Origin of the sequence: Streptomyces sp. NPDC127106, assembly GCF_042677605.1 — a bacterium.
Taxonomy (GTDB): domain Bacteria; phylum Actinomycetota; class Actinomycetes; order Streptomycetales; family Streptomycetaceae; genus Streptomyces.
Genome location: NZ_JBHXTC010000010.1, coordinates 72,643 through 128,092, shown reverse-complemented (window position 1 = coordinate 128,092; position 55,450 = coordinate 72,643). Strand labels below are relative to the sequence as shown.

The following is a 55,450-nucleotide window of genomic DNA, read 5'->3' as shown; positions in this document are numbered from 1 at the left end:
ACAAGGAGGCCGTGCACGCCGCCTACGTCGCACACGCGGGCTGCTTCACGGTCCCCTGCTCGACCGAGGTCACCCTCAGCCGGGTCTTCCGGCTGTGGATGCGGAGGGAGCACCGCAGGGTGCACCGGCGGCCCGCTTCCGGGGAGATCAGGTCGGCGATCGGCCGTACCGGTGCGAAGGCCGTCGTCGAACGCTGCCTCGTGCGGGACGTCGACCGGCCCGCTGCCGAAGCCGTCGCGACGGCCGACTGCGACGGCGGTCCGGGCCAGCGGTGGACCTTCGTGGACGGCACCATCAGGGCCGCGGGGACGGCCGCCTGCCTCACCGCCGCTCCGAGGATCACCGTGTCCCCCTGCGACGGATCGGGCCGCCAGATCTGGTGGCGCGACGCCGACGGAAGGATCGGATCGGGCGACCGGTGCCTCCACCAGGACGACCTGGCGGTACTGCATCCCCGTCTCGGTCTACGGGCGTGCAGCCCCTACCAGCCCGAGCTGCGTTGGCAGTGGTAGCCCGCGTCCGCCGTACCACTCTCCTCGGACCTCGTCACCGCGGCTCTTCATGGTGTACCCGTCACCTATGCTGAAGCGACCGCCGTCGGCCGCCTCACCTCCTCCAGGAAAGACCAGTTGACACCACATTCCCTCGCGTTCTACATGGATGTGATTGCGTCCGGAACGGTCCTCGGCGCGAAACCGACGGACAGTCCCGACCAGGTCAGCGCGATCCTGGGAGCAGACTTCGCCGAGAACTCCCTTGACGACCAGAGCATGTGGCGCGACTACGGATTGGTCGAGTTCTTCTGGGCTCGCGCATCGCGCGACCACCCGTGGGAGGGCCACCACTTCACCCTGCAGGTGCATCGACTCGCACACCGGGGCGGCAGCATCGTCAACGGGGCGATTCGCGAGCGGTACGGCCGCTTCGACCGCCGTCTGGGCTTCGAGAAACTGGAACGACTGCTGGCCAAGCGCGGCGTGCACATGGAGGACGTCCCGGATTCCAACGCTCCGGCCTACACCCTGCACTGGCAACCCGTCTCCCAGGTGTCCGTCACGGCGCGCCCGTCTCAGGGGAGGGGGAGGCGTCGGCGTGGCAGCGAACGTGTCCGTGACGTGTACGCCGTCTCTTCAACGATGAGCGCCGAGCAGGTGGCTTGGTACAGGGCGCGCTACGGCCACCAGAAAGCCCAGTAGCGCTTCGTCGGGTGGTGTGTGTACCAGGCGCAGGGTGGACTGTCGAGGTCAGGGGCCGATGGGGTAGTCGTAGCGGATGAACCCCTTGAAGCTCGCCACCTTGTCGTACAGGGCGCGGGCGGCGGTGTTTTCCTGCCGAGTGGTCCAGTAGAAGCGGGATGCCCCCTGCTCCCGCGATACGTCGGCCACCCTCTCGATCAGCATCCGCGCCACGCCCCGGCCGCGTGCCGCCTCGTCGACGAACAGGTCCTGGAGGTAGCAGCTGTCTTCCATCCAGAACGTCGGGTGGAACAGATAGTGCGCGATGCCGACCAGCTTGCCCTGGGACCAGGCGCCGATGCCGTGGAACTCGGTGCCGCCCCGTAGCCGCTGCCACGTCTGCTCGTAGCCCTCGTCAGGCACCGTCGTGCGGTAGAACGCCTTGTAACCGCGCGCCAGCGCTTCCCAGGCGGCGCGGTCCTCCTCGCGCAACGAAGCAATGGTGATCACGACTGCCCGTCCTCCCTCACGAACCGCAACTGTCTGCCGATCTGCGGGACACCGTCAGCGCCAGCACAGCTGCCGCACCGACCACCATCCGCCGAAACCCCATATCGCGTTCTTCTCCCGTCTACTGCTGCCACGCCAGGGCACCAGGACGGGAATCCCGCACCATGTCCTCAGCCCCAACTCCTGTCAATTTAGGTGCCGTTGTCAGAGAGGGGCCCACGCGGCGACACCCAGAAGATCAAGCCACAACGGCAGAGTCCGCGCAACCGGATAGCACGGCACCCGGCCTCAGGAGGCATAGCTGGGCACGGCGTATGACAACGCGCCGGCCAGCGGTCAGCGGGCCGGCGGGGAGGCGCGTCTTCGTTGGCCGGGACCCGCCCACGGCGGCGGCCGGAACGGGATGGGATGGGGTGCGGTGGGGTGATCGATGCGGCGCCGGCCGGGACGGATAGCATCCGCCTCGCACCACCGTACTCACAGTGAAAGGGGCCATCATGCCTGGCCCGTATGCCGACCCCATACCGCCCGCAGCGCCAGAGGCCCCTCGCGGCACCGGTCGTACGGTGTGGTGGCGGACCAACCCCGGCCGCCTCGCCCTGGTTGCTGCCGTGCCGGTGGCCGGCCTGCTGGAGCCGCGCCTGGGCGCGGCCGCGCTGGTGGCCGCGCTGGTTGCGGTGTGGCGGGGCACCGCGTGGCCCACCGCCGGAAAGCTCGTCACTTCGGTGGCTGCCGCGGCTCTGCTGGGTGGTGTGCTGCCCGATCCTCCCAAGGAGGCCGCGGCCCAGGCGCCGTCGCCGCGCGCCGCGGGCAGCCGAACGACGGCGGCCCCCAGGGCCAAGGCCTCGCCGACGCCCACGGTGCCGCCGCTCGCCGACTTCCGCGGGCAGTCTCTGGAGACGGCCTCCCACCAGGCCCGGCAGGCCGGCTTCCTGGTCCACCACCACGACGCCTCCGAGAAGGACGGCTTCGTACGCGGCCTGTCGCGGTGGACCGTGTGCTTCCAGCAGACCGGCTGGGACGGGCACAAGCCGACCGCCGAGTTCGGTGCCGTGCCCAACGGTGCGCCCTGCCCGACCAGGGACGGCGAGCCCATCCCGTGGCCGAAGATGCCGGATCTGGTGTGGAAGACCTGGCAGACCGCCCGCGCGGAAGTCGTCGCGCTCGGCGTGCGCCCCGACAGGGTCCGGGCCCGGGCGGCGTACCTCAACGACACGCTGCCCGATGAGGGCGAGTACGAGGACTGGCGGGTGTGCCGCCAGGATCCCGCTGCGGGAACGGCCGTGAAGCCCGACACACCGCTGGTGGAACTGCGGCTGGCCGCCGAGGAGAACGGCTGCCCGGAGCCGGACCGCGGCACCGGCACGGACGCGCGGCTCCCCGACCGCGACGGTGACGGCGACCCCGACTACCGCGATCCCTTCCCCGGGGACCGCAACCGGTCCCACGCCTTCCCCGACGGGATTCCCGACTACGGATCCTCCGGCGGTTCGTCCGGGGGCTCGGGTGGCAGCCGCTGGAGCCCGTGCCGCCACACCCGCCTGTGCTGATGGAGACGAGGGCGTAGCAACTCGCTCCCGACAGCGCGGGCGAGGCCGAGGCGCCGCCCGTCACGGGCAGGCGCCGCCCCGCCACCGGCCGCGGCGATTCGAAAGATCTGCCGGGCCGTCAACCGAGACCCCGCAGTTGCCACGGACAGCCCGGCGTGTTATAGGGCCAAAGGTCCGATCGTCACATATGGTGCACAATCGTAACGTTTCGGTTATCGCCAAACGGGAGACCCAAGCGGAAATGAGGATGTAATGCGCAAGCTTCACAGGGCCGCTCTTGTGGCTGCCATGCTCGGAAGCCTCACCATGGCCGGGGCGGCAACCGCCTCCGCCGATACCCCCAAGGCGGACACCGAGACCGTCCCGTGCACACAGACCACCACGCAAACCAACACGGCCAGCGAAGTCGCCGGCAACGTGGCACAGACGAACGTCGCCCAGCAGATCTGCACCACCGAGGGTGACGGCACCAACGAAAACTCCGCCGCCGTCAACGTCACCCAGACCAACACCTTCCCCGAAGACACCCTCGCGGCCCCGACCACCCAGCCGTGAAACCCGGGCTGCCCGGGAATCCGCAACCACGGGTTCCCGGGCAGCCCCACGCCATGACCGGCACCCACCGGCCGAGTGGCGCCCGAGCAGGCCCCCTTGAGTAGGGGTTTCATCCCGTTATGCCGCATACGCGTTTACCTTCCACCGTGACACGGAAGTGGCAAGGCCATGGCCATCGAACGCAATCCCCACCTCGACGGCGAGGGGGACGGGCCGCCCCTCACCGGCGGCCGCACCACCACGACCGAGTCCCCGGCCGAGGCCCAGGCCCGGCTGGAGGAGATCCACCAGTACCTCCCCGACCAGTACGCCCGGCGCGAGATCGTCACGAGTACGGTGACCGGAGGCGGCACCATGCTCGACTGGGTGCCCGTCGAGTCGCAGCTGGACGACGGCGGCTCCAGCGCCCAGTCCGTGACGGCCTACGGCACGTCGGGAAACAGCGGCGGTCTGCGTTCCCAGGCGGACGTCGTCCACTGGTTCGGGGAAGTGGTGGACGACGGCAACGACCCGGCCACCTGGTCGTCCCATCCGAACTGCTACACGCTGGAGGACCACTTTCCCAGCGGGGACGCGTCATGGGGGGCGTACTGCTGGTGGGGCGGCAGCGGGAGGAACAGCTCGTGCCCGTAGCGGGACCACCACCACCGGGCGAGCCGCCCGACGAGCTGCCGGACGTGCTGCCGTGTCCGGGCGACCCCGAGTGCGAGTGCGTGCGCATCGGGTCGACGGCCCACGGCGGTACGCCCGCCGCGCAACCACCGCCCGGCGGCGTGCCGGCCCGTCCCGGCGAGAACCTCTGCCCACCCGGGTACGTCCCCCGCCGTCGGCGTCCGGGCCCGGAGACGACGTACGACGAGGGAGGAAGGCGGGTCCACCGCCCGGGGAAGCCGGAGCGGAACCCGGCGTCCGGACCGCCGGACGAGGGAGCCGACTCCCGTCGCGACCAGCGGTGAACACCCGTCGTGGTCGACGGCGCAGCCATCGACCACGAGGAGCTGCGGGGGCCTAACACGCGGGGGACGAGCCCTTCTGGCCGGTGAGGTCGCGGTTGTACAGCCACCCGGTGGCGTTCGTGCCGTCCACGCGCACGTACGTCCACTGGTTGCCGTACGAGTTGACGACGTAGCAGTGGTACCAGAGCTTCGTGCCGTCCTTGACCAGGGCGCCGGCTGCGCACTGCTGGTACGGCGCGGCCAGCAGGCGGTGGTCGCCGGAGATGTAGCCGTACGTGCCCGGTTTCGGGTCCTTGTGGGTCCAGCCGGCGCAGCCCGTGGGTACGGGGCTCGGCCGGGCCGGGGCGACCGAGGACGCGTTCGGGGAGGGCGATGCCGCACCCGGCTTCTTCGAGGCAGTGGCGGACGGCTTGGCCCGGGCCCCGGAGGGGGAAGGGCCCTGGCCGGCAGCGCCCGACAGGTCGCCGGACGTCCGCGGTTCGGGGGCGGCCCCCGGCGGCGTCGCCGATGCCTGGCGTCGGTCCCCGCCGCCCCCACTGGTCACGGCGTACGTGACGCCTCCCGCGGCGAGTACGGCGACCACCGCCACGGCGATCGCGAGCCGGGCGCGGCGCCGCGCCCGGTCCGCGGCCGCCGCCTCGGTGGCGCGTCCGGCGACGGGCGGGTGCCCCGACGGCCCGCCCTGCGGAGGGAGTACGGGGTAAGGAGCCGGGGCGCTGGGCGGCTGCTGAAACGATACGGCGGCGGGCGGCGGGCCGAAGCCGGGAGGCGGCCCGGCAACAGGCCCGGCGGGCGGCCCGGCGGCGGGCCCGGCGGGAGATACCGCGGCGGACGGTGCGACGGCCGGCGCCGCCGTCGCGACGGCAGCCGGGGCCGGCCGCGCCGGGTTCTCCACGCCGGTGCCGGACGCCACCCGCTCCAGCATCGCGCGGGCCTGGTCGGCGGTGGGCCGACTCTCCGGCTCCTTCGCCATCAGCGCCATCAGCACGGGCCCGAGCGGCCCCGCCCGCCGGGGCACGGGCAGCGGTTCGGCGACGATGGCCGACAGCGTCGACCACACGGAGGTCCGGCGGAACGGAGACACGCCCTCCACCGCCGCGTACAGGGTCATCCCCAGCGACCAGATGTCCGAGGCGGGTCCGGGTTCCCGGCCCTGGGCGCGCTCCGGCGGCAGGTAGTCGAGCGAGCCGACGATTTCGCCGCTGCGGGTCAGCTTCGCCAGCTCCTCGTCATCGGGAGCCTGCATGCTGGCGATGCCGAAGTCGGTGAGCACGACCCGGCCGCCGCGCTCCAGCAGCACGTTGCCCGGCTTCACGTCCCGGTGCAGGACGCCCGCCCGGTGCGCGGCGTCGAGCGCGTCCATCAGCCTGGCGCCGATGGCGGCGGCCTCGTACGGGTCCAGCGCGCCGCGCTCGGCCACGACCCGGTCGAGCGAGGGCCCGTCGACGAGCTCCATCACGATGACCGGCAGGCCCTGGTCCTCGGTCACGTCGTGCACGGTGACCACGCCGGCGTGCCGGATGCGCGCGGCGGCCCGCGCCTCGCGCTGCATCCGGGTCCGCAGGTCGGCCCGTTCGGCGGGGCTGGCGTCGGTGTAGGCGCGCAGCAGCTTGACGGCGACCTCACGGCCCAGCACCTCGTCGACCGCCCGCGCGACCATGCCCATGCCACCGCGGCCGACCACCTCGGTCACCCGGTAGCGCCCTCCGAGTGCCCTGCCGACCAGGCCGCCGTCGTTCGCCTGCTCCGATGGCACCGGCACCGCCCGCTCCGTTCCCTCACCGACCGTCCGTCGACGGCTTGCCGGGCCAAGCGTAAGGGCATGACCACGCCAGGCCTTCACCGCCCGCTGATGGCGCCTCAGCCGGGGTCGCTCCGGGCCGGACCGGAACGTGGCGTGCCGCGGGAAGCGGGTTCCTGCGGGCGGCCGGCAGCGCGGTGGTGTCGTGCGCGGACGAGGGCACCGCCCGGGGCGCGGTCATGGCGCGCCACGGCTGTGGACGGGGCCCCCGGTGCGGCACTCGCGCCTCCTCGTCGGTCGTTGCTGTGGGTGGAGACCGTGCAGCCGCGAAACACTCCCGCGGCTTTACCCATCCTTTACTCAAGTCGGCCGCCGGCCAGCCTCGCGCGGATTCCGTGAGGGGCCACGCCGTCCTGTTTCGGCCACGCAACGCATGGCGCCGCGGCCAAAGCGCCGGGACGGCGCCCGACTTCCCCACCGCCCCACCTGGTCTAACAGCAGCCAATCTCGTGGATGCTGCTGACGTTTGCTCATAAGCCCTACCAGCGTGCACACTTGCGCGAATTCCGGCCGGGCGCAGCGTCGCACCCCCACTGCAGACAAGCCCGGCACCCGCCGTGCCGGCCATCAGAAAGCCAACGGGAGCTAGCGTTGAGCACATCGGCAACTGCCCGTCAGCAGGACCTCCAGAGCCTCAGCGACGCGGAGCTCTGCGCACTGCTGCGCAACGAACGCCCCCCGGCGTCGAAGGGGCCCGAGACGAGCGACGTGATGGGCGAGGTGTTCGCCCGCCACCACTCCGCCGTGCTCGCGTACGCCCGCACGTGCTGCCGGGACCAGTCCACCGCCCACGATCTCGCCGCCGAGGCGTTCGCCCGCACGTACCGGGCCGTCGCCTGGGGCGCCGGGCCCGAGCACGCTTGGCGGCCCTACCTGCTGACCTGTGTGCGCCGTGTGGCGGCCGACTGGGTGCGCCGGGGCGCCCGGACCCAGTTGTCGGACGACTTCGAGAAGTGGGCCGAGGGCCTCGCCGACGGCCAGGACATCGAGGGCGCCGTCGTGTCAGCGGAGGAAGGGTCGCTGGTGTTGCGGGCGTACCGGTCCCTGCCGGAGCGTTGGCAGGCCGTACTGTGGCACGCCGTCGTCGAGCACGAGCCTGCCGCCGACACCGCCCAACGCCTCGGGATATCGGCGGGAGGCGTCGGCTCACTGGCCGCGCGCGCCCGGGAGGGGCTGCGCGAGGCGTACCTGCGCGCCCACTTGGACCAGGCGGCGAGCGACGAGTGCCGGCACTACGGGGGCCTGCTCGCGGCGTCGCTCCGCCGACCGGGCAAACGCGTCACCCGGGATCTGAGGCGGCACCTCCAGGGGTGCGCCGGCTGCACCCGGGCCGAACGCGACCTGCGGGACGTCAACGGCCGGCTGGGCGCGCTGCTGCTGGGCGGGATCCTCCTGTGGAACCCGGCCTCCTTCCTGTCGTCCATCGGCGGGCACAGCGCCCCGTTGGCAGCGGGCAAGCTGGGCGGGGTCAAGCTCGTCGCGTCGCGGTTCGGTACGGCGAAATGGGCCGCGACGGTGGCGGCCGTCGCGGGGACGACGGTGACCGCCGTCGTCCTGCTGCCGGCCGACGACAGGCAGGGGCAGTCCCGGCCCGCCCTCATGGCCGTAGGCCCCGGTTCGGTGCCCGGCCCGGTGCAGGGCCCGAACCCGGACGCGGTTGCGACGGCCTCGCAGCCACCGCTCCCGTCCGCCACCGCGCAGGCCACGGCCGCCCCCACCACAGCCGCGCCGAGCGCCCCGACCGTCACCCCGACCCCCGTCACCAGTACGTCGGCCTCGGCCTCGGCCTCGCCTTCGACCGGTCCCGCCGGACTCCCGCTGGTCAACGTCCGCTCGGGCCTGTGCGTCGGTGTGGCCGGCGGCGGCTCCGGCGGAACGCTACAGCTCGAACCGTGCACGGGCGACGCTTCACAGGGCTGGCAGCGCCTGCCGGCCGGCTGGGGCAGCTATCAGATTCGAAACACGGGTACGGGCACCTGCCTCGACGGCACCACCGCCGGCGGGAACGACGTCGCCGTCACCCTGCGTACCTGCCGGACCGACACGGGCCGCCATGCGCAGCTCTGGAGGTTCGAACACGAGGCGTCGCCCGGCACGTTCCGGCTCTGGTTCGTGCCGCGGGTCCCGCGCAGCGACTACCCGGACCACCTGTTGGGCCCGCAGGACTGGCCGAAGGCCAACCCCCCGCGCCCGGGCTCGCGCATGGTGCACCTGCCCAACTACTACGACTCCGCCCATTTCCTCTTCACGATGGGGTGAGCGCGGGTCGGCCCCCGACCGGACCCGCCCGCGTCGTCGCCGACCGGGCCGCCGGCCGTCTCGTGGTCCCGGAGCGGCCGGCCAGCAGTCCGAGGAGGCTGTTCATGACTCCTCGAAAGGGGTGGGTCGGGTCAGGGGTTCTCGGGCTGGCGGAGGCAGTACAGTCGAGGCGGAACGACGCCGGGCGGCTCCTGACGAGACGTGACGGGGCCGAGGGCGGGGGCAGGGGCGGGTGGGGCACAGTGCAGACCAGCGGACCGGACACCGGGGAGCCGGCCTCGGAGGGGCGGGGGCCGGATTGCCGCCCTGAACGCCGCACGGACCGGCGGCTCGTGCTGCTCGGTGTCCGCCAACAGGTCGCCCGGGGGCGCGAGTTCGCCCGCGAGGCCCTGGCGGAGTGGGGATGGGACGGTCACGACACCGCCGAGGACGCGCTCCTCGTGGTGTCCGAACTCCTCTCCAATGCCGCCCTGCACGCCGACGGCTGCCACGAACTCCGGCTCGCGGCCGACACGGTGTTCCGCGTCGAGGTGTGCGACGGTGTCGGCGACCTTCCCCGGCTGCTGCCCGCACCGCGCCCGGGTGTCCCGGGCGGTCACGGCCTGCACGTCGTACGCCGGCTCGCCGACCGCTGGGGCGCCGAGGCCCACGAACACGGCAAGGTGGTGTGGGCCGAGATCGACGCCGCGCGCATGCGGACCGGCCTGCCCAGGCGCGGCTGACCCCTCCGGGGCGGCGGGTCAGCCGTGCAGCAGTTCTCGGCGCAGCGCGCCCAGGGTGCGGGAGAGCAGGCGGGACACGTGCATCTGGGAGAGGCCGATCTCCGCGCCGATCGCGGCCTGGGTCATGTCCTCGCCGAAGCGTAGTTGCAGGATGCGCGTGCAGCGCTCGTCCAGGTCGGCGAGCAGGGGCGCCAGTGCGTGCCAGTCCTCGACCGCCTCCAGGGCGGGATCGACGTCGCCCAGGGTCTCGGCGAAGGTGCGCGGGGCTCGGCCGGGGGCCGGCCCCTGCGCGGCGGGGGCGGTGTGCTCCTGGGGTGCGTCGAGGGATTGGGTGGAGTAGCCGTTGGCGGCGACCAGGCCGTCGCGGACCTCGTCCTCGGTCAGGTCCAGGTGTGCTGCAAGTTCCGCGGGGGTGGGCTCGTGGTCCAGTACGGCGGTCAGCTCCTCGGCGGCCTTCGCGAGTTGCGAGCGCATCTCCTGCAGGCGGCGCGGGACCCGTACGGCCCAGGCCGTGTCTCGGAAGTGGCGCTTGATCTCGCCCGTGATGTACGGCAGGGCGAGCGTGGTGAACTGCGTGTTGCGCTCGGGGTCGTAGCGGTCGATGGCCTTGATCAGGCCGATGATGCCGACCTGGAGGATGTCCTCGTTCTCCGGGCCGCCGGGGCGGTCCCGGAACGGGCGGGCGGCGAAGCGCACCAGGGAGACGTTCATCTCGATCAGCGTGTTGCGTACGTACTGGTACTCCCGGGTGCCCTCCTCCAGGCTCCGCAGCCGTTCGAAGAACACCCGGGTCAGGTGCCGGGCCTCGGACGTGGACACTTCGCGTGGGCAGGCCACGTCCGGCAGCCCGCGGAGCGCGGATGCGCCCCCTCCCCCGTCGGCGGGGACTGCGGTCGTCGTCGGAGTCGTCGGGGTCGTCGTCGCCTGGGCGGTGGCCTCGAACGTGGCCGTGAGGGTCATCGTCGTCGCTCCTTGGGCACGGGTGCTTGCGGTGCGTTGCGCGAATGCTCGGTCGTCTCGCTCATGCGGAAGTGCGATTCCGCTCACCAGCACCCTGCCGGGGTCACGGACACACGTCAAGTGATACCGGAAAAATGGTTCGGGATTTGCTTTTCGCGAGTTGTCACTCAAGAATGCGGACGTGGAGAAAGAGCACACGGGTCCCCGCCGGAGCCGGTGGACCTTCCTGACGAACCACGCGCGCGTTCTGATCGCCATTGCGCGCGACCCCGGGATCCGGCTGCGCGACATCGCGGCGAACTGCGACCTGACCGAGCGCACCGTGCAGGCGATCGTCACGGACCTGCAGGCGGACGGGTACCTCACGCGGACCCGGGACGGCCGGCGCAACCGCTACGTCATCGCCCCCGGCGCCCGCTTCCGCCACCCCGCGGAGGCCGACCGCGAGATCGCCGGCCTGCTGACCTATCTCATCGGCCCCCTGACCGCCCCGGCGGCGGCTGCCGGTGAGGGGCCGAACGACACGCCGGGCGGTCGGGCCGAGGACGTCCCGGCGACCGAGAGCCCCGCCTGACGGCGCCCTTCGGTTCTCCCGGTGCCGAACTCGCGCACCGGCGTGACGGGGAGAAGACGTGCCGGCGGCGTGTTCCGGGAAGAGGCGTGCGTCAATCCGCCGGACGGGGGCAGGCGCGCACCATGACTGCGATCCCGACCTCCGTACTCGCCGACGCCACCGCCCCGCCCGGGCCCGTCTGGCTCCATCTGCTCCTGCTCGCCTTCGCGTTGGGCGTCCTCGTCCACAGCCTGTCCGGGGGGCGCTAGAGCAGCCAGAGGCGCTCCGGACGCCTCCGCACGCTCGGGCCGCGCGCCCGCCCCCGGGGGCCGTGCAGGGTGCCGCGGGCCACCTGAAGGCGGGGCGGGTGTCAGGTCGTTCGCCGGCCCAGGCCCGGAAGGAAGCGCCCGGTGCGGGCGCCGTAGGCGGCGTAGTCGTCTCCGTGGACGGAGGCGAGATACGGCTCTTCGACCACCCGTACCTGCAACTGCACCGCCACGACCAGGGTCACCAGGGCGGCGCCTGCGAGCAGGTTCGGCACCATGAGCGCGAACCCGAGCGCGGTGAGGGCCATCGCGGTGAAGACCGGGTTGCGGACCCGGGCGAACACCCCGGACGTGACCAGCGCGGTGCGCTCACCCGCGTCCACCCCGACCCGCCACGAAGCGCCCATGGCCATCTGGGCAACCGATGTCAGCGCCATCCCCACCAGGGCGACGGCCAGACCCGCCGCTCGCAGCGCCGCGCCGCCCTCCAGGGAGGAGAACCCGGCGAGCGCCGCGATCGGAGCGGCGGCTCCGCCCAGCAGAGCGGCGACGAACAGCACACCGGCCCACCAGGCAGCCTCACCGGGGCGGCCGGAGATGCCGCGGAAGCCCGCGTCGCCGGTACGGCGGCGCTGCACAGCGGCGCGGACGCCGAAGGCGAACCCCGCCCAACCGAGGTAGAGGACGAGTGCCGTCCATGCCCAGTTGTTCACCGGCCCGCCTCCATGGTCGGAGCACAGACGGGACGGGCGCCGGTCACGGTGACCAGCCGTCTCATCCGGCGGGTGAGCGCATCACGGCGGACCGGGGACGGCCCGCGGGGTGTCACTGTCATGAGCAGCAGCCCTTCTCTTCGGCCTCCGGGCAGGTCCGATCGGTTTCGACGGCGACCATGGCGGTGCGCAGGTCGTCGAGGGCGTGGCCGAGGCGTTCGTCGGCGAGCTCGTACCGGGTGCGGCGTCCGTCCGGGACGGTGACCACCAAACCGCAGTCGCGCAGGCAGGCCAGGTGGTTCGAAAGCCGCGTACGGGAGACGCCGAGGGCGTCGGCCAGGTCGGCCGGATAGGCCGGGGCTTCGCGTAGGGCGAGCAGGATGCGGCAGCGGATCGGGTCGGCGAGCGCACGACCGAACCGGGCCAGCACCTCGATGTCGGAGGCAACAGTCAGCACAACAAGACAGTACACATCAACCTGAATTCAGGGAAGCGTGAACTGTCTGCTGGCGTGAAACGGCGTCGACCGCCCCCGGTCGGGGTGTCAGCCCCGTGGCCGCCCCCGGACCGCGTTCCCAACGGTGTCCCGGACACCGGGCTGACCAGCTCGGACAGCGGTGGAGCCGTCCGGGACAGTCCCGGGCTGTTGTGTCCGTCGGACCCTCGCCAGCAGGCTCAGCCGTGGCCCTCCAGGGCCGCACACCGCTCTCCGGGTTCTCACCGCGTCGCCCGTCGGCGACGCGACGTCATGGAAGGGGACACAGATGACCAAGGCTCTGCAGGCGATGGCCGATCGCTTGGTGGAACGGCTGGCACCCGCGGCCACGGCTCACGCGGTCAGGTGCTGGGACGCCGGCTCGAAGTGCATCACCGGCAGTTGCGCGGGCCAGAGGAAGTACACCCAGTACCGGGTGAACTGCGACGACGGCAGCTACTACTACAGGTTCGGCCACTGCGGCTGCTGACCCCAGCGGTCCGGCTGAGTCTCCGGTCCTCATCGGAGCAGTACGGGGACTCCGGCGGTGCCCGCGCGCGCGGGCCCACCGGGTCTCCGGGCTCCGTCATCCCACCGGCACGACAGAAGGGTGTCCCTCGCCATGGAGCTCGCCGCGATGTCCTGCCGGACCCTGCTCGTGGTCGTCTTCGCGGTCGCGGTGGTGGGCAAGGCCAGCGGTGCGGAGTCCTTCGGAGCGTTCGTGCGCTCCGTCCAGGAGTTCGTCAGGTCCGCGTCCCCGAGCCGAGGACGCGGTGTGGCGCATCTCGTCGTGGGGGCGGAGGCGGTCGGGATCGTGCTGCTGTTACTGCCGGCGCCGGCGGCGATCGCGGGGTTCGCGCTGGTGGGGTGCCTGCTCGGGGCGTTCACCCTCGCGATCGCGGCGTCGCTCCGGCGCGGCGCGCGCGTGCCGTGCCGTTGCTTCGGAGCCTCCACGAGCAACGCCGGCCCCCTCCAGCTCGTCCGCAACGGTCTCCTGATGGCAGCGGCGGTGACCGGCGCCGTCGGGACGTCGAACGGCCCGCCGGAAGCACCGGGCGCCGTCGCGGTGGCCCTGGCCACCGGCCTCGTCGTCGGTGTCGTGGTGACCGTCCTCGATGACATATCCGAGTTGCTGCGCGACGCCTTTCCCGTCGCCGCACGGAAAGCCCGAAGGTGATCATGCCGTATCTCATCGCGGCCGTCGTGCTCGTCGGCGCGCTGTGCCTGCTCGACCTCCTCCTGACCGTGGGGCTGGTCCGCAGGCTGCGCGCGCAGCAGGCCGCCCGCACTCCCGCGGACCGTCCCGCCGATGAGGGGATGCTTCCCCCGGGCGCGGTCGTCGGGGCCTTCGAGACCCGGACCGTCGACGGCCGGTCCCTGAACGTCCGCGATCTCGACACCGGGACCGTCGTGGTGTTCCTGTCCCCCGGTTGCCCCCCGTGCCACGCACAGCTGCCGCGGGTGGCGGCGGCGCTGCGAGCGGTTCCTGCGAACGGGGCGGTCGCCGTCATAGCGGGCGGGACGGACGAGGACGCGGAAACCGAACAGATGGTCAAGGAACTGGGTCCGGTCGCCAGGGTCGTCCACGAGGGCACCAGCGGTCCCGTGAGCAGGGCGTTCGCGGTCCGCGCCTTCCCCGTCATGTGCCGGGTGCGCGCTGCCGGTGACGTGGTCGTGGTGGAGGCGGTGGGCGAGCACGTGCTGCCGTCCCCCGTCGCTGCGGCGCCGTGAGGACGGCAGCGGCGCCGTCACCGGGTCCGCGGCGGCTGGCCGTGGTCTTCCGCGCGGCGGCCGGGCTCGCCTTCCGGGCTGCGCCCCGGCACCTCGCGGCGCTCACGCTGCTCACCGCCCTCGGGGCGGCGCTGCCCCTCGCCGCTGCCTGGACGGTGCGGGCGGTGCTGGACAGGCTGGCCGCAGGCGGCGGACCCCATGCGCTCCTCGCACCGGCCGGGCTGCTCACCGCGGTGGGGGTCGCAGCCGCCGTGGTGCCGCACATCGCCCAGTACGTCCAGGCCCAGACGCAGCGCGCGGCCGGGGTGCGCGCCCAGGACTCCCTCTACCGGGCCGTGGAGAGCCTGACCGGCCTGAGCAGGTTCGAGGATCCGCAGTTCCTGGACCGGCTGCGACTCGCCCAGCAGGCCGGGGGCATGACGCCGACGCAGGCGGTCAACAGCGCGCTGGGGGTCCTGCACGGGACGCTCACCGTCGGCGGGTTCCTCGGCTCGCTCGTCGTGCTGAGCCCGTTCCTGGCCGTCGCCGTGCTCTTCTCCGGAGTGCCGTTGCTCCTCGGTGAGCTGGCGATGAGCCGCCGGCGGGCGGCGATGCTCTGGCGCATCGGTCCCGCGGAACGCCGGGAGCTCTTCTACTACCAGCTGCTGACCAGCACCCAGGCCGCCAAGGAGGTCCGACTGTTCGGCATCGGCGGCTTCCTGCGCGGGCGGATGCTCGCCGTACGCCGCAGGGCCGACGCGGCCAAGCAGGCGGTGGACCGTCAGGAGTTGGTGGTCCAGCTCGGCCTCGGCGCGCTCGCGGCAGTGGTCGCCGGCCTGGGCCTGCTGTGGGCGGTCCGGGCCGCGGGGCAGGGCCGCATCAGCATCGGCGGCGTCTCCCTGCTCGTGGCAGCGCTGCCCGCCGTGCAGACGGCACTCGCCGCACTGGCCGGCGAGATCGCAGGCGGACACCAGGCGCTCCTGCTCTTCGACCACTACGTCGCGATCGGGGAAGCGGAGGACGACCTGCCGGTCAGCAACCACCCGCGGCCGGTGCCCCGCCTGCGGAAGGGCATCGAACTGCGTGACGTGTGGTTCCGCTACGGCCCGGAGCACCCCTGGGTGCTGCGCGGCGTGAACCTCACGATCCCGGCAGGCAGCTCCGTCGGCCTGGTGGGACTCAACGGAGCGGGAAAGACGACACTGGTCAAGCTCCTGTGCCGGCTCTACGACCCGGACCGCGGCCGGGTCCTGTGGGACGGAACCGACCTGCGGGAGTTTCACCCCGCCGAGTTGCGCCGGCGCATCGGGGCGACCTTCCAGGACTACATGGAGTACGACCTCACCGCCGGCGAGAACATCGGGCTCGGTGACCTGGACCGGCTGACGCAGCAGGACAGCGTCGAGCGCGCCGCGCACCTGTCCGGCATGCACGACTTCATAGCCCGACTGCCCGACGGATACCGCACCATGCTGAGCCGGATCTTCTTCTCCGAGGAGGACAAGGAGGACCCGGGAACCGGCGTCGTGCTGTCCGGGGGCCAGTGGCAGCGTCTCGCCCTGGCCCGGTCGTTCCTCCGCGACCACGCCGACCTCATGATCCTCGACGAGCCCAGCTCGGGACTCGACGCCGAGGCCGAGCACGAGATCCACGTGCGTCTGCGCGACCACCGGGCAGGCCGCACCAGTCTGTTGATATCACACCGGCTCGGCGCGCTCCGGGAGGCCGATCTCCTCGTGGTGCTGGAGCGGGGCCGCATCACCGAACAGGGCACGCACGACCGGCTGATGCGGGAAGACGGGGCCTACGCGCGGCTGTTCGCGATGCAGGCCCGCGGCTACCGGCGCGAGGCACCCGTGCCCCCTCCTCCCCTCGATGCCTGAAGAGGTGCTCCATGTGGCCGACCCGCCGACGACTGTTCCCGTCCGCTTCCGACCCGGTCGGGACGACCCTGGTGAACGTACTGCTGGCGCGGCGCCGACTCGCCGTGATCACCGTTGTCGGTGCCAGCATGGCGCCGTCCTACCGCAGCGGGGACCGGGTGCTCGTGCGGCGGCTCGGCCCGCGGGGAGGCGGGGGCATCGAGAGGGGCGGGGTCGTCGTCGCGGCGTGGCGCCCGCCCTCCGGCCGCCCGCCGGGCGAACCCGTGGTGACGGGGGGCGGGCCTCGTCGGCGGGCCGGTGAACGCCCCGGCGCCCGACACTGGATGATCAAGCGCGTGGTGGCGGGCCCGGGCGACCCGGTCCCCGCAGGTCTGGGACCCGCCCTCATCGCCGACGCCGGCAAGCCCGTACCGCGGGAACGGTTCGTGGTCCTGGGCGACAACGCCGCTCACAGCCACGACTCCCGCCACATCGGCTATCTCGAACGCGGCGACATCATCGGTGTGGTGGTCCGTAGGCTCGCACCCCACCGGTGAGGCGTCCGCCGCGGCGACTCCCGCCCGAGCCGTGCCCGGCGCGCCGGCCCACACCCCTCGCGTCCGCGCGATGACCGGCCACCATGCAAGGATCCCCACCGTCTTCGGCACGACCTGTTGGTAAATAATTGCGGAATTACCGGACATAGCAGTAAATTTCTTGCCGCGGCTTCGAGATGTCACCGGCAGACGGGGCAAAGGATGAGCACGGACGACCGCGTCGCGGTGACGACCGGGATCGCACGACTGCACGCGTCGCCCGGACTCGCCGGGCCCGGCCGGCTCGGGCTGGTCACCAACCACACCGGCGTCCTGGCCGACCTGCGTCCCACCGCAACCGCGCTGCTGGAGGCCGGCGCGCGGCTGGTGGCCCTGTTCGGTCCCGAGCACGGGCTGCACGGGACCGGCCAGGCCGGCGAGAGCGAGGCCGCCCGTGCGGACCCCACCACCGGCCTACCGGTCCACGACACGTACCGGTGCGGCGGCGAGCTCCTCGACAAACTGCTGCTCGACAGCGGTGTCGACGCCCTGGTGTACGACCTGCAGGACATCGGGGCCAGGTTCTACACCTACGTGTGGACCATGTTCGACCTGATGGTGTCGGCGGCCCGTACGGGCGTCCGGTTCGTGGTCGCCGACCGGCCCAATCCCCTCGGTGGACTCGTCAGCGAGGGCCCACTGCTCGACCCGGCGTGGGCCAGCTTCGTCGGGCGCGCCGCAGTACCCGTCCGGCACGGCCTCACCTGCGGCGAGCTCGCCCGGTACCTCAACGCCTCGATCGTGCCCCAAATGGCGGGTAGCGCGGCTGACTTGACGGTGATCGAGGTCGTCGGATGGCAGCGCTCCATGGACGCGGAAGCGACCGCCCTGCCCTGGGTCGCGCCCTCGCCGAACATCCCGACGCCCGCCACGGCCGCCGTCTACCCTGGGACGTGCCTGTTCGAGGGCACGAACCTCTCGGAGGGCCGCGGCACCACGCAGCCCTTCGAGATCGTCGGGGCCCCGTACGTCGACGCGCGGTTCGCGCCCTCGCTCGCCGAGCTCGACCTTCCGGGTGTGCGCTTCCGTGACCTGTGGTTCGTACCCACGTTCCACAAACACGCGGGGCGGCTGCTGCGCGGAGTGCAGCTCCACGTCACCGACCGCGAGGCCTTCGCCCCCGTACGGACCGCCGTGGCGATGCTCGGCACGCTGCGGCGGCTGTACCCGGACCACTTCGCGTGGCGCACCGCTGACAGCGGCGTGGAGGGGAGCGACCAGCGTCCCTTCATCGACCTGCTGTGGGGATCCGACCGGTTGCGGCGTGCCGTCGACGCGGGCGACGACCCACTGCCGCTGTGCGGTCCGCCGGCGCCGCCCGGCCGATGGGTCGGCGATCACGCGCTCCTCTACCCCTGAGACCCGCTGCCGCACCGCGCGACCTGCTGCTGTTGCTGTTCCCCTCCCCGAGCGCCGTGGCGCCGTGTATGGAAGGACGACCCCGCCGATGACCGATCGCACGACGACGTCCCGGGCCGACATCCGTGGCTTTCGCGCGGGCGACGGACCGCAGGTGGTGGAGGTGTGGCGGCGCAGTGCGCCGTCCGACCCCATCACTGCGGACCGCTTCCGTTCCCTGGTGCTGCTCGACGCCAACTTCGATCCGGAGGGGCTTCGGGTCGCGGTCGAGGGCGACCGTGTCGTCGGTGCGGCCTACGCGGTGCGCCGTCTGGCGCCGATGGCCGGCACCGACCTGGAGCCGGAGCAGGGCTGGATCCCCTTCTTCTTCGTCGACCCGGCCGGCCGCGGCCGCGGCCACGGCCGCCGGCTGCTGACCGACGCCCTCGACTGGCTGCACGGCCACGGCCGCACCCGGGTGGACTTCTCCTCGTACACCCCGAACTACGTCCTCCCCGGCCTGGACGCCGAGGCGTACCCGCAAGCGGCCCGGCTCCTGGAGTCCCTGGGCTTTCGCACGCTGTACGAGGCGGCGGCGATGGACCGCGGCCTGGTGGGCTATCGCTTCCCGCAGGACGTCGCGCGCCGCGTGGAGGAACTGACGGCGCAGGGCTACCGGTTCGCCACCCCGTCCGACGACGACCTGGTGGATCTCCTCGCGCTCGCCGGGAGCCACTTCGGCCCGGACTGGGCGTGCACGATCCGGGCCTGTCTGGCCGCGGGTACGCCGCTCGACCGGATCGTCGTCGTCCGGGACCCTTCGGACCGCATGGTCGGCTGGGCGATGCACGGCGCGTTCGACGCGGTGGACGAGCGGTTCGGCCCGATCGGCGTGCTGGACGAGATGCGCGGCACCGGACTCGGCGAGGTCCTCCTGCACCTGGTCCTGGAGAGGATGCGGGCGCGCCGCGCGCACTGCGCGTGGTTCCTGTGGACCGGCGCGCAGTCCCCTGCCGGCCACATGTACCGCAAGACCGGCTTCACCACGACCCGCGTGTTCCGCGTGATGCGCCGGGAGGCCGCTCGATGACACCGGCACGCCGCACCAGCGGCCTGAGCCGCCGTCATTTCGCGCTCGCCCTCCCCTCGGCGTTGCTCGCCTCCGGGTGCTCCGCGCCGCACCGGGGCACCGGACGCCCCGGGGATCCGATCGTCCTCACCCTGCTCTCCCACTACGCGAGCGGGGTGCTGAAGGAGGCCCTCCAACGCCCGGTCAACGAGTGGAACGCCACCCACGACCGGGTCAAGGTGCGGACCGAGGCCGTCGAGTTCACGGACCTGCTGACCACGTTCATGGTCCGGCAGGCCGCGGGCCAGGGCGCCGACATCCTCCACCCGTACTGCTTGTGGAACGGCCAGCTGGTCCAGGCCGGCCTCCTGCAGCCCGCTCCGTCCGAGCACACCGAGGAGATCACCCGCGGCTACGGCGAGGCTGCGGTCGCCGCGGCGTCGGTGGGCGGCCGCGTCTACGGCTACCCCACGGAGGTGCAGACGTACGCCCTCTACTACAACAAGCGGCTGCTGCGCGAGGCCGGCATCGCCGGTCCACCGCGCACCTGGCGGGAGCTGGAGGAAACCGCCCACCGCACCGCCAGACGCGACCGGTACGGCAACACGCTCGTCCAGGGCTTCGGCCTGTCGACCGCTGACGACTCCACCACCGTCGGTCAGACACTCGCCCTGCTCAACGCCGCCGGCGGAACGTTCGTCTCCGAGGACGGCAGGAGCACCGCCATCGACTCGCCGGCCGGACGGGCCGTGCTCGATCTGGAACACCGCCTCGTCGTCAGCGGTGCCAGCGCCCCCGGTGTCAACGTCTACAAGGCGTTCCGGTCCGGGCAGGTGGCCATGGTGGTCAGCGCCGGTTGGTGGACCGGGAGTTTGAAGACCCTGATGGGCGAGGACTACCGCGACGTCGGCGTCTCACCGCTGCCCCTTCCCGCCGCGGACGGCAAGCGCGCCACCCTCTCCACCGCCTTCATGCTGGGGGTCAACACGGCCAGCAGGCATCCGCGCGCGGCCTGGGAGTTCCTGCGCTGGCTGAACACCGAGAAGGTGAAGGTGAAGAGCGCCGCCTCGGGCGGGGCAGCGACCCGGATGAGCTCCCTCCAGGTGTCGGTCGGTTCGCTCACCGCCCGCTCCGACGACATGCGGACGCTCCTCGACGCACACGGCGATGCCAACCTGCGCCCCTTCCTGGACGCGCTGGCGTACTCGGTGCCGGAGCCGAACGTGCCCGGCGCCCAGCAGGCCAAGTCCCTGTTGCGCAAGAACATCGAAGCGCTGTGGACCGGGCAGCAGACGGTCGACCAGGCGCTGCGCACCACCCGCCGTCAGGTCGATCGAGAGGTGTCGCGCTCATGGTGAACACCCTGACGCCGGCGACGACCGAGCGGGTGGCGCCCGGCACGCGCTCCGCGGAGCCCGCCACCGACGGCCGCGCGCGGACCCGCCGCCGCCAGGTCGTCGTCGCGTACCTCTTCCTGGCGCCGACGTTGCTGTTCTTCGCCGTCTTCCTGATCCTGCCCCTCGGCTTCGCGCTGCTGCTGTCGACCTCCCGCTGGGCCGGGTTCGACCTGGGCGAGATCCGGCCGGTCGGCACGGACAACTTCACGGGCCTCTTCGCGGACGGATCGACGTTCCTGACGCCGATCCTCACCAACACGCTGCTGTTCGCCCTGGGCACCGTGGTCCTCGCGCTCGCCGGCTCCGTGGTCGTCGCCACCTGCATCGACAACCTGCGGTTCCAGGGGCTGTGGCGCACCCTGTACTTCCTGCCGATCGTGACGACCGTCGTCGCCGTCGGCAACGTGTGGAAGTACATGTACGAGCCGGGCGGCCTCGTCAACGGCGTCCTGAACGACCTCGGGCTCGGCTCGGTGGCCTTCCTCCAGGACCCGGACACCGCGCTGCCCTCGGTCGTGGTCGTCCAGGCATGGGCCTCCGTCGGCTCGGCGATCCTCGTCCTGACCGCCGGGCTGAAGTCCGTTCCCGTGTCGTACTACGAGGCGGCGGCGCTCGACGGGGCCGGGCCGGTCTCCGTCTTCTGGAAGATCACGCTGCCGCTGCTGCGGCCGTCCCTGCTGCTCGTGTGCATCACCCAGCTCATCAGTGGTCTGCAGTCGTTCGCGCTGATCATCGTGATGACCAAGGGCGGGCCGGGAGACGCGACGAACGTGGCTGCGTTGGAGATGTACCGGCAGGCCTTCTCGTACGGCCAGTGGGGGCCGGCGAGCGCCGCCGCCTTCATGCTGTTCCTGGTGGTGCTCGTGGTCACCCTGGTGCAGTTGTGGCTCTTCCGGCGCAAGGGGGAGGACGCGTGATCCGCCGCCGTTTCCCGTGGTTCTCGTACCTGGTGGTCGTGACCGGCGCCGTGCTCACGGTGGTGCCGTTCCTCGACATGGTGATGACGTCGTTCAAGGGGGCCGGCGAGGCGGGCACGCTGCCCTACCGGTTCCTGCCCGAGGCGTTCGACCTGTCGAACTACCGGGCGGCGATCGACCAGCTCGATCTGCCGGTGCTGTTCCGCAACAGCGTCATCGCGACCGCCGTGATCACCGGGTCGGTGCTGCTGACGTCGTCCCTCGCCGGCTACGCGCTCGCCAAGCTCCGCTTCCCCGGCCGGAATTTGATCTTCCGACTCGTGCTGTCGACGATGATGTTCCCCCCGTTCCTCTTCTTCATCCCGCACTTCCTGATCCTGGTGCACTGGCCGCTGACGGGTGGCAACGACCTGTTCGGACGCGGGGGCGCGGGCCTGACGGTCAGCATCGCGGCGCTCGCGATGCCGTTCCTCGTCAACGGCTTCGGAATCTTCCTGATGCGCCAGTTCATGGTCTCGATCCCGGACGAGGTCCTGGAGGCCGCGCGCATCGACGGTGCCGGCGAGTTCGCCGTGTGGTGGCGGATCGTCGTGCCGCAGACCAGGCCGGTCGCGCTGACGCTCGGTCTGCTGACCTTCGTCCACGCGTGGAACGAGTACATCTGGGCGCTGCTCATCTCGACCGCCAACCCGGACGTGATGACCCTGCCCGTCGGCATCCAGCTGCTCCAGGACTACGTGGACCCGACCCGCACGATGCCGATCGTCATGGCCGGCCTCGTCCTGAGCGTCCTGCCGGTCCTGGTCCTCTTCCTGCTGCTGCAGAAGTACTACATCCGCGGCGTGATGCTCAGCGGCCTCAAGTGAGAAGTCGGCGAAGTACCCTTCGCCGGCGTCGCGGGCAGCACGGGCAGCGGACCCGGTCGTCCGGACGGGAGGGCTACCGGGTCGTCGGCCGGCCCGGGACGGCCCGGGTGTCCCACCACCGGGTGCCCAGCCGAGCCACCGCGGCCGTCGCACACACCTCGCGCACCACGCCCCGTATCGCGACCAGGCCGGGATCGTCCCGCCGGGACGCGGCCCAGGTGAGGAGGGCACACGCCGGGGGCAGGTCGGCGACCTCCAGGTAGCGGATGCCCGGGCGCGGGAAGAGCTCGCCGGCGGCGCCCGCCACGAAGGCGATGCCCTGGCCGAGGCCGACGGCGGAGACGATGGCCTCGATCGGGGTCGCGCCGTGATCGGTGTACCGGACGGCGGAGCCGTCCGGGCGCGGGTCCGCGGCCCAGTAGTCGCGCCACGCCTGGGGGAGGCGCTCCGCGAGGCCGATGACCGGCAAGCCGGCGAGGTCGGCCAGTGTCACCCGGTCTCGGGTGGCGAGCGGATGGGTGTCGGGAAGGCAGACGAGCCTGGGCTCCGGGGCCACCTCCATGGCCTGGATGCCCGGCGGCACGGGCCCGAAGCACAGGACGGTGTCGGCCCACCCTTCCAGGAGGGCCTGCGTCTGATCGACGAAGCCGACGTCGCGGAGCTCCACCTCCAGGCCCGGGTGGCGCTCACGCGCGTACTCGACGATGGTCCGGATCACGGGCAGTGCGGTGACGTAGGCACCGAGGACCAACCGCCCCGACAGCGCCTCCGCCCGACCCGCAGCCTCGGCGGCCTGCAGCAACTCGTCGGCGGCCGTCACCATCGCGCGCACGTGGGGCAGGAGGGCCTCGCCCGCCGACGTGAGCTCCACACGCCGTGTGGACCGCTTGACGAGGGTCAGACCGAGGGTCTCCTCCAGGGCCCGGATCTGCCTGCTGAGCACCGGCTGACTGATGAACAGCCGCTGGGCCGCACGCCCGAAATGGAGTTCCTCGGCCAGGACGACCAGCAGCCTCAGCTGACGCGGACTCGGATCGGACGCCCTGCCTCTGGTCATACCGGGAAGGCTATCAATCCCGCCGATCATCGCATCATTGATCGCTTCCACCCGGGACGGCGCAGCGCCAGACTCGGTTCCGGGCCCGACAAGAGCCATGTGACGCCCGGTCGGTACGGGTGCTTCCGCTCTGCTCACCGGTACGGGCCCGTCATTCCTCGAACTTCCAGGAGGATTTCATGTCACGAGTCAAGCGCTACTGCCTGACGTTGGGGACGGCCGCCCTGCTGCTGTCCGGAGCCGGCGTCGCCACCGCGGCTCCGGCCGAAGCGGAATCCAGTCCGGCGGCACGCTCCCTGGGTGCCCCGTCGGACTGGTACTACGCCGGCACCTACCGCACCGTCGACCACTGCACGGCGGCCGGCCGATCCTCCGGGCAGCGGTGGCGATGCGACAGGATCACGGGGTCCACGAAGTACGCGTTGTGGCTCAACCACTAGCCGCGGGCCGCACGCGGCCGGTGCCCCGACTCGTGTCTCTGTCGCGGCGGGGGGCGCGACAGGCGGAGCGGAGCCCGTCATGCGGCGCCGAACCCCCGGCGAACGTCCGGGACCTCACGAAGGGCGTGCCGGCGACGACACCCGCGCGACGCTCACGGATCACCAACACAAGGAAGGAAGAGACATGAACGCGATGGGCAAGTGGAGGACGAAGGCGGTCATGGCGGCGGCCCTCGCGGCCGGAGGCCTGGCCGTCTCGACGGGATCGGTTTCGGCGACTCCCCTCGGGGAGGACATCACGGTGGTGACCGCGGACGTGAACCGCGGCGGGCGCGCGACGTGGCACCACAACCGCGACTGGCTGCAGGTCTGTGACGACGCCGCGGACGGACGGCGCGTCGCGGCGCGCATCGACGACAAGGAGTGGATGTACGAGGTGCGGGGCAAGGGCAAGTGCTCCGAGTTCGACCAGTGGAACTTACCGGAGGGCAAGAAGGTCAGGGTCACCGTGTGCCTCCAGGACGGTCCGGCCGGCAAGAAGTACGCCTGCACCACCGGGTACGGCCAGGCCGTCGCGAAGCCGCGCCGAGGCTGACGCACCCGCGGCGCGCGGGATCACGCTCCACCACGGCCGCCCCGTCCACCTCCATGGACGGGGCGGCCCCGTCATCCCGCGCGGGAAGGCCCTGGTCGAGGGCGGGCGACGGGTCAGCCGCTCGCGCGGCCGAGGGGGATCTCGGCCCACACCTGCTTGCCGCCGCTGAGCGGCACCGAGCCCCAGGCCATCGTCGTCGCCTCGACGATCAGCAGTCCGCGGCCGCCGGTCGACTCCCAGCTCACCGACACCGGTTTGACGGGGCTGCGCGGGGACGCGTCGTTCACGGCGATCCGCAGCCGGTCCGCCGAGAGGGTCAGATCCATCCCCACCTCGCCCTGAGTGTGCGCGATGGCGTTGGTGACCAGCTCGGACACGACCAGGAGTGCCGCGTCGAGCTCCTCGCCGACCACGCCCCAGGACCGCAGGGTGCGCGTGGCGAAGCGACGCGCGTGCATGACCGCCTTGGGCAGTCGCCACACCGTCCAGTGGATCCGCTTCGGCCGGCCCCCCGTGCCGTCGTAGCGCAGCAACAACAACGCCACGTCGTCGTCGCGACGGCCCACACCGACGACCAGATCATCGGCCACCCCTCCGGCGCCCATCGGGTCGGCCGCGGCCAGCACCTCGCACACCCTGCGCATGCCCTCCTCCAGCGTCAGCCTGGCGGACTCGACGAGGCCGTCCGTCAGCAGAACGAGCAGGGTTCCGGGAGCCACCCCCGCCTCGGTCATGGGGAATTCGGCGTCCGCGAGGACGCCCAGGGGCGGCCCGCCCTCGACCGCCATTTCCTCGGTGAGGCCGTCGGGATGGCGCACTATCGGCTGCAGGTGGCCGGCCCGTACGACCCTGGCAATGCCCTCCTCCATGTCGAGGTCCACGTACCCGCAGGTGGCGAAGAGGTCCGTCTCCATGCCGACGAGCAGCCGGTTGGCCCGCGCGACCACCACATCGGGAGGGTGGCCCTCCACCGCGTAGGCCCTGACCGCCGTACGCATCTGACCCATGATGGTGGCGGCTGCCGCGCTATGCCCCTGTACGTCGCCGATGACGAAGGCCACGTGCCCGTCGCGGAGCGGAATGACGTCGTACCAGTCGCCGCCGACCTCGAGTCCCGCCGTCGCGGGCAGGTAGCGGGCGACGGCGACCCCGCCCGGCAGCTCCGGGAGGTTACGGGGCAGCAGACTGCGCTGGAGCATGGTGGCGAGTTCGTGACCCGCGTCCAGTGCGTGGGCGCGCACCAGGGCCTGCCCCGCCAGCCCTGCGGTCACGGTCAGCAGCGACCGCTCCTCCGGCCCGAACCGGTGGTCCGCGTCCCACCCCACCAGACAGACCCCGACCGTCCTACCTTCGGCGGGCAGCGGCAACACCGCGAGGCCACCCGGCCCGACGCCCAGAAGACCGGGCTCGAGATCCGCGCCCGGCGGCCACAGACTCAGGTGTCCCCCGCGCAGCGCGCTCTGCAGGGTGGACAGGTCGCCGAGCGACACGTCGGGCCACTCGGAGCGCCACTGCGAGCGCCAGACCTCGGGCCAGGCATCGGGCTCCGGGGGTTCGAGGGCGGTGACGATGAGCCGCTCGGGCTCCAGTTCGCCGACCGCGACCCGGGCGGCGCCGAGCGGCTCGCGCAGGGCGGCGACCACCAGTCGGCTGACCTCGCGGATGGTCGCCGCTCCCGCCAGGGTGGCCGACAGCCGCTGCACGAGGGTGACCTCGTCGGCGCTGGGGCGCAGGTAGGTGGCGTCGGCCACCACGCCCAGGACCCGCTGCGGTGTGCCATCCGCTGCCACCTCCACGCGGCAACGCAGTCCCAGCCAGCGCAGCTCGCCGTTCGGGCGGCGGATACGGAACGCCAGCTGCTGTCCGGCGGCGGCCAGCCGGTCGGGCTCCACGATCGCCATCAGCGCGGGCATGTCGTCGGGGACGGCGCAGGCGAGCAGGGTCTCCACCTGCCCGTCGAACTGCTCGGGAGGTAGCCCGAGCAGTTCCAGCACATGCGCGTGGGCCTCCATGCGGCCGGTGCTCAGTTCCAGGATGAACGCGCCGCCTTGGTGCGGCACGAGGGACTGGCCCAGGTGTTCCTGCGGGCTCTTGCGCCCGACCAGACGAGCGGCGACCGATTCGAGCCCGGCGGCCACCTGATCGGCGTAGAGCTCCAGGAGGCTGCGGTCGTCGGCGCTGAAGCCGTCCCCGACTTCGCCGGCCACGATCAGGCACCCGAGCTCCTGGTCGCCGTGTCCCAGCGGCAGCGCGCCCAGCGAGATCGTGGCCGGCGTGTGGGGGCCGCCGTCCCGGCTCCGGGCGGGGAAGTGGTGGGGATCGCCTTCGCTGAACGTGGCGAGTTCCTTGGGAGTCAGCCACAGCGGGCGGCCGGACCGGAAGGCGTTGGCGGCGGGCGAATGGCCGGCCACGGCGAGGATCGCGGGCAGTCCGTAGAGGACCCGGCGGTCTCCGATCAGCTCGGCCAGATGGAGTTCCCTGTCCTGCTCGGCGACCACGTAGACGGCGGCGAGCTCGGCCCCGCAGAACGCAAAGCGACGTCCGGTCACTGTCTGTGTCGCCTCCTCCTCACATCCCGCCGGCCTCCTTCCATGCTGTCGTGCCCGGGACCGTTCGGGCGAGTCGGAACGCAGGACCGCAGGGCCGGGAACCCGGCGTGCCGGCCGTGGCGTCCCCCGCCCCCTCGGATCGCACCATCACCGCTTCCATCAGTGCCTGGTCAACCGGGCACCACGGGGTCGGCATCGGCCCGGGCCTTCGGGGTCGGGCTCACCGTGGTTCGAGGGCCGCTGCGCGGCAGGCGCCGGTCGCGGCGCCGCCGGGGACTCCTGCCGCGGTCAGCCCGGACACACAGCCCTGCAAGTCGCCCACCACACCGCGGTGACACGCCGCCGTGACGGAGTCCGTCATCTCGGCACCCGCCTGTACGGCCATCTGCGTGCAAGCGGGGATGTCCGCGAAGGCGGCGGGTGCGACCAGGGCGGCCGTTCCGCCGAGGGCCAGGGTCAGGCCGGTGAGGACACCGGCGATACGCGTCGACGTGCGCATGGGACGCACCTGCTCTCTGTGGTCGTCGTCCGGCCCGGGGGCCGGGGCGGGCCCGGGTCCCCGGGCCACGCGTGAGCGGCGCACGGACGGTGGAGCCGCCGTGCGGCTGGCGGGACGAAACGGCGAAGGCCTTGGAGGAGTCGTAGCCAGGCCCGGAGAGGTTCTCCGATGACGGACCGGTGAGCGGGGCGGGGCGAGGCGGTGCACAGGCGGCGGATCCGCTTGTTCCTGCCTGCTTCGCACGGGACTTCCCCCTTCGCCGGGGGTGGGAGCCGCCTACGACGCCCCGGCCCCGAGGCAGTTGCCCGGGGGCGGTGGCGGGGGTGTGCGCGCGGTCTGCGGCAAGACGGACACCGCCGCAACGACATGCGGAGGCGCGCGCCTCCTGTTCCTTCCACCGTACGACCTCGCACACCGTCCTACGAGTCGGCGAGGAGGCGCCCGGCGACGGCGGCAGCCACCCGGCCGGGTCCGGCGCGGCGCGGCGTACCGGGTGCGTGTCGCGGGCCGCCGCCCTGGTGGCCCCGTCCGAGGCCGCGTGCGGGTCGGTCCGGCCGGATTCGGTCGGCGGCGGCGTATTTCAGTCAACTGCCTTGCGCTGCACCTCAGTTGACGTGACCTACGGCACAATGGCCGTCCGGTGACGACGCATGGGGGCTGCGTGACGTCTGCTAGGGGGGAACGCGGCAGCGACCGCAGGGTCGTTGCTGCCGTGCTCGTGTTCTGCGCGCTCGCCGCAGTGGCCCTCACCTCCCTCGGGCCGCCCCGGGACACCACGCTCCTGCGGATGGACGCCGGCGGCGCGTGGCTGGTCAGTGACGCGCCCGGTCTACTGACCGCCGTGGACGGGGTCACGGCCCGGCCCGTCGCACAGGTCCGGGTCCCGGACGCGGCGGGCGGACGGCTGGAGGTCGTACGCGGCGGCGCGGTCCCCGTGCTCGTGGCGCGGCCGTCCAAGGAGGTCGGCGGGAGCCCGCACGCGAGCGTGGTGGACGAGGCGCGGTTGGCCCTGGCCTCGACGGAGCGACTGGGCTCGCCGAGTTCCACCGTCCTGGTCTCGGGAACGGCGGCCTACTCCGTCGACCACGCGCAAGGATTGCTGAGCCCGTTGAAGGACGCCGGGCCCGAGACGGCACGCGACGGCACGCTGCGGGCCGGGGGCCCCGTCGCCCAGGCGGTGCCGGACGGGCGGGGCGGGGCCTGGCTCCACCTGCCCGGCAGGCACGAGGTCCTGCACCTGGACGGCGCCGGCCGTACCGTGCGGCGGATCGGCGTGCCCGGTGGCCCCGAGGACCTCGTGCTGGTCGCCCGGGAGGACCGGGCCGTCGCCGTCCGTCGCGCCGCACCGTCCTTCGTCGTCCTGTCCGGGGCGGGGAAGGGGCGGGAGGTGCCCGTCGCCGTCGAGTCCGGCGGGGAGGGAGTGGCGGCGGCCGGTCTCGGTGCGGACGGCCGGCTGCACCTGATCCTCTCCCCGACGAACACCCTGCTGACCCTGGACCCCGACACCGGGCGGGTACGGCACCGCGTGCGGCTCCTCGACGGTGCGGCCCGCCGCTTGGGAACCCCCGTCGAACAGGGCGGCCGTGTCTGGGTCCCCGACCTGGACGGTGGGCAGGTGCTGGCCCACGACCCCGACTCGGGGCGCACCACGGTCGAGGCCCGGCTCTCCCGCTCCCCCGCCCCCGACCTGACGGTCTTCGCCCAGGGGGAACGGGTCTGGGCCGACGATCCGGGCGGGCCGCAGGCCATGGTCTCGTACGCGGGTACCACCCGGGTCTTCCGCAAGTATCCGGAGCCGGAGGCGGCGGACCGGAGCACCCCGGCGCCCTCTGCCGCGCCCAGCCCCACGCCCACCCCGCAGCCCAGTCCCACCGCCCCGCCGATCCCGAGCCCCGCCCCCAGCCCCACGCCCACCGCGCCCAGCCCCACGCCCAGCCCCACGCCCTCCGCGCCGACCGCGCCCGGCGACGACACCCTGCGACCGAGCCTGCTCACCACCCTGGACACCCCCGCCCAGCAGATGAGGTTCGCGCCCGACGGCAACACGGTGGCCCTCTCCGACGGGCGCCACATCAGCCTGTGGAGGAGGCAGGGAGACGGCTTCCGCATGGTCAGCCGCTTCCAGCCGCTGGGTGCGGACGAAACGTACGGCATGGACTTCACCAGGGACCTCACGTCCGTGCACGTGTTCACCTCGCGCGGCATCGGACGCTACGACCTCACGGTTCCCACGAAGCCCCGGCAGGTCTGGGAGTCCTTCCTCGCCGGCGGGTCGGACTCGTTCAGCTCCAGTTCCCTGGACCCCACCGGGACCATGTGGGCCGTCGCCACCCACGCGGACGGCCCCGGTCTCGGGAGGGCCGAGTTGCTGCTGCTGGACGTGAGCGACCCGGGCACCGCGGCGCACGCCTTCGGCTACGGACAGGAGATCGGCGGCGACGATCTCCTGCTCAACCGGGTGACCTTCAGCCCGACGGCGCCCCTGCTGGTCGTCCCCGGCATGTTGAACGGTCCGACCTACTCACTGCGGTTCGTGGACCTGCGCGAGCGCCGCGACGCGCGCGTGGTGAACATCCCCACCACGAGCGCCATGCCCCCACGGTTCTCGGCCGACGGGACGCGCGCCCTGGCCGCGGGCACGCGCACCCCCCTGTCCTTGTGGGACGTACGCGACCCGGCCCGCCCAGGGGAGCACGCACTGCCCGAGACCGGTTCCTTCCCGGACGCTGCCCTGTCCCCCGACGGGCGCCTGGTGGCGCTGTCGTCGGACGGCTCGGTCACCCTGTGGCGGTTCGGCGACGACGACGTTCTACGCAAGGTCGGCGCCCTGCCGGGCAAGGACGTGAGACTGCTCGGATTCGGCCCCGACGGGCGGGTCCTGGCCGTACGGAGAGAGGGGAACGTACAGCTGTGGAAGGTCGGTTGAGCGGACCGGCGCCGGGGAGCGACGCCGCCGAGGAACTCCGGGGGTTCCCCGGGCGCTTCGAACTCGTCGCCCAGGCCGTGGACCAGGTGCTGAACGGGAAGCGGGAAGCCGTCCGGCTGGCACTGGCATGCCTGCTGGCCGAGGGCCACCTGCTCATCGAGGACGTCCCCGGCGTGGGCAAGACCTCGCTCGCGCGGGCCCTCGCCGCGGCGTTCGGCGTGTCCAGCAACAGGATCCAGTTCACGCCGGACCTGATGCCGTCCGACGTCACGGGCGTCGAGGTCCACCAGGGCGGCGGCACCTTCGTGTTCCGTCCCGGACCGGTCTTCGCGCACGTCGTGGTCTGCGACGAGATCAACCGGGCCTCACCCAAGGCACAGGCGGCACTGCTGGAGGTGATGCAGGAACAGCAGGTCTCGGTCGCCGGGCAGGCGCGGCCGGTGCCGCGTCCCTTCATGGTGGTGGCCACGCAGAACCCGATCGACTTCGAGGGCACCTACCCGCTGCCGGAGGCCCAGCTGGACCGCTTCATGATGCGGCTGCGCATCGGCCGGCCCGATCTTGAAGCGGAGAGCGAGATCCTCGCCCGCGACGGCCGGCCCACGCGGGGGCCGGCGCTCCCGGAACCCGTCTTCGACGACCGCGTACTGACCTCCATGGTGGAGACCGCGCGCCGGGTGAGGGTCGACCCCGCCGTGCACCGGTACGTCGCGCTCCTGCTGCGCGAGACCCGCTCGGACGCCCACGCCCCGGATGTCCGGCTCGGAGCCAGCACCCGGGGCGGACTCGCCCTGTTGCGGGCCGCACGGGTCCACGCCCTCGCCCAGGGACGGCAGGGGGTGACACCGGACGACGTCAAGGCCCTCGCCGGGCCCGTGCTCGCCCACCGGCTGCTGCTGACCGACCGCGCCCTGCTCGACGGGCTCACCGGCGAGGACGTCCTGCGCCGTGTCCTGGCCGTGGTGGCGGTACCCCGGTGATCACGGCCCGTGGCGCGGGGGTCCTCGGCATCTGCCTCCTCCTCCCGGCCTGCGCGTGGCTCCTGGGCACGGCGACACTGGCGGCCCCCGCGGTCGGCGGCCTGCTCACGCTGGGTGCCGCCGCCCTCCTGGTGCGCGCCGCCGCCGCGAACGGCGGCCCGGCCCGGCTGGACCGGGCGACCGTGACCCGCGGGGAGACGGTGACGCTCACGGCCGACCGGCCGGCCGTCCCCGCCTGGATCCCGCTGGCCTGCGAACTCCTGCCTGGGCAGGAGACGCCGGCGGGACACGGGCCGACGCGGTCGGCCGGCGACGGGGACGGCGACGGGGACGGGGACGGGGACGGGGACGGGGACGGGGAAACGCTCGTCCTGCGGCTGGCCACGGACCACCACGGCGTCCTCGTCCTCGGACCCTCGGTGCTGCGCGTGACCGACCCCTTGGCGCTGTTCCGCCGCGAGAGCCGGGCCGGCGGCGCCCGGACGCTACGGGTGCTTCCCCGGACCCTGCCCGTCCCCGGGGCGGGAGCGGGGCGGACCCGCAGCGCGCAGATGACGGGCCGTACCCTGGCCCGCCGCGACGGCTCGGAGTTCCACGCGCTCCGCGAGTACCGTCCCGGAGACGACGTACGGCGGATCCACTGGCCGAGCAGCGCGCGCACCGCGACCCTGCTCGTGCGACGGGACACCGCCGTCGAGGAACCCACCCGGTACGTGTGGCTCGACACCCGAGCGGCCTGCTACCCGGACCGTCCCGCGTTCGAGGAGGCCGTGGACACGGCGGCCTCCCTCGCCGTGGACGCCGCCCGCCGGGGGCTGGCGCTGCGGCTGTGGACGAGTGACGGCGCGGTGCTGACCGCTTCGCCCGGCCCGTCCGGTGCGGCGCGTTCGTTGGAGTTCCTGACCGAGGTGGGGCCTGCCGGGGCGTTTCCCGGGCAGGACCGCCCCGAGCTCGCGCCCGGGGCGGATGACGCTACGGCCAGCGCTCGTTCCCGGGGCCCGTACCGGATCGCCGCACGGGGCCTGTTGACGGTGGTGACGGGTGAGTCCGCAGCCGGTCACCCGCTGCCGACGCCCACGGCCGGCGGGTGCGCCGTCGTCGCGCTGCACCTGGGCTCCGCCGCTCCCCGGGCCGAACCGTCCGGCGACGGGCCGATCGTGGGGTCCGCCCCGGTGCGGCACCGTCACGCGCGGGACGCGGAGCAGGCCCTGCTCCTGTGGGCCGCCGTGGCCGGGCCACCTCGGAGACGTGCATGAGCGGGGCGTTCGCGCGCGCGGCGGGTCGGGCGGTGCCGGCCGGTACGGCGGCGGCCGTCGCCGGCTCCGCCTTCCACCGGGCGTTCGGGTACGAGGCCCTCGCCCTGCCGCTGGCCGTGGCGGCCGTTGTGCCCGTCGCCCTGGCGGTCGTGGCGGCCGGGGGCCGGAGACGGCTGCCGGTGGAGGTCTCGCTGCCGCTGTCGGCCGGCCTGTGCCTCCTGGCGGGCTCCGCGGTGCCGTACGGTTCCCCGCTCCCGGAAGGGGCCTTGTCCTCGCTGCGCGCGATGCCGCGTGCCGCCGTCGAAGGGTGGGCCGCTTTCCTCGACGTACCGCTTCCGGCGGCGGCGGACCCCGTGCTCCTGGCGGTGCCGTTCACCGCGACGTGGACGGCCGCGGCCGCCGGGGCGGAACTGGCCGTACGGGCCCGCCGCGTCGCCGGCGCGACGGTGCCGGCCTTCGCGCTGCTCGTCGTCGCGGTCGCCATGTGCCTGCCCGGCCGCGGATCCCTGCTCGGCCAGGTCGTCGCGCTCGGCGCCGTGGCCACCGCCACCCTGCCGCGCCCGGTCGTGGCGTCCCGTACGGTGTGGCTGTCCCTGGGGCCGGTGGCGGTCACCGCCGTGGCCGCCGTCGTCCTGTCGACGCTGTGGCCGGGCGGCCGGCCCCGGTACGACCCGCGTGAACACCGACCGGCCGTCGAGGAGTCGGCGGCCGTCACCAGTCCGCTGGCCCAGTACGCGCAGTGGGAACAGCAGCCGGACGAAGCCCTGTTCACCGTGGAGCGCGGCCCGTCCGAGGCCCCGGCGTCCGCCGGCTCGACCGCCGGACCGCAGCGATGGCGGCTGGCCTCGCTCACCGCCTACGACGGCCGCCGGTGGACCCTGCACGACGCCTTCGCCCCGGTCTTCGGACCCCTGCCCGCCGATCCGGCCCTCGGGTCGCGCGCCGCCGGCCGGGGGGAGGAGGGCGAGCGCTCCTCGGCCGTGGTGCGGAACCTGACGGGGCGGCTCCTGCCCGTCCCGGACACCCCGGTGGCCCTCCACGCCGACGGGACCCGCCTGCTGTTCAACCGGTTCGAACGCACGGCGCTCGCCGCTTCGGTCCTCGCACCCGACGTCCGCTACGGCACCACGGCGGGCGTGGCTCCCGCCGTCACACCCGCCGACGCGGCGGGCCTGTTCCCCGCGTCCGGCTTCCCGCAGGCACTCGACGTACCGGGATCCGCGCCCCCGTCGCTGCGGGAGCTGGCCGACCGGGTCCGGGGCACGGCGAGCAGCCCCTACGGGCGGGCCCAGGCCCTCGCCTCCGAACTGTCGCGCGACTACCGAAGGGTCGCGAAGGCACCGCCGAGCCAGCCGATCGCCTCCCTCACCCGGTTCCTGGCCGACCGCAAGGGGTCGGCCGTGGACTTCGCCGCCGCGTACGCGCTCGCCGCTCGACTGGAAGGCCTACCGTGCCGGATCGTGGTCGGGTTCCGCGTCCCGGCCGGTACGGGCCCGCACACCGTCCTCGCGCGGGACGCGGCCCTGTGGACCGAGGTCGCCTTCGAGGGCATCGGCTGGCTGCCCTTCGATCCCGTCCCCGCCCCGAGCGCGCTCGGCGAGGACGATGTGCCCCCGGAGCCGAGCCCGGTCGCGCCCGAACCGGTGCCCTCGCCCTCGCCTTCGCCGGGCCCCAGCGGCGCGGCCTCCCCCACTCCCACGGCCGGGACGGCGCCGGGCGGCGGCCGGGCGCTCGGCCCGGCGTCCGACATCCCCTGGGGCACCTGGGCGACCGTGGCCCTCACGGCGCTCGCCGCGGCGGTGTCGACCGCCCGAATCTGGCTGGTCCTGGTACGGCCCGTGCTGCGCCGTCGCGCGGGGCGGCGCGCGGGAACGCCCGCGCGACGGGTACGCGCCGCCTGGCACGACGCCCGGCACGCCTTCGACGCGGCGGGCGCCGACCCGCCCGACCCCTCCCACACCCTGGTGGAATCGGCCCGGCTGCTGTCCAGGGCCGAGCCGGTGGCCGCCGTCCGCGCCTCCGCCGTCTCCCTGGCACAGCTCGCCACCCGTGCCCGCTTCTGCGAACCGACCGTCGGGGAGATGACGGCCGATCCCGCACTCAGCGCGATGGCCCCCCAGGACGCCGAACTCGCCTGGCTGCTGGCCGAGTCCCTGCGCGACGCGCTGCGGCCGGAGCGGCGTCTGTGGATCGTCGCCTCGGCGGCCCGCGTGCTGCTGCCCGCGGCCCTGTGGGCGCGGGTCCTGCCGGCCCGCGCGCTGCCGGCCCGTCCCGGAACCGAGGAGGAACGCGTTGAGCACCGTTGACCTCGGGCTGGCCGCCCCGGGTTGCCACGTCCTGTTGATCGGCAGCGGGCTCAGCGCCGACCCGCACACGCTGCCGCCCGTCCCGGCCGTGCACCGGACCCTGACCGATCTGGCCGTCGCCCTGCGCGAGCGCTGCGGGGTCACGCCCGAGCGGCTGACGGTGCTGGAGGACCCGCCGGACACGGAGACCTTCGCGCGGGCGGTGTCGGAGGCCGCCCGCGCCGCCCACGACACCCTGCTCCTGTACTACGTGGGCCACGGGTTGGTCGGCGACCACCACGAGCTGCGGCTGTGCACCCGCGCCACGACCGGGCACCCCGACACCCTCCCCTACAACACGCTCTCCTTCGGCCAGGTCCTCGACCTGGTACGCCGGTACAAGCCCGAACGCCTGATCACCATCCTCGACTGCTGTCACGGGGGCCGCGCCGCCGACGAACCCTTCACCGGGCTGCGCCGCCACTACCTGCTGCCCGCCGCCGCCCGCGACGAGGTGGCCCTCGCACCGGCGGGCGCGGCGCACACGGCGTTCTCCGGGGAACTGCTCGCCCTCCTCGACGAGGGCGATCCGGGGGCGTCGGCCCACCTCACGCTGGAGGACGTCCGGCGCCGGCTGGCCGGGCGCGGGCTGGAGCCGCGCGTCCAGCAGGACAGCACCACCGGATGGTTCGCGCTGGCCCGCAACAAGGCCTTCGTGCCCGGCTCCGGGAGGGCGTCCGGACCGCCGGACACGGGGATCTGCCCCTATCCGGGCCTCGCCCCGTTCGAGGAATCGAACCGGCGCTGGTTCCACGGCCGCGAACGGCTGAGCGTGGACCTCGCCGCGGCGCTCACCGCCCCCGGCCGGCCCGGACTGCCGTTGATCCTGCTCGGCGTCTCGGGCGTCGGGAAGTCCTCGCTGCTCCGCGCCGGACTCCTGCCCACCCTGCGCCGGGGGGACCGCTCCCCCGACACGCCCCTCGGGTGGGAACCGGTGCTCCTCGCGCCGACGGACCACCCCCTGGACGCGCTGGCGCAGGCCTTGGCCGAACCGGCCCGCCTGTCCGTCGGGCCCCTCAGGAGACTGCTCGCGGAAGAACCCCGCGCGGTGGCGGAACTGTTGCGTCGGCCCGGACTCGGGCGCGTGCTGGTCGTCGACCAGTTCGAGGAGACCTTCAACCTCTGCGAGGACGGCCGGGAACGCACCGCCTTCATTCGTGCGCTCGCCGAACTGGCCGCGGTCGGCGCTACCCCGCAGACCCCCCTGGCCGTCCTGCTCTCCCTCACGGCCCACTCCTTCGCCGCCTGCGCCGAACGTCCGGAACTGGTCCGGGCGGTGACGGAACACCAGTTCGTGGTGCCGCCGCTGTCTCCCCGGGAGATCCGGGCGGCCGTGACGGAGCCCGCCCGGCAGGAGAACCTGCGCATCGAACCGGGTCTGCTCGACCTCATCCTGACCGACCTCGGTCACGGCGGCGGCCCCTCCCCCGACGGCGCGGAGCGCCCCGCCGCCGTCGGCACGAGCCTCGTCCACCTCGCCCAGGCCCTGACGGCGACCTGGGAGCGACGGGTGGACGGTGTGCTGACCGTCCGGGGCTACCAGGACTCCGGCGGCATCGCCGGAGCCATCACCCAGTCCGCCGACGAGGTCCTGCGCGGCCTCGATCCGGACCAACGGCTCGTGGCTCAACAACTCTTGCTGCGCACGATCAGGCCGGGCCGCCCCCTGGAGGGCGTACCGCCGGTCCGGACCGCCGTGGACCGCGACACGCTGGTACGGGAACTGGGCAGTCGGCACACGGAGCCCCTGCTGGACCGGCTGCTCCGGGCGGGGCTGCTCACCCAGACCGGGCGGGCCGTCCAACCCGCCCACGAGGCCCTGCTCCAGAACTGGCCGCTCATGCGCAGGTGGCTCGCGGCCGACCCCGCATGGCGGGTGCGCCACGCCCAGCTGACGGACGCCGCGGCGGCCTGGCGGGACGCCGGCGAGAACGAGGCGGACCTCTACCGGGGCCACACACTGAGCCGGGCCCTGGAGTTGACCGCGGACCGGACACCGCTGGAGGTGGGGGCCGAGGTGCTGCGGTTCCTCGACGCCTCGGTCAGGCGCCAGCGCTCGGCCACCCGCCGCTCCCGGACCGGACGCCGTCTCCTGCTGCTCGGCGCCGCCACCTCCGCCGTCGTGCTGGCTGCCGCGTCCGTGCTGGGCTGGGTGGCGTACCGGGCGCAGGAACGGGCCACGGCCGAGGCCGGGGTGCTCCGGTCCCGGCAGCTTGCCGCGTCGGCGATGGCGCTGCGCCACGTCGAGCCGTTGCTGGCGGGACGACTCGCCGTGGCGTCGGAGAGCAGCGCCCGCACCGACGAATCGTGGAATGCGTTGATCACGAACTCCGGCGTGCACCCCGCCGACTCGGGCGGCGCCAGCACCGATCTGCCGGCGGCGACCTCGTTCGCCGCCGCGCCCGACCGCCCCGTCATCGCCCTGGCCGGCGGGGACGAGGCGCGGCTGTGGAGCATCGACACCCGAACGCCCGTCGCCGCGCTGCGCCCCCGTGTTCCCGTCACGGATCTGGCCTTCTCCCCGGACGGGCGTTGGGTCCTCGCGGCCGCCGGCGGCTTCCTGATGTTCTGGGACGCCTCGGTGCCCGGTCCGGATCCGGTCCGTCGGGTGGAGGTGCCCGGCGGTCCCGGAAGCGTCGGGGGGATGAGCTTCTCGCACGATTCCGCCACCCTCGCCCTCACCGGTGGGGAATCCACCCGGCTGGTCACGCTCGATCCGGGGCGGACGGCACAGGTGCGGACCCTGGCGGACGAGGCATTGCGCTACGGCGCCGGCGGCCGGCTGCTCACCGGCCGGGACGGGCAGGGGCGGTTGTTGGTGCGCCGGGTGGCTCAGGACGGCTCGGTGGGTGCACCGCAGGTGCTGCCCGGGTCCGCGGGCCCGTACCGGGGTGTGACGAGCGTCTCGGCCGACGGGAGCGTCCTGGCGGCGCTGCGCCAGGACGGCACGGTCGAACTGTGGTCGCTGTCGGGCGAGCCGCGCCGTACGGGGACCGTTGCTTCCACCGGAAACGCCGCCGACTCGCCCGTGCTGTCGCCGGACGGGCGCCTGCTGGCCCTGGCGGGGGCCGGCGGCGTCCAGGTGTGGGACGTCCGCGGCGCCGTCCCGACGCTGCTGGGCCAGACCTCGGCGCACGGCCCGGCCAAGCTGGTGGCCTTCCTCCCGGACGGAGGCCGGCTCCTGGTGTCGGACGCGGCCTCGACCCGGATGTGGGACATCCGGGCGCTGCGCCAGCCGGGGGCCGTAGGCACCGTTCCGGTGACCGCTGCCGCGGCGGTGGCGTACCGGCCGGACGGGCAGGCCCTGGCCGTCGGCGGCGCGGACGGGGCGGTCTCGGTGCGAACGGTCGCGGGTGCGGTGGTGCCCGTCCCCGCCGGGCTCGCGGCAACGAGCGGACAACGGGTCCAGGACCTGGCGTTCGCCCCGGACGGCCACACCCTGATGGTCGTCCGGGGGCGGGGGGTGGAGCTGTGGAACACCACCGACACGGGCGCAGCGGGACCGGCGGCCCTGCTACCGGGTGTGCGCGCGGCCGTGGCCTCCGGCGCCGCACGGTTGTCCGTACGCACCCCGCACGGCACCGTCGAGTGGTGGGAGATCGCCACGCCCGCCCGTCCGCAGCTGCTGTCCTCGACGCCGGACGGGGGAGCGCCCGGCGCGCCGGTGGCCCTCGTTCCCGATGGGCGTACGGCGTTCACCGGCTCCTGGTGGGACCTGACCGAGCCGGCTTCACCGCGCGCCATCGGCTCGGCGGGCGCCGGCGCTCCAGCGGCGGACGCCGTCCTGGTCTCCGGCGCCGACGGCGCGCTGGCCGTGGGCGGCGGCCTCGACCGGGTCGCGGCGTTCTCCCGGCCGGGCAAGGCCCCCTGGGCGGAGCCCGGGATGCGGGGCTTCTCCCCGACGGCGGTCGCCCTGGCGCCCGACGGCGCCCTGGCCGCGACCGGCGACGACCGGGGCACCGTACGGCTGTGGCGGCGCACCGGCGGCGGACAGTGGCGGGTGCTGGCGGAACTGTCCCGACGGGACGGCCGGGTGACGGCCCTCGCGCTGTCGGGGTCAGGAGGGCTCGCGGTCGCCGTCGCGGACGGACCGGTGGTGGTCTCCGACCTGTCCCGCCGCACCCTCGTCTCCGCCCTGTGCGCCGTGCCGGCCCCCTCCGGAGCCGAGATCGAGGCCCGCTGGCTCGCTTACGGAGGCCGGGGCTCCCTGGAGTCCGCTTGCGGTGGCACACCGTAGGGGCGCCCGTCCCCCACGTCCCGACATGCACCACGACACAGGAGGAATCACATGAGGATCAGCTTCACCTCGGACGGGCCCGCCGATTCCGTGGAGGCCGACGACTGGCGCGATCTCGCAGCCAAGCTCGGTGCGGAGCCGAGCCTGGGACGCGTCGAAGAACTGCGCGCCCCGATCCGGCCCGGCACCCTCGGCGGCGACCTGTACGGGCTGATCGCCGAGGTGGGGGCCGCCGGGCTGCTCGCGCTCGGCGCGGTGGTGCAGTCCTGGATCCGGCTGCGGGCCGGCCGGTTCAAGGTGTCCTGGGAGAAGGACCGCGAGGGTGGGCGCACTGTGATCACCGTCGACGGTACGAACGCCTCCGGAGCCGAGTCGGCGCGTGCGCTGCTCGACGAGATCGCCCGAGCCGTCGAGAACGACGAGAACGCCCGTCGTCCGCTGCCCCCTTCGCCGCGTCCCGACGGACCGACCGGCCCCGAGGCTCTGCCGGGATCCAGCGTCTGACCCGGCCGCGCCGACGGCGGTCTTCATTCACCATGTGAGGGAACCCGCCACAGTCCTGTGGCGGGTTCCGTCTATCCGGCTGTGGCAGGGGCTCGGCTCCTACTGGTTGACGTTGGCCTGGTTGGTCTTGCCACCACCCTGGTTCACGTTGGCCTGGTTGGTCTTACCGCCACCCTGGTTGACGTTGGCCTGGTTGGTCTTACCCTTGCCCTGGTTCAGGTTGAGCTGGTTGGTCTTGCCCTTGCCCTTGCCCTGGTTGACGTTGGCCTGGTTGGTCTTACCGCCGCCCTGGTTCAGGTTGAGCTGGTTGGTCTTGCCCTTGCCCTTGCCCTGGTTGACGTTGACCTGGTTGGTCTTACCGCCGCCCTGGTTCAGGTTGAGCTGGTTGGTCTTGCCCTTGCCCTTGCCCTGGTTGACGTTGGCCTGGTTGGTCTTACCGCCACCCTGGTTCACGTTGGCCTGGTTCGTGTCACCGTCACCCTGGTTCACATTCGCCTGGTTCGTGTCACCGTCACCCTGGTTCACATTCGCCTGGTTCGTGTCACCGTCACCCTGATTGACGTTCGCCTGGTTCGTGTCACCGTCACCCTGGTTCACATTCGCCTGGTTCGTGTCACCGTCACCCTGGTTCACATTCGCCTGGTTCGTGTCACCGCCGCCCTGGTTCACATTCGCCTGATTGACCTCGTCACCGACGTCCTGCACCACGCTCGGCACAGCCGTCGCCGTCTGAGGAGCGGCATGAGCGCCCGTCACTCCGGCCGCTCCGACGACGAACGCGGCAACGAAAGAGGTGGCGACGATACGGGGAATGCGGGTGTGAATCTTGACAGTCATTGTTTTTCTCCTTGCAGAGGAACTACACATTTCCAGTGCAGAGCGGCGGGATTGCATTTTCTTGTTTCGCCATCTCCGTGCGATGACTCGGCGCTTTGCCTGAATCCAGATTGACTCACCCCGGAAGGCGGGCAAAGGTGCGGAAATTCGTGGCTTGACAGGATGAATGTGCGACGTAAAATCCGGCCGCCTTCGACGGCGACGTCACCCCTCCGCCATCTCGCGACCCCCGGCCGCCCCCCACAGCGGCTTCCACGCCCGGCCGGATCACTCCAGCGGGTGCGAGCACTTGCCGTGGGCCGGGCGGCGTGTTGCGCCAGAAAAGGTCAGATCATCACATACAGTGCACAACCGTAACGTTCCGGTCACTGCCGGGACTCAGACGGAGATGGGGATGCAATGCGCACGCTTCGCAACGCTGCTCTTGTAGTTGCCATGATCGGAAGCCTTGGCATGGCCGGGGTCGGAGCCGCCTCGGCCGACGACTCCAAGAACGGCACGGACACCACTCAGTGCACGCAGACCGCCACGGCCAGCAACACCAATACGCCCGGCCTCGTCGACATCCCGAACGTGGATGTCGACGTGACCATCGCGGTCTTCGGCAACATCACGCAGACCAACGTGATCCAACAGATCTGCAGCGGCGACGACAGCACCAACGCGAACTCCGCCGACCTCGCCGTCGCACAGGCGAACACCCCCACCGACACCAGCGCCCAGCACTGAGCCGCGCCCCCGGTCGAACGAGAGGTCCTGCCCTGCGCGGGCACGACGCGCAGCGGGCGGCGCCGTCGCGGCGCCGCCCACCCACCGGTGGCAGTACCGGTGCTGGATCGACTTCAGCGGTGGCGGGTCAGGCCTGCGGGGGAGCCTGCGGACTGCGCTCCCTCCGACTCGAGGGTCAGCCGGTCCGGATCCGCCATGGTGAGCACGTAGCGATTGTCCCGGGGGCAGTCGAAGGTCTGCGCACGGTCGGTGGGATGGCTGGTCACGGCAGCGAAGACGGCGCTGTTCCGGCCGACCTGCCGCAGTTCGAGGGCCTCCGTGCATCCCAGGTTGCGTCCGCTGGAGGTCTCCTTGACCTCGCTGACCTGCCGGCCCACCACCTCACCCACGGCGCCCGGGTTGAGGGTGACCGTGACGGTGAACTTCCCCGTCCGAGCACGGGAGATGCCGTCGGCGTCCGGGGTGCCGGGGCCGACGCCGGACCACGTGCCCACCCACGACGCAGGCAACGTCCGCGCCGAGGGCGAGGGAGCCGAGGGGGACGGTGCCGGGCTGCTCGTAGGGGGCGCGGTGTCGGCTCCCCCGCCGCTCCAGGGGAACCGGACCGGGAGGACGGCGGCGGCGATCAGTACGGCGGCTCCGGCGGCCGCGCCGAGCAGCAGGGGCCGGCGGGCCGCCCATCCGCTGCGGTCTCCGGAAGCGGCCGGGGACGCCTCGGGGGCCGTGGCCGGGACGGCCGGCGGCGCACTGGGAAAGGGCGGGGGGACGGGTGTGGGGCCGGTCCCCGGCGGGGCAGTGGCGGGAGGCCGGGGCGTGGTGAGGAGGAGCCGGAGTTCGGCTTCCCGGCGGGCGACCTCGGCCGGGAGCGCCGGTGGCACCGCCTCGCTCCAGTCCGGCTCCGCGGCGGCGCCGAACCGTGCCCGGATCTCCTCGGCGCCCGGACGCCGACCCGGATCCTTGGCCAGGCATTCCCGCACCAGGGGCAGGATCGCCTCCGGTACGCCGTCGAGTACGGGCTCGTCGTGGACGATCCGGTACAGGAGGGCCGGCAGGTCCAGCTCCTCGCCCGCCGCCAGGAACGGGCTGCGCCCGGTGCCCGCGTACACGAGGACCGCGGCGAGGGAGAACACGTCCGCCGGCGCGGCCGCGACGTCGCCGGTCGCTTGCTCCGGCGCCAGGAAGCCGGGCGTGCCGATCACCGCTCCGGTCCGGGTGCGGCGCGGGTCGTGCGCTGCGCGGGCGATGCCGAAGTCGATGAGGAAGGGCCGCTCCGGGCCGAGCAGTACGTTCCCCGGTTTGATGTCGCGGTGGACCACACCCGCCTCCCGCACGGCGACGAGCGCGGCCGACAGCTCCCGGGCCAGGCACTTCACGGCGGGTGCGGCCAGCGGCCCGTGCGTGCGCACCCAGTCCCCGAGCGACGGCGCGGCGACGTACTCCGTCGCCAGCCACTGCGGTGTCGTGCCCGGCGGACTGAAGTCCACCACGGAGACGGTCCAGGCGCAGCGGACACGGTCGTTGGTGCGTATCTCCCTGGCGAACCGTTCGGCGAAGTCCGGCTGGAGGCTGAGATCGCGGTGCACGGTCTTCAGGGCCAGCGGCCGGCCGGAGACGGTACGGGCCAGGAACACCTCGCCCATGCCTCCCTCGCCGAGCCGCGCCAGCAGGCGGTAGCCGCCGATCTCCGGCGGATCACCGGGCCGTAGCGACTCCACGAACTCCCCCGCCTCCCTGGCCGTTGCGGCCCCGCGGTGCACGGGCCGTCCGGTGGCTCACCCTAAGTGGTCGGCGCCGCCCGAACACGCGCTTGGCGCTTGCGTAGGGCTCCTGATCACGACCTGGGGCCAGGTTCATGAACGGGTCGAGGCCGGTGCGTCCTTCGGTGCGGCCGAACGTCTTCGCGCAAGGAAGCCTGGACCCCGGGGGCGTCAGGGGCGGACCGCGGCCATCAGTTCGCCGGTCGTCACCACCCTGGCGAAGCCGCCGCCGTGCACGGAGACGGCACTCGCCCGGGTCAGTTCGTCGGCCGTCAGGTGCCAGCCGTTCGGGCCGGTCAGGTCGAAGGTGTGGGTGGCGTCGAGGGCGACCAGCACGTCGTAGCCGAGGTTCCCGCCCATGCGGGCGGTGGTCTCCACGCACATGTTGGTCTGGATGCCGACCAGCACGACCTGGGTGATGCCCGCCGCCTTGAACCAGCCGTCGAGGTCGGGGGTGCCGTAGAACGCCGAGTTCACCGACTTGGTGACGAGCAGCTCCGGGCCGCGGCCCTTGCCGCGCCTGTCCTCGACGTACTCCTTGAAGTCGTTCCCCTCGTACCCGGTCCGCAGCGGCGAGCCGGGCGTGTTCGAGTCGTGCCGGACGAAGACGACCGGCCGGTCCGTGTCCTGCCAGGCCTCGATCAGCGAGGCGATGTTCCCGTCGGCGGCCGGGTTGTTGCGCGGTCCCCAGAACTCCGACTCGTCGAAGCCCTTCTGCACGTCCACCACGACCAGCGCCGCGTTCTGTGTGATCTCCATACCCACGATCCTGCCTCCCCCGCCCGGCCCGATCACAGGAGGTGAAAAGACAGCGATCGATGGTTTACTGCCAGGATGACCCGACCGGCACCGGCCCACCGCATCGCCCTGCTCGCCTTCCCTGGCATCCGGGCCTTCGACGTCTCGGTGATCACGGAGGTGTGGGGCGCGGACCGCACCGAGCACGGGGTGCCCGGCTTCGAGCTGCGCCGGGTGGCCGCGAGCCCCGGACCGGTACCGATGCGCGGCGGGCTCGCACTCACACCGGACCGCACCCTCGCCTGGCTGCCCCGCGCCGAGCTGATCCTGGTGCCGGGCCTGGACGACCATCTCACCCCGGCGCCCGAACCGGTCCTCGCGGCGCTGCGCCGCTCCCACGCCCGCGGCACCACCATCGCCGCGCTGTGCGGCGGCGCGTTCACGCTCGCCCAGGCCGGGCTCCTCGACGGCCGCCGGGCGCTGACCCACTGGGCACTGACCGATCTGCTGCGGGCCCGGTACCCCCGGGTGCTGGTCGAGCCCGACGCCCTGTTCGTCGAGGACGGCAACCTGTGGACCGCCGCCGGAACCGCCGCCGGCATCGACCTGTGCCTGCACCTGGTGCGCGCCGCGCACGGCGCGGAGGCCGCCGCGGCCATCGCCCGTTCCATGGTCACCGCGCCGTTCCGGACGGGCAGCCAGGCCCAGTTCATCGAACGTCCCACCCCGCACGCCGACCGCGACGCGGACACGCTGGCCGAGGTACGCGCCTTTGCCCTGACGCACCTCCACGAGCCGCTCACGGTGTCCGCGCTCGCCGCCCGCGCCGGGATGTCACCGCGCTCCTTCGCCCGGAACTTCGTGGCGGCCTCCGGAACGACCCCGCTGCGCTGGCTCGTGGACCACCGCATCGCGGCGGCTCAGAAACTCCTCGAACGCACCGATCTGACCATGCCCGAGGTCGCCCGCCGGTCCGGTTTCGGCAGCGAGGTCACCATGCGCCAGCACTTCGCATCCCGCCTGGCCACCAGCCCGCGCGCCTACCGCGCCTCGTTCGCCGCACGGCCACCTTCGGCACAGGAGCGTTGAGGGGCGAGGCCGGAGCCGATCGCGGTGTGCCGGATCCGCGACGACGGATCCGCGACACGACACAGGCCCCGGGGCGTGTACGCGTGTACGCGTCCCGGGGCCTCGGCCATCAGCCGTCGACCCGCCGGCCCGTCAGTTGCGCGTCCAGCCGGTCGGGCCGACCCACACGGTCTGGCCGTTGCGTGTCGGAACGACGTCGTAGCGGGCCACGGCCTGGTAGTAGCCGCCGCCGGGCCGCTTGCAGAACAGGTTGCCGATGACGGTGTTGCGCTGGCCGAGGGCGACCTTGCCGTACACCAGGTCGTCGCCCCAGTCCCAGTTGGTGCTCCAGTAGTCCGTGTACCCCTGAATTCCCGTGACGGTCGCGTTCGGGCAGTTCCCGAGCCACTTCGGGTAGGAGATGTACACCCAGCCGTAACTTGCCGCCTGGGCGGTTCCCTGGGTGGCGACCGTGCCACTGAGGGCCAGGCCGAGCACCGACAGGGCGACCGAGAGCTTCTTGAGCCTTGCTTTGAGCATGCACCCGTCCCAACTTGCCTCGACACCATCTGTCTCCGGGCCACGAACCGAAAAATGAGCTCACGGTTCCCGAAGCCTGATCCTGTGGGTGCACGGAAGTCGGTGACGGTGGCACGGCCCACTCCACACGCAACCGTGATGACTAGTTCTATTTTCAGCCGCATCGCGGACGACCTTTCGCACACACAGTCGATCTTCGTTCGAAGAGCTTGCACGTCGAGGTCTGGTCAGCCGTACCCGCACGGGCCGAGGGCATCACCAATTGGGACATGTTTCATGGTTTGAAATCCGGCAGGCGGCGCAGATGGGTTTACATACGTTCGTTCATTTACAAGAGGCGTTCCATGGGCATCATCGGTTGGATTCTTCTGGGCCTGCTGGCCGGGATCATCGCGAAGGTCCTGATGCCGGGCCGGGACCCCGGCGGCATCATCATCACCATGCTTATCGGTATTGTCGGCGCGCTTCTCGGCGGATGGCTCGGGAAGGTCATTTTCGGGGTCGACTCGGTTGACGGCTTCTTCGAGCTCTCCACCTGGATCGCCGCCATTGTCGGTTCCCTCGTCCTCCTGGGCGTCTACCGCCTGGTAGCCGGCAGGAGACACTCATGAAGCTCGCCCCGCGGCGGCACGGCCGCAAGCGGAGCAGGTGGCGGGCGTTCGCTCGGTGGACGCCACGAGCCGTGTTGCGCCGGGCCTTGCTGCGCCTCACGGTGTGGGGCGTGCGACTGATGGTGTGGGGTGCGGGGCTGGCGATCCGGCGTGCGCTGCGGTCCGTCGTGCGAGCGGCGTGACGGACCGACGCCAGCACGGGCTCGACGCAATAACGTCGCTCGGGAAGGTATAGGTGGCGCCCCGCGGGGCAGCGGCCAAGCAGAAGCTCGGAGGTGACCACATGGCCACGGGCAAGAAAGCCAAGAACATCGGAAAGAACATGAAGGGCAAGGTCAAGGAAGCCACCGGCAAGACCGTCGGAAACGAGAGCCTCGAGGCGAAGGGAAAGCTCGAGCAAACGGCCGCTGAAGCCAAGCAGACCGGCCAGAAGGCCAAGGACACGCTCACCTGACCGAAGCCGCAAGGCGGAGGCCGCCGTCCATTCCAGGACGGCGGCCTCGTGTGCGGGCTACGGAGGGAAATCGACGCGTCACCGGCGGCTGCGCTGGCGGCGGCGAGGTTCGGCTCTGGGGGCGTCTTCTTCGACTTCGTCTTCGACTTCGCCCTCGTCCCCGTTCTCGACGTCGTCCTCCTCGTCTCCTTCCTCCTCGTCCTGCTCGTCCACCTGCTCGTCGTCGTATTCGTCGTCGTTCTCGTCGTCGGGGTAGCCCTCCTCGTCCTCCTCGCCCTCCCCGTAGTCCTCGTCCTCGTCCTCGTACTCCTCCGGCTCGCCCTCCGAGGACTCCTCCTCTTCCTCCTCGACGGCCTCCTCGTGGGTGCGCACCACCTCGCCGTCGCGTATCTCGCCGCGCCAGCCGTCCGGCTCCTCGTCCGAGAGGCTGACGTGGCGCGCGAAGTGCTTGAGGTCCAGCCGCAGGCGCCGGCCCTGCGCGCGCCAGAGATTGCCCGTCCTCTCGAACATGCCGGAGGGGTAGTACTCGACGATCACCAGGATGCGGGTGAGGGAGGGGGCGAGTTCGTGGAAGCTGACGCAGCCGCGCGTGGTGCCCTTGGCGCCTTCGGAGGTCCACACGATGCGGTCGTCGGGGACCTGCTCCTGGACCGTCGCCTGCCAGCTGCGGGTGGAGGGGCCGACCTTGACCTTCCAGTCCGAGGTGGTGTCGTCGCCCTGTGAAACGCTGCGCACACCCTTCGCGAACGTGCTGAAGTCCTCGTACCGCGTCCAGTGGTCGTAGGCGGTGCGCAGCGGGACTCCGACGTCGACGGCTTCGCAGATGTGCGTGGGCTTGGATCCGCTCTTGCGGCCCTTGCCCCCGCCCATCAGGTTGCTGCCGATGTCCTTGACCTTGTCCTTCAGCCCGTCGACGGTGCTGCCGATCGCGGCCTTGACGGGTGAGTCGCCCTTGAGGAGTCTGCCGCCGATGTCAGCGAGCGAGCCTCCGTTCTCCGCCACGTCGGAGAGCTCGTCCGTGATGTCGCCCAGCTTGTCGACTGCCTTGTCGGCCAGCTGGTTCGCCTGGGCGGAGAGGTAGCCGGCCACTTCGTCGAGCAGCTGGTCCATGGGGGACTGCGAGTCCCCGGACGTGCGTGAACGGTGTGGGGTGGCCATGGCGCTACCTCCGCGTCGACGGCTTGCGGGCCGTCGTCTTCTTGGCTGACGTCGAGGTCTTCCTGCCGGTGGTGCTCCGTGTCGGTTGGCGCGCCGCCGTCTTCTTCGCCGGCGCCCGTTTCGCCGCGGCCTTCTTCGCCGGCGGCCTGGCGGACGCGGTCTTCTTCGCCGCGGTCTTCTTCGCCGGAGCCTTCTTCGCCGGAGCCTTCTTCGCCGCGGCCTTCTTGGCCGGTCCAGCCGTCTTCCGCGCAGGTGTGCTCGTCTTCTTCGCCGCGGCCTTCTTCGCTGGTGCGGTCGTCTTCTTCGCCGCTGCCTTCTTCGCCGGCTTCCGCTCCGCAGCCACGGTCTTCTTGGTCGGGGTGGACGTCTTCTTCGCCGGTGTGGCCTCCTTGGCCGGCGGGGCCTTCTTCGCCCGTGGGCCACGGGACGCGGACGTCTTGGATGCGCGCTCGGACGAGCCGCCTGCTGCCGGGGAACGCGCGGCACTGCGGCGCGCGCGCCTGCGGGGGCGCTCCTCGGTCTCCGGCTCCTCCTCCGGCTCCGGCTCCTCCTCCGGCTCCGGCTCCTCCTCCGGCTCCGGCTCCTCCTCGGCTTCCGGTTCCTCCTCGGCTTCCGGTTCCTCCTCGGCTTCCGGTTCCTCCTGCTCTTCCTCGCCCTCGTAGGGCTCCTCCTCGTCCTCTTCTCCGGCTTCGTACGGCTCCTCGTCCTCGTACGTCGCCTCGTCGGACTCCTCGTCCGCGTAGGGCTCCTCGTCGTAGCCCTCGTCTTCCTCTTCCTCGTACTCCTCGTCCGGCTCCTCGCGCCCGCGGGTGAGTTCGAGCGTGCGCTGGTGGAGGGTGTCGGCCAGGCCGGAGAGCTGCCGGTTGGCAGCGGCTGTGAGGGCCTTGCGGCCCGCTTCGAGGGCTTCGCCGCGGAGCTGTTCACCGAGTTCGGCCGCCTGCGGCATCTCCCCGAGTTTGCGTACCCCCAGTGCCACGAGCTGGCCCGGTTGGAGGCCGAATCTGCGGCCGGCAAGGTAGGTCGCCAACGACAGGGCCATGCGGCCCTTCTTCGTCCGCCCCAGTACGTAGCCTCCCGCGACGGCGGCTGCCAGGGCGATCTTGCTCACATCCTCCATCAGCCTGATCCCTTCTCGAAGTGGTGGTCCACCTGGCCGCGGTCAGGTGGTGCCGGTGGCTTCTCCATCAGGACGGGGCCCTGACGTACATACCTGGTGGCTGCTCACCCTGGCCGGGGATATGCAGTGATATGTGAAGAAAGTTCGATTCATGGGGTGTGGTGTGGACGTGACGGGGGAGGCGTTAGGTCCATGGAGATCGGTTTACGAGGGGAGCAGATGACCACGCCGGAACCGGCTCGCCGCCGGCGCCGCCCGTCCCCGGGCGACGACGAACAGCCCGGTACCAGGCCCGCACGCAAGACCAGCGCCTCGAAGAAGCGCGGTGTGCCAGGCGCGGGGGCCGCTCTGCGGGCTGCCGCGGAGCAGTTGTCAGAGCTGCTCGGCCGGCGCCCCGAGTCGGTTTCGTCCCTGAAGCCCACGGACGACGGCTGGGAGGCGGTGGTGGAGGTGGTCGAGCTCGAGCGCATCCCGGACACCACCAGCGTCATGGGCAGCTACCGGGTCCAGCTGGACGAGCAGGGCGAGCTGATCTCGTACGAACGGACCCGGAGGTACAGCCGGGGCATGATCGACCGGCCGGGCGGCTGACGCTGCCGTTCGGCCCGGAAGGGAAACACCATGACGGTGATGCCGCAGGGGGCGAGCGGAGGCCTCAGCCGCACCGGCGGAGGCAGTTCGAGCAGCCTCTATGACGTCCTTGAACTCATTCTCGACCGTGGACTGGTCATCGACGCCTTCGTGCGCATTTCGGTGGTCGGCATCGAACTGATCAAGATCGACGCGCGGATCGTCGTCGCCAGTGTCGACACCTACCTCCGGTTCGCCGAGGCCTGTAACAGGCTGGACCTGGAAGCGGGCCGCGGCGCGCCCGCCCAGCTGCCCGAGATGGTCGACAAGATGGTCGAGGGCGGGAGCCGGGGGAAGGCCAAGGGGGCGCTCACCGGGGCGGTGGAGGGCTTCACGCAGTCCCTGTCCGGCAAGGGCGGCGAGGAGGAGGAGCCCGAGGAGGAGGAAGAGGAGCCTCCGCGGCGCCGCCGGCCCGCGCGGCGTCCGGTGCGGCGTGAGAAGGAGTGAACCGTGGCCGTTTACGTATATGCCGTCACCCTGAGCGACCACCCTTGCCGGGTCGACGGAGTGACCGGCGTGGGGGCCCACGCCGCGCCCGTCCGGGTCGTCCCGGCAGGCGGCCTGTGCGCCGTGGTGAGCGACATCGACGAGGAGATCCGCCCCAAACGGCGTGACGTGGCCGCCCACCAGGCCGTCCAGAACCGTCTCCTCGCCGACGGGACACCGCTGCCCCTCCAGTTCGGATACACCGCGCCCGACGACGAAGCCGTCCGCGCGGTACTCGAGGAGCAGGCGGGAACGTACCGTGCCGCGCTCGAACGCGTGCAGGGCTGTGCCGAGTACAACGTGAAGGCCTCCCGGAAGCAGGATCTCCTGCTCCGCGAGATCCTGGACGACCTGCCCGAGGCGCGCAGACTGAACGAAGAGATCCTCGCCGGATCCCAGGACCCGCGTCTGCCCCTGGAGCTGGGACGCATGATCGCTGACGAGGTCGAACTGCGACGTTCGAGCGCGGCTGTGGAGCTCGTGAGGGCGCTGGTGCCGCTGGGGAAGGATCACGCCCTGCACACCCCCGGTGGAGAGGACTTCCTCAACCTGTCCCTCCTCGTGCCCTTCGGGGATGAAGCGGCCCTCGTGAAGGCACACAAGGAGCTCGCCCGGGACGACGACAGCGGCGTCGTGGTCCGCCTCACCGGGCCGCTGCCCCCGTACAGCTTCGTGGCCTAGGGCAGCGAGCCGCGGGCCGGGTCGCAGCCGTGGAGAGGAGCCCCGAGATGGGTCTGTTGGAGAAACTGATCACCGCGCCGCTGCTGCCCGTCCGGGGCGTGCTGTGGGTCGCACAGCAGGTGGCGGACCAGGCCACGGCCGAGTACTACGACCCGGCACCCGTCTGGGCGCAGCTCGCCGAGCTGGAGCGCCGGCTCGCCGACGGGGAGATCGACGAGGAGACCTTCGAGCGCGAGGAGGACCTGCTGATCGAACGACTGGAGGAGATCGACAGGTACCGCAGGGGCGACCTGTGACGGCGCCGTCCCATGACGGGGACCCGCCCCGTGGCCGGTGCGGGGCCGCGCCGACGAGTGAGGACTGCGGCGACGGACGATTGGGAGGCGAACGTACGTGACGAACCCCCTGGACCGTAGATTCGGCACGGGCCCCCCGATGGCGGGCTACCCCCCGAGCTCCTCGGCCAGTCTGGCCGACATCCTCGAGCGTGTGCTGGACAAGGGCATCGTCATCGCCGGAGACATCCGCATCAACCTGCTCGACATCGAGCTCCTCACCATCAAACTGCGGATCCTGATCGCCTCGGTGGACAAGGCCAAGGAGATGGGCATCGACTGGTGGGAACACGATGCGTCGCTTTCCTCCCGTCACCGGGACGAGTCGCTGGCCGATGAGAACCAGCGCCTGCGCGCCGAGCTGGCGCAGCTGCGACGGGACCAGATCGCCCCGTCCGCACAGCAGCCCGACCCCTTGGGTCTCGATCGGGCGGAGCGTCCCGCCCGGAGTAGGCCGGAGCGGAGGACCGAGCCATGACGGCCCCTGCCACCGCTGCCGCGGCTGCGGCTGCGGCTGCCGCTGCCGCCTCGACGCTCACCTACGTCTACGCCGTCACGGGACCCGCGCCCGCGCTGGACGATCTTCTTCCGGGACTCGCCGGGGTGGCCGGCAGCCCCGTGACGCTGCTGGTGCCCCCAACCGGGGCGGCAGCGCCCGTCGCCTTCGTCATCAGCGACGTCTCCCGCTCGGAGTGGACCGAAGACGTGCTCAGGGAACGCTTCGAGGACGTCCGCTGGCTGGAGGAGACCGCCCGCGCCCACCACCACGTCATCGAGACCCTCGCCGCTCACACCACCGTCCTGCCGCTGAGGTTGGCCACCCTCTACCAGGACCACGCCCGGGCACTGCAGGCCCTGGAGCAGCAGGGCCCGGACTTCGCCGCGCAGCTGGCACGGCTGGGCGGCCACACCGAGTACGGCGTCAAGGTGTACGTACGCCCCGCCGCCCCGCCCACCGGCACCCCGGCACCCGTGCCGGCCAGCCCGGGCAAGGCCTACCTCCAGGCCCGCAGGGCCCGCCACGACGCCCGCGAGGACCACTACCGGCAGGCGCAACTCGCCGCCGACCGCATCGCCGGGATCGCCCGCGAGTACACGGCCCAGCACGTACGCCATCCCGCGCAGAGCGGGCCCCTCACCGCCCCGGCGGACGGAGAGAACGTCCTCAACGACGCCTTTCTCGTGCCCGACGCGCAGGCCGAAGCCTTCCGGGCCGCGGTCGGCAGCGTGGCCGAGGACCTGCCCGGCATTCGCCTGGAGCTGACCGGCCCTTGGGCTCCGTACTCCTTCGCCGCCGCGCCACCGGCTGACCCTGCGCCATGAACTGCTCCGACCGCCACGTCCCCGTGGACGCACACCCCCACGCACGCGCCGAGGCCGCGTTGCCCGGCCGTCAGGTCGCGCTCGTCGATCTCCTCGACCGGCTACTGGCCGGAGGCGTCGTCATCACCGGCGACATCATCCTGTCCATCGCGGACATCGACCTCGTCCGCATCTCCCTGCGCGCCCTCATCAGCTCCGTGACCACCGCCGACGCTCCGCGACCGACACTGGACGGTGAGCAGCGCCATGAGCCCTGACCCCGCCGACCGGCCCCGCCCCGCAACCCCGGACTTGCGGGCGGTCGGCGACGCCATGGCCGACGCCGTCCGGCTGCTGCCGGCCTCCCCGGCGGACGCGAGGCCCTCCGGCCGCTCCCGTGGACGCCGCATCCACACCGGGCCGGATACGGTCGGGGAGGACTTGGTCAAACTCGTGCTGACCGTGGTCGAACTCCTCCGACAGCTCATCGAGCGGCAGGCCCTCCGCCGCGTCGAAGCGGGCGGCCTGAGTGACGCGCAGGAGGAGGAACTCGGGGCGACGCTCCTCGCCCTCCACGACCGCATGATCGAACTGTGCGCCCAGCACGGCTGCACCCTCGACGACCTCAACCTCGACCTCGGCCCCCTCGGTCCGCTGCTTCCGCCTCCCGAACGCCCCTGAGCACACACCCCGACCGGGCCCCGGGCTCGGATTCACAGTCCGCGCGAGCCCGTTTCTCCCCCGTTCCTTGGGTAGAGGCATACGTGACGAGAGGAGGGAACGGACATGAGTGCCAGCGAGAAGATCAAGGCCACGGCCGAGCAAGTGGCCGGGAAGGCCGTGCGGAAGACGGCACACGCCCTGGGCAACAAGACCACGGAGGCCAAGGGCGCGGCCCTGGAGGCCCGCGGCAAGGCCCGGCAGGTGAAGGAGAGGGCCAAGGACGATCTCAAGCCCTGAGTCGGTGCCGAGCGCCGACCCGCGTCACCGCCACCGGGCGCCTGCGCAACCAGAGGTAGCCATGGCAGACCATGCCGATGTGACGTTCAAGGCCACGCTGTACGGCGCAGCGCACTACGCGGGCACGGCCGTCACGGTTCCGCCCGACGAGGGGAACGAGGGCGCGACGGCGGTCGCGTACTCACTCTCCTCCTTGGGCTTGGCCGCGCTGGGCTCGCTGCGCGCCCCGAGCGAGCCCGCCGACCTCCACAACCCGTTCCACCAACTTCTGCAGTGGGTCACCCGTGTCACCGTGTGGGAGGCGAGGCCGCGAACCTGGCTCCTCGACAGCGAGGAACGGGGCAAGAGCTGGGAGGTCTACAGTGCCGACACCGCAGACCTGGGCGTGTGGGCCTCGAAGGCGAAGTACGTCCGCGTCTGGAAGCAGACAGCGGCGAACACGTCCGACACCGTGACCCCCGTGCCGCACGGCGAGACGTTTCCGATCACGATCGTGGAGTTACGCGGTGCTGCGCGTGCAGACGTAGAGCTTGCGCTACGCCGAGCTGCCATACGTACGGAGGCCAACGAAGCCACGGAATGTCCGCCGCTGCCGAACTTCGAGAACCGCATCGGCTTCACCGAGGTGCGCGGAAGTCCTCGGCGTGGTCCCGTGCCCACTGCGCGAAGGTGCGGGCGGGCCGCCCGGTGACGGCTTCCGCCGTCGGTAGGGGCCCGAGGATCGGGGGGGCGAACGCCTCGCTCCGTGACGGGTCCGACTCGTTGCCGCCGTAGTCCTCGTAGCCGAGGAGGAAATCGGCGTTCTCCGCTGCGAAGCCGCCCTGCGCGAGATAGATCTCGCGGGCTTCCTGCGCGGTCACGGTCTCGAAGCGGATCTCCTCCCCCAGCGCCTCGGCGATGAGCTCCACCTGACGTCGACGTGTGAGGGGTTCGGGCCCGTTGAGGGAGTACGCCTGCCCCGTGTGGCCCTCTTCTGTCAGGGCGAGGACGGCCACGTCGGCGACGTCCTGCTCATGCAGCGGGAACCACGCCTCGTCCGGGGCCGGGTCGCGCACCACACGCTCCGCGCGGACGGGCGGCCCCCACAGGGCCAGCTTGTTCATGGCGAACTCTCCGGGACGCACATGCGTCCATTCCAGTCCCGAGGCCTCGACCGCCCGTTCCACCGGCAGGTGGAAGTCGGTGTCGTAGCCGGAGGTGACCGCGTCGGAGGAGAGCACCACGATGCGGTGCACGCCTGCAGACCGCGCCATGCCGACCACCTCGTCGGCAGTCGCCGCCACGGGGAAGAGGAAGAGCGCTTCGACGCCCTCCAGGGCACCCTCCAGTGTCGGCGGACGGGTGAGATCGCCCTCGTACACCTGGACCCCTTCGGGGAACACCCCGATGCGTGCCCTGCGGGTCAGAGCCCGTACGTCATGGCCCTTTGCCGCGAGTTGCCGGACGATGTTCCGCCCGACATTGCCGGCCGCCCCCGTCACCAGGATCGTCATGGATCACCTTTCGCCTCGTCACATCAGTCAGGGTTGCCGCATGTCGTGCGGGCCCCGATGCCGTTCTCCAGCGTGCGGATGACCCATGCGGAGGCGCCGTGGCGCGGGAGCGTCCCCCCGCTGACCGCCGTGCAACCTGCGGACACATGGGCCCACAGCACGTGCTCGATCCAGTCGCCGCTCACTTCCGCGTCCAGGAGTCCCTCGGCCTGGCCGCGCCTGATCAGCTGCCCGATCTCGTCGGTTGCCGGATCGGGGCCGCCCCGCGCGGCGACGGCCCGCGTGATCCGCGGGTCGCCGTACAGGAACAGCACGTGATCGCCGACATCGAGCATCGCGACCACCAGTCGGCGCAGCGCCTGCAGTGGCGGGCCCTCATCGATGCGGGCCTCCTTCAGGGACTCGCCGAGCCGCTGGAGGGAATGCTCGACGACCGCCGAGACGAGCAGTTCCCGGTCCGGGAAGTACCGCTGGAGGGTGCTGCGTCCGACCCCCGCCGCTGCCGCGATGTCCGCCAGCGTGGCATCACGCCGGCGGGACAGCACGGAGGCCGCGGCGCCGAGTATCGCCCGGCGCGTACGGCTGCGGGCTCCCGACTCGTACATGCTGCCGACCATGGCCGCACTGTAGTGCTCGCCCCTCCGGAACTGGCAAGGGCCGCCTCTTTATGGGGCGTTGATAGCCCATTTTCGTCATGTCGCTGTCCTCGCTCGATGGCGGCGGCCGCGCGAAGGCGGTCGAGGGCGGGCGACCCGTACGAGCCCCGGCCTGCGAGGGGGCCGGGAGCGAACCGGTGCCACGGCGGGGACGGCGTGCCCCGCCGTGGCACCGGTTACCTCGGGTCGGCTCCGGCCGTTCAGCCCACGCGCTCGATGCGGGCTCGCCGGATCAGGTTCTTGCCCGGCTCCCGCACCTG

The 55,450-nt window shown here is 72.4% G+C and carries 57 protein-coding genes (1 of these 57 cut by a window edge); 41 read left to right on the top strand and 16 right to left on the bottom strand.

All coding sequences use genetic code 11. The features are described from left to right. Together ACFVGY_RS12840 and ACFVGY_RS12835 are read left to right on the top strand one after the other, a co-directional pair. Positions 1-512: the end of a PIG-L family deacetylase gene (locus ACFVGY_RS12840; RefSeq protein WP_385675267.1), read on the top strand. Its footprint begins 805 nt before the window's first position; only the last 512 of its 1,317 coding nucleotides appear in the window; the start codon falls outside the window, past its left edge; it ends in the stop codon at positions 510-512. Between the two features lie 144 nt (positions 513-656). Beyond that, the gene (locus ACFVGY_RS12835; RefSeq protein WP_385675264.1) at positions 657-1,196 is read left to right on the top strand and encodes a hypothetical protein; all 540 of its coding nucleotides are present in this window, start codon (positions 657-659) and stop codon (positions 1,194-1,196) included. Positions 1,197-1,244: 48 nt separating this feature from the next. Here ACFVGY_RS12835 and ACFVGY_RS12830 read toward each other — a convergent pair whose 3' ends face one another. Beyond that, positions 1,245-1,685, bottom strand: a complete 441-nt coding sequence (locus ACFVGY_RS12830) for a GNAT family N-acetyltransferase (protein ID WP_385675261.1) — start codon at positions 1,683-1,685, stop codon at positions 1,245-1,247. Between the two features lie 497 nt (positions 1,686-2,182). On the opposite strand from ACFVGY_RS12830, the gene ACFVGY_RS12825 reads away from it, so the two are divergent. The 3 genes from ACFVGY_RS12825 (at position 2,183) to ACFVGY_RS12815 (ending at position 4,423) form a co-directional block, all read left to right on the top strand. After that, positions 2,183-3,235, top strand: coding sequence for a PASTA domain-containing protein (locus tag ACFVGY_RS12825; protein ID WP_385675258.1), 1,053 nt, complete (start codon positions 2,183-2,185; stop codon positions 3,233-3,235). 288 nt (positions 3,236-3,523) lie between these two features. After that, the gene (locus tag ACFVGY_RS12820; RefSeq protein WP_385675255.1) at positions 3,524-3,790 is read left to right on the top strand and encodes a hypothetical protein; all 267 of its coding nucleotides are present in this window, start codon (positions 3,524-3,526) and stop codon (positions 3,788-3,790) included. A gap of 168 nt (positions 3,791-3,958) precedes the next feature. Continuing rightward, complete coding sequence (locus ACFVGY_RS12815) at positions 3,959-4,423, top strand: hypothetical protein (RefSeq protein ID WP_385675252.1); 465 nt, start codon at positions 3,959-3,961, stop codon at positions 4,421-4,423. 375 nt (positions 4,424-4,798) lie between these two features. Here the strand turns inward: ACFVGY_RS12815 and ACFVGY_RS12810 are convergent, their stop codons facing one another. Further along, positions 4,799-6,502, bottom strand: coding sequence for a protein kinase (locus ACFVGY_RS12810; protein WP_385675349.1), 1,704 nt, complete (start codon positions 6,500-6,502; stop codon positions 4,799-4,801). 636 nt (positions 6,503-7,138) lie between these two features. On the opposite strand from ACFVGY_RS12810, the gene ACFVGY_RS12805 reads away from it, so the two are divergent. Together ACFVGY_RS12805 and ACFVGY_RS12800 are read left to right on the top strand one after the other, a co-directional pair. Further along, positions 7,139-8,806, top strand: a complete 1,668-nt coding sequence (locus ACFVGY_RS12805; RefSeq protein WP_385675249.1) for a sigma-70 family RNA polymerase sigma factor — start codon at positions 7,139-7,141, stop codon at positions 8,804-8,806. A 332-nt stretch (positions 8,807-9,138) separates the two neighbouring features. Continuing rightward, positions 9,139-9,528, top strand: a complete 390-nt coding sequence (locus tag ACFVGY_RS12800; RefSeq protein ID WP_385675246.1) for an ATP-binding protein — start codon at positions 9,139-9,141, stop codon at positions 9,526-9,528. A gap of 18 nt (positions 9,529-9,546) precedes the next feature. On the opposite strand, the gene ACFVGY_RS12795 is transcribed toward ACFVGY_RS12800, so the two are convergent. Continuing rightward, positions 9,547-10,488: a SigB/SigF/SigG family RNA polymerase sigma factor gene (locus tag ACFVGY_RS12795; protein ID WP_385675243.1), complete on the bottom strand. Its 942-nt coding sequence runs from the start codon at positions 10,486-10,488 to the stop codon at positions 9,547-9,549. 181 nt (positions 10,489-10,669) lie between these two features. On the opposite strand from ACFVGY_RS12795, the gene ACFVGY_RS12790 reads away from it, so the two are divergent. Both ACFVGY_RS12790 and ACFVGY_RS12785 read left to right on the top strand, forming a co-directional pair. Further along, a complete protein-coding gene (locus ACFVGY_RS12790) occupies positions 10,670-11,062 on the top strand; it encodes a helix-turn-helix transcriptional regulator (RefSeq protein ID WP_385675240.1) in 393 nt (130 codons plus the stop codon). 122 nt (positions 11,063-11,184) lie between these two features. After that, entirely contained in the window at positions 11,185-11,310 is a 126-nt protein-coding gene (locus tag ACFVGY_RS12785) for a hypothetical protein (RefSeq protein ID WP_385675237.1), read from the top strand. A 101-nt stretch (positions 11,311-11,411) separates the two neighbouring features. Here the strand turns inward: ACFVGY_RS12785 and ACFVGY_RS12780 are convergent, their stop codons facing one another. Next, the gene (locus ACFVGY_RS12780) at positions 11,412-12,020 is read right to left on the bottom strand and encodes a methyltransferase family protein (RefSeq protein WP_385675235.1); all 609 of its coding nucleotides are present in this window, start codon (positions 12,018-12,020) and stop codon (positions 11,412-11,414) included. Positions 12,021-12,138: 118 nt separating this feature from the next. Beyond that, entirely contained in the window at positions 12,139-12,477 is a 339-nt protein-coding gene (locus ACFVGY_RS12775; RefSeq protein WP_385675232.1) for an ArsR/SmtB family transcription factor, read from the bottom strand. 307 nt (positions 12,478-12,784) lie between these two features. Between ACFVGY_RS12775 and ACFVGY_RS12770 the strand changes: the two genes are divergently transcribed. From ACFVGY_RS12770 to ACFVGY_RS12725, 10 genes are all read left to right on the top strand, one after another. Continuing rightward, the gene (locus ACFVGY_RS12770; RefSeq protein ID WP_385675230.1) at positions 12,785-12,985 is read left to right on the top strand and encodes a hypothetical protein; all 201 of its coding nucleotides are present in this window, start codon (positions 12,785-12,787) and stop codon (positions 12,983-12,985) included. Between the two features lie 120 nt (positions 12,986-13,105). After that, positions 13,106-13,672, top strand: coding sequence for a MauE/DoxX family redox-associated membrane protein (locus ACFVGY_RS12765; protein WP_385675227.1), 567 nt, complete (start codon positions 13,106-13,108; stop codon positions 13,670-13,672). 2 nt (positions 13,673-13,674) lie between these two features. After that, the gene (locus ACFVGY_RS12760; RefSeq protein ID WP_385675224.1) at positions 13,675-14,226 is read left to right on the top strand and encodes a TlpA family protein disulfide reductase; all 552 of its coding nucleotides are present in this window, start codon (positions 13,675-13,677) and stop codon (positions 14,224-14,226) included. Further along, entirely contained in the window at positions 14,223-16,088 is a 1,866-nt protein-coding gene (locus tag ACFVGY_RS12755) for an ABC transporter ATP-binding protein (protein WP_385675223.1), read from the top strand. Before ACFVGY_RS12760 ends, ACFVGY_RS12755 begins: the two co-directional genes overlap by 4 nt. 11 nt (positions 16,089-16,099) lie before the next feature. Further along, positions 16,100-16,624 (top strand): S26 family signal peptidase, encoded by a 525-nt coding sequence (locus ACFVGY_RS12750; protein WP_385675220.1) that lies wholly within the window; start codon positions 16,100-16,102, stop codon positions 16,622-16,624. Positions 16,625-16,825: 201 nt separating this feature from the next. After that, positions 16,826-18,022: an exo-beta-N-acetylmuramidase NamZ domain-containing protein gene (locus ACFVGY_RS12745; RefSeq protein WP_385675217.1), complete on the top strand. Its 1,197-nt coding sequence runs from the start codon at positions 16,826-16,828 to the stop codon at positions 18,020-18,022. 88 nt (positions 18,023-18,110) lie between these two features. Next, entirely contained in the window at positions 18,111-19,091 is a 981-nt protein-coding gene (locus tag ACFVGY_RS12740) for a GNAT family N-acetyltransferase (protein WP_385675214.1), read from the top strand. Continuing rightward, positions 19,088-20,428 (top strand): ABC transporter substrate-binding protein, encoded by a 1,341-nt coding sequence (locus ACFVGY_RS12735; protein WP_385675211.1) that lies wholly within the window; start codon positions 19,088-19,090, stop codon positions 20,426-20,428. The genes ACFVGY_RS12740 and ACFVGY_RS12735 overlap by 4 nt, the downstream gene beginning before the upstream one ends. After that, positions 20,422-21,384, top strand: a complete 963-nt coding sequence (locus ACFVGY_RS12730; RefSeq protein WP_385675210.1) for a carbohydrate ABC transporter permease — start codon at positions 20,422-20,424, stop codon at positions 21,382-21,384. The genes ACFVGY_RS12735 and ACFVGY_RS12730 overlap by 7 nt, the downstream gene beginning before the upstream one ends. Continuing rightward, positions 21,381-22,250, top strand: coding sequence for a carbohydrate ABC transporter permease (locus ACFVGY_RS12725; protein WP_385675207.1), 870 nt, complete (start codon positions 21,381-21,383; stop codon positions 22,248-22,250). The genes ACFVGY_RS12730 and ACFVGY_RS12725 overlap by 4 nt, the downstream gene beginning before the upstream one ends. A gap of 73 nt (positions 22,251-22,323) precedes the next feature. Here the strand turns inward: ACFVGY_RS12725 and ACFVGY_RS12720 are convergent, their stop codons facing one another. Continuing rightward, on the bottom strand, positions 22,324-23,307 hold the full coding sequence (locus ACFVGY_RS12720) for a LysR family transcriptional regulator (RefSeq protein ID WP_385675204.1): 984 nt from the start codon (positions 23,305-23,307) through the stop codon (positions 22,324-22,326). Positions 23,308-23,486: 179 nt separating this feature from the next. Here ACFVGY_RS12720 and ACFVGY_RS12715 point away from each other — a divergent pair, with 179 nt between their 5' ends. Together ACFVGY_RS12715 and ACFVGY_RS12710 are read left to right on the top strand one after the other, a co-directional pair. Further along, positions 23,487-23,747, top strand: coding sequence for a hypothetical protein (locus ACFVGY_RS12715; protein WP_385675201.1), 261 nt, complete (start codon positions 23,487-23,489; stop codon positions 23,745-23,747). A gap of 184 nt (positions 23,748-23,931) precedes the next feature. Then, positions 23,932-24,342 carry a hypothetical protein gene (locus ACFVGY_RS12710; protein WP_385675198.1) on the top strand — a complete coding sequence of 137 codons (411 nt, stop codon included), beginning with the start codon at positions 23,932-23,934 and terminating at the stop codon, positions 24,340-24,342. A 113-nt stretch (positions 24,343-24,455) separates the two neighbouring features. On the opposite strand, the gene ACFVGY_RS12705 is transcribed toward ACFVGY_RS12710, so the two are convergent. After that, positions 24,456-26,891 (bottom strand): SpoIIE family protein phosphatase, encoded by a 2,436-nt coding sequence (locus ACFVGY_RS12705; protein ID WP_385675195.1) that lies wholly within the window; start codon positions 26,889-26,891, stop codon positions 24,456-24,458. Between the two features lie 220 nt (positions 26,892-27,111). After that, positions 27,112-27,390 carry a hypothetical protein gene (locus tag ACFVGY_RS12700; RefSeq protein ID WP_385675193.1) on the bottom strand — a complete coding sequence of 93 codons (279 nt, stop codon included), beginning with the start codon at positions 27,388-27,390 and terminating at the stop codon, positions 27,112-27,114. 661 nt (positions 27,391-28,051) lie between these two features. On the opposite strand from ACFVGY_RS12700, the gene ACFVGY_RS12695 reads away from it, so the two are divergent. The 6 genes from ACFVGY_RS12695 to ACFVGY_RS12670 are packed head-to-tail and all read left to right on the top strand — an operon-like array spanning position 28,052 to position 39,638. Then, positions 28,052-30,316, top strand: a complete 2,265-nt coding sequence (locus ACFVGY_RS12695; RefSeq protein ID WP_385675190.1) for a hypothetical protein — start codon at positions 28,052-28,054, stop codon at positions 30,314-30,316. After that, the gene (locus ACFVGY_RS12690) at positions 30,313-31,296 is read left to right on the top strand and encodes an AAA family ATPase (protein ID WP_385675187.1); all 984 of its coding nucleotides are present in this window, start codon (positions 30,313-30,315) and stop codon (positions 31,294-31,296) included. The genes ACFVGY_RS12695 and ACFVGY_RS12690 overlap by 4 nt, the downstream gene beginning before the upstream one ends. Continuing rightward, positions 31,293-32,552, top strand: a complete 1,260-nt coding sequence (locus tag ACFVGY_RS12685) for a DUF58 domain-containing protein (RefSeq protein ID WP_385675184.1) — start codon at positions 31,293-31,295, stop codon at positions 32,550-32,552. The genes ACFVGY_RS12690 and ACFVGY_RS12685 overlap by 4 nt, the downstream gene beginning before the upstream one ends. Next, positions 32,549-34,858 carry a transglutaminase-like domain-containing protein gene (locus ACFVGY_RS12680; RefSeq protein WP_385675181.1) on the top strand — a complete coding sequence of 770 codons (2,310 nt, stop codon included), beginning with the start codon at positions 32,549-32,551 and terminating at the stop codon, positions 34,856-34,858. The genes ACFVGY_RS12685 and ACFVGY_RS12680 overlap by 4 nt, the downstream gene beginning before the upstream one ends. Further along, on the top strand, positions 34,845-39,134 hold the full coding sequence (locus tag ACFVGY_RS12675; protein WP_385675179.1) for a caspase family protein: 4,290 nt from the start codon (positions 34,845-34,847) through the stop codon (positions 39,132-39,134). Before ACFVGY_RS12680 ends, ACFVGY_RS12675 begins: the two co-directional genes overlap by 14 nt. Positions 39,135-39,185: 51 nt before the next feature. After that, positions 39,186-39,638, top strand: coding sequence for a hypothetical protein (locus ACFVGY_RS12670; protein ID WP_385675176.1), 453 nt, complete (start codon positions 39,186-39,188; stop codon positions 39,636-39,638). 99 nt (positions 39,639-39,737) lie between these two features. Here ACFVGY_RS12670 and ACFVGY_RS12665 read toward each other — a convergent pair whose 3' ends face one another. Further along, positions 39,738-40,475 (bottom strand): hypothetical protein, encoded by a 738-nt coding sequence (locus ACFVGY_RS12665; protein WP_385675173.1) that lies wholly within the window; start codon positions 40,473-40,475, stop codon positions 39,738-39,740. Between the two features lie 435 nt (positions 40,476-40,910). Here ACFVGY_RS12665 and ACFVGY_RS12660 point away from each other — a divergent pair, with 435 nt between their 5' ends. Then, the gene (locus ACFVGY_RS12660) at positions 40,911-41,204 is read left to right on the top strand and encodes a hypothetical protein (protein ID WP_385675170.1); all 294 of its coding nucleotides are present in this window, start codon (positions 40,911-40,913) and stop codon (positions 41,202-41,204) included. A gap of 113 nt (positions 41,205-41,317) precedes the next feature. On the opposite strand, the gene ACFVGY_RS12655 is transcribed toward ACFVGY_RS12660, so the two are convergent. After that, positions 41,318-42,919 (bottom strand): serine/threonine-protein kinase, encoded by a 1,602-nt coding sequence (locus ACFVGY_RS12655; RefSeq protein WP_385675167.1) that lies wholly within the window; start codon positions 42,917-42,919, stop codon positions 41,318-41,320. Positions 42,920-43,132: 213 nt separating this feature from the next. Next, entirely contained in the window at positions 43,133-43,720 is a 588-nt protein-coding gene (locus ACFVGY_RS12650; protein WP_385675165.1) for a cysteine hydrolase family protein, read from the bottom strand. A 75-nt stretch (positions 43,721-43,795) separates the two neighbouring features. On the opposite strand from ACFVGY_RS12650, the gene ACFVGY_RS12645 reads away from it, so the two are divergent. Then, positions 43,796-44,788 (top strand): GlxA family transcriptional regulator, encoded by a 993-nt coding sequence (locus tag ACFVGY_RS12645; RefSeq protein WP_385675162.1) that lies wholly within the window; start codon positions 43,796-43,798, stop codon positions 44,786-44,788. A 132-nt stretch (positions 44,789-44,920) separates the two neighbouring features. Here ACFVGY_RS12645 and ACFVGY_RS12640 read toward each other — a convergent pair whose 3' ends face one another. Then, positions 44,921-45,307: a hypothetical protein gene (locus ACFVGY_RS12640; RefSeq protein WP_385675160.1), complete on the bottom strand. Its 387-nt coding sequence runs from the start codon at positions 45,305-45,307 to the stop codon at positions 44,921-44,923. 344 nt (positions 45,308-45,651) lie between these two features. Here ACFVGY_RS12640 and ACFVGY_RS12635 point away from each other — a divergent pair, with 344 nt between their 5' ends. Together ACFVGY_RS12635 and ACFVGY_RS12630 are read left to right on the top strand one after the other, a co-directional pair. Continuing rightward, positions 45,652-45,918: a GlsB/YeaQ/YmgE family stress response membrane protein gene (locus ACFVGY_RS12635; protein ID WP_385675157.1), complete on the top strand. Its 267-nt coding sequence runs from the start codon at positions 45,652-45,654 to the stop codon at positions 45,916-45,918. Positions 45,919-46,201: 283 nt separating this feature from the next. After that, positions 46,202-46,372, top strand: a complete 171-nt coding sequence (locus ACFVGY_RS12630; RefSeq protein WP_385675154.1) for a CsbD family protein — start codon at positions 46,202-46,204, stop codon at positions 46,370-46,372. Between the two features lie 78 nt (positions 46,373-46,450). Here the strand turns inward: ACFVGY_RS12630 and ACFVGY_RS12625 are convergent, their stop codons facing one another. Then, positions 46,451-47,530 carry an SRPBCC family protein gene (locus ACFVGY_RS12625; protein ID WP_385675151.1) on the bottom strand — a complete coding sequence of 360 codons (1,080 nt, stop codon included), beginning with the start codon at positions 47,528-47,530 and terminating at the stop codon, positions 46,451-46,453. A gap of 4 nt (positions 47,531-47,534) precedes the next feature. After that, positions 47,535-48,647, bottom strand: coding sequence for a histone protein (locus tag ACFVGY_RS12620; protein WP_385675149.1), 1,113 nt, complete (start codon positions 48,645-48,647; stop codon positions 47,535-47,537). A gap of 219 nt (positions 48,648-48,866) precedes the next feature. Here ACFVGY_RS12620 and ACFVGY_RS12615 point away from each other — a divergent pair, with 219 nt between their 5' ends. From ACFVGY_RS12615 to ACFVGY_RS12570, 10 genes are all read left to right on the top strand, one after another. Then, the gene (locus tag ACFVGY_RS12615; protein WP_385675146.1) at positions 48,867-49,238 is read left to right on the top strand and encodes a gas vesicle protein; all 372 of its coding nucleotides are present in this window, start codon (positions 48,867-48,869) and stop codon (positions 49,236-49,238) included. A gap of 30 nt (positions 49,239-49,268) precedes the next feature. Beyond that, a complete protein-coding gene (gene gvpJ / locus ACFVGY_RS12610) occupies positions 49,269-49,724 on the top strand; it encodes a gas vesicle protein GvpJ (protein ID WP_385675143.1) in 456 nt (151 codons plus the stop codon). Between the two features lie 3 nt (positions 49,725-49,727). Beyond that, a complete protein-coding gene (locus ACFVGY_RS12605) occupies positions 49,728-50,444 on the top strand; it encodes a GvpL/GvpF family gas vesicle protein (RefSeq protein ID WP_385675140.1) in 717 nt (238 codons plus the stop codon). 47 nt (positions 50,445-50,491) lie between these two features. Beyond that, positions 50,492-50,740 carry a gas vesicle protein GvpG gene (locus ACFVGY_RS12600; RefSeq protein ID WP_385675137.1) on the top strand — a complete coding sequence of 83 codons (249 nt, stop codon included), beginning with the start codon at positions 50,492-50,494 and terminating at the stop codon, positions 50,738-50,740. Positions 50,741-50,879: 139 nt separating this feature from the next. Beyond that, entirely contained in the window at positions 50,880-51,257 is a 378-nt protein-coding gene (gene gvpJ / locus ACFVGY_RS12595) for a gas vesicle protein GvpJ (RefSeq protein WP_385675346.1), read from the top strand. After that, entirely contained in the window at positions 51,254-52,102 is an 849-nt protein-coding gene (locus ACFVGY_RS12590) for a GvpL/GvpF family gas vesicle protein (protein WP_385675134.1), read from the top strand. Before gvpJ (ACFVGY_RS12595) ends, ACFVGY_RS12590 begins: the two co-directional genes overlap by 4 nt. Continuing rightward, positions 52,099-52,359 (top strand): gas vesicle protein, encoded by a 261-nt coding sequence (locus ACFVGY_RS12585; protein ID WP_385675131.1) that lies wholly within the window; start codon positions 52,099-52,101, stop codon positions 52,357-52,359. Before ACFVGY_RS12590 ends, ACFVGY_RS12585 begins: the two co-directional genes overlap by 4 nt. Beyond that, positions 52,349-52,762: a gas vesicle protein K gene (locus ACFVGY_RS12580; RefSeq protein WP_385675129.1), complete on the top strand. Its 414-nt coding sequence runs from the start codon at positions 52,349-52,351 to the stop codon at positions 52,760-52,762. Before ACFVGY_RS12585 ends, ACFVGY_RS12580 begins: the two co-directional genes overlap by 11 nt. A 105-nt stretch (positions 52,763-52,867) precedes the next feature. Further along, on the top strand, positions 52,868-53,041 hold the full coding sequence (locus ACFVGY_RS12575; RefSeq protein ID WP_385675126.1) for a hypothetical protein: 174 nt from the start codon (positions 52,868-52,870) through the stop codon (positions 53,039-53,041). A 61-nt stretch (positions 53,042-53,102) separates the two neighbouring features. Further along, positions 53,103-53,732 carry a hypothetical protein gene (locus ACFVGY_RS12570; RefSeq protein ID WP_385675123.1) on the top strand — a complete coding sequence of 210 codons (630 nt, stop codon included), beginning with the start codon at positions 53,103-53,105 and terminating at the stop codon, positions 53,730-53,732. Here the strand turns inward: ACFVGY_RS12570 and ACFVGY_RS12565 are convergent. Both ACFVGY_RS12565 and ACFVGY_RS12560 read right to left on the bottom strand, forming a co-directional pair. Continuing rightward, positions 53,659-54,534: an SDR family oxidoreductase gene (locus ACFVGY_RS12565; RefSeq protein ID WP_385675121.1), complete on the bottom strand. Its 876-nt coding sequence runs from the start codon at positions 54,532-54,534 to the stop codon at positions 53,659-53,661. The two genes, ACFVGY_RS12570 and ACFVGY_RS12565, sit on opposite strands and share 74 nt — an antisense overlap. A 23-nt stretch (positions 54,535-54,557) precedes the next feature. Next, positions 54,558-55,151 (bottom strand): TetR/AcrR family transcriptional regulator, encoded by a 594-nt coding sequence (locus ACFVGY_RS12560; protein ID WP_385675118.1) that lies wholly within the window; start codon positions 55,149-55,151, stop codon positions 54,558-54,560. Positions 55,152-55,450 lie beyond the last annotated feature (299 nt).

Coding starts and splice junctions, on each gene's coding strand:
- ACFVGY_RS12835 (WP_385675264.1), top strand. CDS start 657: ATGGATGTGATTGCGTCCGGAACGGTCCTCGGCGCGAAACCGACGGAC.
- ACFVGY_RS12825 (WP_385675258.1), top strand. CDS start 2,183: ATGCCTGGCCCGTATGCCGACCCCATACCGCCCGCAGCGCCAGAGGCC.
- ACFVGY_RS12820 (WP_385675255.1), top strand. CDS start 3,524: ATGCTCGGAAGCCTCACCATGGCCGGGGCGGCAACCGCCTCCGCCGAT.
- ACFVGY_RS12815 (WP_385675252.1), top strand. CDS start 3,959: ATGGCCATCGAACGCAATCCCCACCTCGACGGCGAGGGGGACGGGCCG.
- ACFVGY_RS12795 (WP_385675243.1), bottom strand. CDS start 10,488: ATGACCCTCACGGCCACGTTCGAGGCCACCGCCCAGGCGACGACGACC.
- ACFVGY_RS12785 (WP_385675237.1), top strand. CDS start 11,185: ATGACTGCGATCCCGACCTCCGTACTCGCCGACGCCACCGCCCCGCCC.
- ACFVGY_RS12770 (WP_385675230.1), top strand. CDS start 12,785: ATGACCAAGGCTCTGCAGGCGATGGCCGATCGCTTGGTGGAACGGCTG.
- ACFVGY_RS12760 (WP_385675224.1), top strand. CDS start 13,675: ATGCCGTATCTCATCGCGGCCGTCGTGCTCGTCGGCGCGCTGTGCCTG.
- ACFVGY_RS12750 (WP_385675220.1), top strand. CDS start 16,100: ATGTGGCCGACCCGCCGACGACTGTTCCCGTCCGCTTCCGACCCGGTC.
- ACFVGY_RS12745 (WP_385675217.1), top strand. CDS start 16,826: ATGAGCACGGACGACCGCGTCGCGGTGACGACCGGGATCGCACGACTG.
- ACFVGY_RS12740 (WP_385675214.1), top strand. CDS start 18,111: ATGACCGATCGCACGACGACGTCCCGGGCCGACATCCGTGGCTTTCGC.
- ACFVGY_RS12735 (WP_385675211.1), top strand. CDS start 19,088: ATGACACCGGCACGCCGCACCAGCGGCCTGAGCCGCCGTCATTTCGCG.
- ACFVGY_RS12730 (WP_385675210.1), top strand. CDS start 20,422: ATGGTGAACACCCTGACGCCGGCGACGACCGAGCGGGTGGCGCCCGGC.
- ACFVGY_RS12720 (WP_385675204.1), bottom strand. CDS start 23,307: ATGACCAGAGGCAGGGCGTCCGATCCGAGTCCGCGTCAGCTGAGGCTG.
- ACFVGY_RS12715 (WP_385675201.1), top strand. CDS start 23,487: ATGTCACGAGTCAAGCGCTACTGCCTGACGTTGGGGACGGCCGCCCTG.
- ACFVGY_RS12710 (WP_385675198.1), top strand. CDS start 23,932: ATGAACGCGATGGGCAAGTGGAGGACGAAGGCGGTCATGGCGGCGGCC.
- ACFVGY_RS12700 (WP_385675193.1), bottom strand. CDS start 27,390: ATGCGCACGTCGACGCGTATCGCCGGTGTCCTCACCGGCCTGACCCTG.
- ACFVGY_RS12680 (WP_385675181.1), top strand. CDS start 32,549: ATGAGCGGGGCGTTCGCGCGCGCGGCGGGTCGGGCGGTGCCGGCCGGT.
- ACFVGY_RS12670 (WP_385675176.1), top strand. CDS start 39,186: ATGAGGATCAGCTTCACCTCGGACGGGCCCGCCGATTCCGTGGAGGCC.
- ACFVGY_RS12665 (WP_385675173.1), bottom strand. CDS start 40,475: ATGACTGTCAAGATTCACACCCGCATTCCCCGTATCGTCGCCACCTCT.
- ACFVGY_RS12660 (WP_385675170.1), top strand. CDS start 40,911: ATGATCGGAAGCCTTGGCATGGCCGGGGTCGGAGCCGCCTCGGCCGAC.
- ACFVGY_RS12650 (WP_385675165.1), bottom strand. CDS start 43,720: ATGGAGATCACACAGAACGCGGCGCTGGTCGTGGTGGACGTGCAGAAG.
- ACFVGY_RS12645 (WP_385675162.1), top strand. CDS start 43,796: ATGACCCGACCGGCACCGGCCCACCGCATCGCCCTGCTCGCCTTCCCT.
- ACFVGY_RS12640 (WP_385675160.1), bottom strand. CDS start 45,307: ATGCTCAAAGCAAGGCTCAAGAAGCTCTCGGTCGCCCTGTCGGTGCTC.
- ACFVGY_RS12635 (WP_385675157.1), top strand. CDS start 45,652: ATGGGCATCATCGGTTGGATTCTTCTGGGCCTGCTGGCCGGGATCATC.
- ACFVGY_RS12630 (WP_385675154.1), top strand. CDS start 46,202: ATGGCCACGGGCAAGAAAGCCAAGAACATCGGAAAGAACATGAAGGGC.
- ACFVGY_RS12625 (WP_385675151.1), bottom strand. CDS start 47,530: ATGGCCACCCCACACCGTTCACGCACGTCCGGGGACTCGCAGTCCCCC.
- ACFVGY_RS12620 (WP_385675149.1), bottom strand. CDS start 48,647: ATGGAGGATGTGAGCAAGATCGCCCTGGCAGCCGCCGTCGCGGGAGGC.
- ACFVGY_RS12615 (WP_385675146.1), top strand. CDS start 48,867: ATGACCACGCCGGAACCGGCTCGCCGCCGGCGCCGCCCGTCCCCGGGC.
- gvpJ (WP_385675143.1), top strand. CDS start 49,269: ATGACGGTGATGCCGCAGGGGGCGAGCGGAGGCCTCAGCCGCACCGGC.
- ACFVGY_RS12600 (WP_385675137.1), top strand. CDS start 50,492: ATGGGTCTGTTGGAGAAACTGATCACCGCGCCGCTGCTGCCCGTCCGG.
- gvpJ (WP_385675346.1), top strand. CDS start 50,880: ATGGCGGGCTACCCCCCGAGCTCCTCGGCCAGTCTGGCCGACATCCTC.
- ACFVGY_RS12590 (WP_385675134.1), top strand. CDS start 51,254: ATGACGGCCCCTGCCACCGCTGCCGCGGCTGCGGCTGCGGCTGCCGCT.
- ACFVGY_RS12585 (WP_385675131.1), top strand. CDS start 52,099: ATGAACTGCTCCGACCGCCACGTCCCCGTGGACGCACACCCCCACGCA.
- ACFVGY_RS12580 (WP_385675129.1), top strand. CDS start 52,349: ATGAGCCCTGACCCCGCCGACCGGCCCCGCCCCGCAACCCCGGACTTG.
- ACFVGY_RS12575 (WP_385675126.1), top strand. CDS start 52,868: ATGAGTGCCAGCGAGAAGATCAAGGCCACGGCCGAGCAAGTGGCCGGG.
- ACFVGY_RS12570 (WP_385675123.1), top strand. CDS start 53,103: ATGGCAGACCATGCCGATGTGACGTTCAAGGCCACGCTGTACGGCGCA.
- ACFVGY_RS12565 (WP_385675121.1), bottom strand. CDS start 54,534: ATGACGATCCTGGTGACGGGGGCGGCCGGCAATGTCGGGCGGAACATC.
- ACFVGY_RS12560 (WP_385675118.1), bottom strand. CDS start 55,151: ATGGTCGGCAGCATGTACGAGTCGGGAGCCCGCAGCCGTACGCGCCGG.